Raw genomic sequence first — 56364 nt, forward strand, 5'->3', positions numbered from 1 at the left:
ATTCCCGCGAAAGCGGGAATCCAGGGGTTGGGCGGGGTATAGCGGCATGTTCCTCGCCCCACCACCCCTGGATTCCCGCTTTCGCGGGAATGACGATCCGGGGGCGTGACAATTCAACCAGTCTTCTACGGCGCAGGCTCCTAGTGCCGGCGGAACCTGCCGCTACAGCGGATCCCGCGTTGCCGGTGCGCGCAGGAAGCTCTGCCGCAGCACGTAGTCGACCTGATGTTCGGCGGCGTGGCGGCGTATCAGGGCCACGGGCGCGGACAGTGGGACCTTTCCCACGCGGTAGTCGTGCACCAGGAGCGCGAGCCGTTGCCGGCTGTCGCGGTCAAGCCGCGCGGAGAGGAAGCCCGCCAGGTGCTCCAACGCGTTGGCGTTGGTCCCCCGTGTCCCGGGCTGTTTCAGCGCTTCCATGAAGGCGCTGCCGTAACGCGTGGCCACGGCCTCGGTGGCATCGTCGCCGGCTTCCGCCAGCAGGCGTCCCAGGAGGCGCAGGTGCGTCTCGCTGTGCGCCAGCAAGGTGAGCTTGTGGGAGGCGTGGAAGTCCTGGAGCCGCGACATGGACGGCCCTTCGGCTTCGCACTCGCGCCACTCCCGATACGCGTGGACCCGCTCGATGAAATGCTCGCACACCGACGCGTCGTCCAGCCGGTCTTCCGCTTCCACCGGCAACAGGGGCAGGGCGTCCGTCAATGCCCGCGCGAACAGGCCGCTGGCGGTACCTGGGGCGGTGGCGGGCGGCGCGTGAAGGCCGCGCGCCACGGGTGCTTCGCCCCACCGCGCGCGCACCGGGACTCCATCCGGCCCGCAACTCGGCGACCCCGTCTTCAGCACGAACCCGCATACCCCGAGGCGTTCCATTTCGGCTGCCCGCCGCCGCGCATGCCGCTCCATGGTCCCGCTCCAGTCCCGGCCGGAACGCTGGCCCATCATGCGCGGCGCAAGCGGGTCTCCGATGAGGTCGACGGGCTCCCGCGGCACCCCCATCCCCACTTCCATTTCCGGACACACGGCGATGATCTCGAAGTAGTGCGACAACGTCTCGGTGACGGTTCCGTGGCGCTTGTGGCCGCCGTCGTAACGGACCCGGTGCCCCAGGAGGCAACTGCTGGCGCCGATGCGAAGCATGTCTCATCCTCCATCGACAAGGCGACCGTGTCAAATTTCCCGGCCCGTGATGCGCAGCATGCGCGCAAAAAAGGGTGTAAGATGCGAACCACGCGGATGGCGCCCGCGCTCGATCCGGTGACGGGAGCGCGCATCCGACATTGGGCGCCGCGGAGGTGTCTCATGAGCCAGCGGGTTATCCTTGTCGTTCTCGTCCTGTTCCTGGCGGTTCCCGCCGCGGTCCTGGGACAGGAGTTCACGGCCGAAACGCTCGACGCCGTCGTGAAGGTGCGCGCGCAGGTGCCGGCGGAGGCGCGCACGGCCCGCACCCTCGGGCCGTTGCGCGAGGGCAGCGGCGTGCTCATCGACTCCAACGGCCTCGTGCTCACCATCGGCTACCTGATCCTGGAGGCTTCCCAGGTACAGGTCACCGACTCCGCCGGAAGGACCGTGGCGGCGGAGGTGGTGGGTTACGATCATGCCACGGGCTTCGGCCTGCTCCGCGCCTTGTCCGCGGTGGGAGGCGCGCGGCCCTTGTCGCTGGGCTTGTCGGAGAGCGTGGACAAGGGCGCGGAGGTGCTGATCCTGAGCCATGCGGAGAACGGTCCGTCAGGGCAGGGCGCCTACGTGGTCTCGCGCCGGGAGTTCGCCGGCTACTGGGAATACCTGCTGGACAAGGCGATCTTCACCGCGCCGCACCACGCCAACTTCGGCGGCGCCGCGTTGATCGATCGGAGCGGCCGATTGCTCGGCATCGGCTCGCTGCAGGTGCCGGAGGCGATCCCGGGCCAGCCCGTGCCGGGCAACATGTTCGTACCCATCGACCTGCTGAAACCGATCCTTTCGGACCTGACGGTGAAGGGTTTCACCGCCACCCGACGGCGGCCGTGGCTCGGCGCGCAAATGGAAGCGGTGGGTGGACACGTGATGGTCCGTCGTGTATCGAAGGGAGGGCCGGCGGCGCGATCGGGCCTTGAGGCCGGGCAGCTCATCGCGGGCGTGGCCGGCGCGCCGGTGCAGGGCCTTGCGGACCTCTACCGCAAGGTCTGGGCCTTGGGCGTCCCCGGAGTCAGCGTCCCGCTCAACGTTCTCAAAGGGGTCCGGGTCGAAGAAGTGAGCGTCGTGTCCGGCGACCGCTACGACTATTTGCGATTGAATCCGAGCCATTGAGAAGCGGCGTGGTGTTCGGGACTCGACCGGGCACGGAACATACACCCGCGTCGAGGAGAACACCGTGACCGCCACCGACCGCCGCCGGCAGTACCGCAAGCTGCTCCAGCACGGTGAGTGCTACTACCCCGCTTCCGTTTTCGATCCGGTATCCTTCCGGCTCGCCGAGGCCGCCGGCTTCGAGATCGCCATGCTGGCGGGCTCGACGGCCTCGGCCACGGTGCTGGCGGCGCCGGACATCGTCGTCCTCACCCTGACGGAGTTCGCGGAACAGGCGCGGCGCATCACACGCGCGGGCCGGTTGCCGTTGATGGTGGACGCGGACCACGGCTACGGCAACGCCCTGAGCGTGATGCGCACGGTGGCGGAGCTCGAAGCCGCGGGCGTGTCGGCGTTGACCATCGAGGACACGCGGCTCCCCCGGGCCTTCGGACAGGAGCGCGACGAGTTCATTTCGCTGGAAGAGTTCGCCGGCAAGGTGCGCGCGGCGGTGTCGGCGCGCACGGACCCGGAACTGGTGGTGCTGGGGCGCACCGGCGTGCTCCCGACCCAAGGCGTGGATGCCCTGGCCGAACGCGTCAAGGCGTGCGCGGCGGCTGGCGCCGACGGCGTGTTCTTCACCGGCGTGCGGTTGCGCGAGCAGGTGGCGGCCATCCATGCCATGACGTCCCTGTCGGTGGTGCTGGGCACCACCCCGCCGGAGTTGCACGACCGGGAATTCCTGGCCGCCAACGGCGTGCGTATCGCTCTCCAGGGCCACATGCCGTTCCAGGTGGCGGTGCGCGCGCTTCAGGATGCCTACGCGCACCTGCGCGCCGGACACCCGCCCGCCGGACTCAAGGACAAGGCCGCGTCCGCCGAGTTGATGGGGCTCGTCCTGGACCAGGACCGGTACGACGCCTGGACGGACGAGTTCTTGTAGCAGCCGTCCCGGACCTCAACGACGCAGCCTTTCTCGCAGGTGGCGATCAGAGTTCCCTCAGGAGGTAGAGGCCCATTCAAGATTCAACTCCCACCACGGCCCAGCGTGTCGGCCAGGTCGGCCTGGCCTTTCTGCACCTGGGTTTCAATCGCGGCATTCGCGGCACCTACGCGGTGTTCTATGTCGCTCTGCTCCATGCCTTCGGCTGGTCCCGGGGCGTCACCGCCACGGCGCTGTCCATCTCGGTGCTGGTGGAAGGGTTCTCCATGCCGCTGGCGGGCTCTCTCGTGGACCGCTGGGGCTCGCGCAAGACCCTCGTGCTGGGTGGGATTCTGCTCGCCGTGGGCCTCGGCTTCAGCGCCACGGTGACATCGCTGTGGCAACTCTACATATGGGTCGGGGTGGTCACGGCGCTGGGACTCGGGCTCATGGGCATGGTCCCCCACGTGGCCATCATCGCGCGCCAGTTCACCCGGCGCCGGGGCCTGGCCATGGGGTTGGCGTGGGCCGGGGGCGGCCTCGGCATCGCCGTGCTGCTGCCGGTGGCGCAATTCTTCGTGGACATCTGGGGTTGGCGTGTGGCCTACGTGGCCATGGGCGTGTTCGCGTTTGTCCTGGTGGTGCTGCCCTCGGGCGTGTTGATGCCGCGCGACCGGATCACACCGCGGAAGGCCGAGGCGGAGCCCGCGGCGAGGGGTGGGGAGTGGACGGTCTGGGAGGCCTTGACCAGCACCATGTTCTGGCTGCTCTTCGTGTCGCGCGTGTTCGCCAGCATGGGCAATCAGATCATCACCAACCACCAGGTGGCGCACGCCGTGGACATCGGCTACGACGCGTTTTTCGCCGCCTCCATCCTCGGCCTCATGGGGGTATTCAGCATCTTCGGCCGGGTGCTCTTCGGGTTCCTGACCGACGTGCTGAGTCACCAGATGACCTACACGCTGGTACAGTTGGTGTCGTCGGCGGGGATACTGGCGCTGGTGGCGGCCGGCGACACCACCCAACCCATTTTGCTCTACGCTTACGCCGCCTGTTACGGACTTGGCCAGGGCTCCCGTGCGCTGGTGCTCTCGGCCATCTCCGCGGACGTCTTCCTCGGTCGTGACTTCGGCGCCATATACGGTTACTTCACCCTGAGCATCGGCGTCGGCGGCGCGGTGGGGATATGGCTCGGCGGCTTCCTGCACGATATCTTCGGCAACTACACGATCCCGTTCATGATCGCCTTCGGCAACTTCGTGATCTCCATCGTCATGGTATGGGGCATCCGTTTCCTGAAGGGGACGCGGGAGCAGGCATTCAGGTGAAGCGCGTGCGGTGACCACGGATGTTCTACCGGTTTGAATTCGAAGCGGCGTTCTATCCTACCCTGGAGCGGCTGCCGTTCCACGTGCGCATGAAGCTCGACGTGACGGGAATCCGAGTGTCCTTGAACACCTGGCGCGCCTTCAGCATGGAAGAGCGGTGGGTGCTGTGCCACCTGCCGGCGGACACGGACGAGGAGCGGCGGGTGTTCGCGGCATTCCTCGACGCGCTGGCCCATGCTCGCGCCGGCGTCGAAGCCGAGCGCTGTCCGGTGCTGGATGCGGCCGCGTGGGCGGCTGCCGCCGTGCCGGAAGCGGTGGCCGCGCGCAGCGCCGCGGAATCGACGCGAGTCACCCCGGCCGAATGGAGCCGCTGGGCCGGCCACGAACGCTACGCCCTCTACAAGACCGCCCTCTCCAAGGACCCCGAACTCTTCCAGCAGGCCCTTCAAGAGTTGCGCCTGCGGCTCTGTTCTTGAGCTTGTGCTCGTGTATCCGTCGTGGAATCATGCAGTTGAGACCCTGGGGGAGAGGGTCTCGCGTCGGACATCGGGGCTCGCACCGTATCATGAGCGTTGAATCGAACAAGGTCGGCTCGGCCGTCGTGCTGGCTGGCGGCAGGAGCAGCCGCATGGGCCGGCCCAAGGCCATGCTCCCGTTCGGGGAAGAGCCTCTGGTGACGCTCGTGATCCGCGGGCTGGCGACCTTGTTTTCGGATATCGTGCTCGTCGCCGCGCCCGGGCAGGAGTTGCCGGAACTGCCGGTGACTCTCGTGCGCGACGAGGTAGCCCATCAGGGGCCGGTGGGCGGCCTCTGCTACGGCCTTCGGGAGTGCCGGAGTGCGGCCGCGTTCGTGACTTCCTGCGACGTGCCGTTCCTCAGTCTTCCCCTGGTTTCCCACCTGGCCGCCCGGCTCCCGCGGCACGACGTGGTGGTGCCGCACTGGGAGGGGCGCCTTCAGCCGCTCCACGCGGTGTACCGGCGCTCGGTGCTGCCGTTGCTGGAGGGTCAGCTCCGGCGCGGCGAACTGCGTCCGGTCTTTCTCTACGACAAGGTGCGCACCCTCAAGCTGGAGGAGGACGAGATCCGCGTCCTGGATCCGGACGGTTCGAGCTTCTTCAACATGAACACCCCGGACGACTACGAGCGCGCCCTGGCGCGGTGGCGGGCGGCCGCGAATCCCTCGGCGCGCCCCGCCGGCGGCCGATGCGAGGTCGAGCTGTTCGGGGTCGCGCGCCTGCGCGCCGGCACGAGCCGCGTGTCCGTGGATCTCCCCGATTCGGCCACGCTGGCCCACGTATGGTCCGCGCTGGCGCGAATGCTGCCCGCGCTGGTGGGTCCGGTCCTCAACGAAGCGGCGGACGGCCTCACCGCCGGCCACGTGTGCAACCTCAACGGCCGGGACTTCGTGCGCGACGGCAGCCGCCGGGTGGCGCCGGGAGACCGTGTCTTGCTCCTTTCCAGCGACGCCGGAGGATGACCGTGCACGGGTTTCACGGCCGCTTCCTTCACGTGGACCTCGACTCGGGCCGTCACCGGTGGCGCGAGACCGGCGAGGAACGCCTGCGCGGCTTTGTCGGCGGCATCGGACTGGGCACCAGCCTGCTCTACGAATTCGCTCCGCCGGGCGTGGAACCCCTGGCGCCGGAGAACCCTCTCGTCTTCGCCAGCGCGCCGTTGGCGGGCACCGGGCTCACCACCACGGCCAAGTACGCGGTGGTGACGAAATCGCCCTTGACCGGTTTCATCGCGGATTCGCTCTCGTCCAGCTTCTTCGCGCTGGCGCTCAAGGCGGTCGGCGTCGACGCGCTCGTGGTCACCGGCCGGGCGCCGGAGCCCATGTACCTGTTCGTCCGGGACGGCGGCGTGGAGTTGCGCGACGCGCGCCATCTCTGGGGGAAGAGCGCGGCCGACACCGAGAACGCGGTGCGCGACGAATTGGAGGGTGCCGCGGTGCGGGTGGCGGCGGTGGGGCGGGCGGGGGAGAACCTCGTGCGCTTCGCCACCATCAGCAACGAGGGCCGGCACGCGGGCAGGGGCGGCGTGGGCGCGGTCATGGGCTCCAAGAACCTCAAGGCCATCGCCCTGTGCGGCGGCAAGCACGTTGAGGTGGCGGACCCCGAAGGCGTGGCGGCGGTCGCCGCCACCCTGCGCCAGCGCAGCCTGGGGACCCACACCGCCAAGTACCGCGAGGTGGGCACGGTGGCCAACCTGGCGGTGTTCGACCGACTCGGCGCGCTGCCGACGCGCAACTTCCAGCAGCCCACCTTCGCCGCGGCCGACGCGTTGAGCGGCGAGAGCCTGACCGAAACCAGCTTCAGCCGGCGCAACGGGTGCGCGTCCTGCACCATTCGCTGCGAGCGGCTCTTCAAGGCGTCGTCGGGCGGCGAACAGCGCATGGAGTACGAGACCCTGTTCGCCCTGGGGCCGCTGTGCGGCCTTGAGGACCGCGATGCGGTGCTGGAGGCCGCCCGCCTGTGCGACGAATACGGTCTCGACAGCATCAGCACCGGCGGCACCCTCGCCTGGGCCATGGAGTGCGCGGAGCGCGGACTCCTGCCGGAGGCCGGCAACCTGCGCTTCGGCGCGGCGCAGGCGGTGCTGGATGCGATACCTGCCATGGCGGAGCGCCGGGGGGTGGGCGCCCTTTTGGCGGACGGCTCCCGGCGCGCGGCGCTGGTCCTGGGCCACGGTTCGCTGGACTGGGCCATGCAGGTGAAGGGGTTGGAATTGCCGGGCTACGAGCCCCGGAGCCTCAAGACCATGGCCCTGGGGTTGGCGGTGAGTCCGCGCGGCGCGTGCCACAACCGCTCCGGCGCCTACGAGGCGGACTTCTCCGGCAAGGTGGACCGCCTCGACTCCGCGCCGCCCCGGGGCGCGCTGGTGGCGGCTTCGGAGGACTTCGCCGCGGCGCTGGATTCGCTGATCGTGTGCAAGTTCTTGCGCAACTGCTTCCAGGACTTCTACGCCGAAGCCGCGGACCTGCTGGCGAAGGTCACGGGCTGGGATTACAGCGCGGCCGAGCTGCGTCTGGCGGCGGAGCGCATTCACACGCTCAAGCGCTGCTTCAACGAGCGCGAGGGCTGGCAGCCCGAGGACGACGCGCTGCCGCCACGGGTGCTGACGGAATCCCTGGCGACGGGCGTGGCCCAGGGGACGCGGCTCACCCGCGACGAACTGCGCGCCATGCTCCGGGACTACTACGATGCCCGCGGGTGGGACGAGGACGGCCGCGTGTCCGAGGTCAAGCTCAAGGCGTTGGGACTGGGCAGGTGTGCTACATGACGGGCGCATTCGCCTGCTACGTCATTCCCGCTTTCCAGGCTGAGTCGAAACTGATGAGGCAACTACGTAACAGAACGACATTCACGCGAAACAGGCTGTGTCAACTTCCACTTGGCCACGACGCGGCAGCGCCACCCCGAAGAGTCATTCCCGCGAAAGCGGGAATCCAGGGGCGGTGGTGGGGAACTACAGGGGCGTTTCTCCGCCTCGCCACCCCTGGATTCCCGCTTTCGCGGGAATGACTCTTCGGGGGCTGCGTTGCTTCGGGAGTGTTGGCACAGCCTGTTGCGCGGGAATGACGTTTCGGGGGCGTCCGGGCTCGGCGAGCCTGGACACATGAAGGAGGGCTCGATGCCAAGCGATGAAACACGCCGTTTGCTGAAGGTTTTCGGCATCGCCGTGACGACGCTGGAGGACGCGGTGCGTGAAGGGGCCGCGGCGGATCGGGTGGCGCGGTCGGCGGCGGAAGCGCGCGCGCGTCTCGACGAGGCGGCGGCGCTGATCGAGCGCCTCGAGAAGGAAGGTCGGTGAGCAGGCGCGGGTCGCGCGGCTCACGGACGTCGAACCGGGAAGCCTGAGAAGATGGCCGAGAAGCACGAGCCGCCGCGGCGGCGCAGGCACCCGGGGGCGGGACGGGGCCGCGGGCGGAACCGCCCGAGAGGGCGCCAGGTCGACCCGGAGGCGCTGGAGCAGGTGCGCGCGCTGCTGGGGGACCGGCCGCGTCGGCGGGACCTGCTGATCGAGTTCCTGCACGCGATTCAGGACCGCTACCATGTCCTGTCCGGCGCCCACTTGGCGGCGTTGGCGGAGGAGATGCGTCTGGCTTTGGCCGAGGTCTACGAGGTGGCGACCTTCTATGCGCACTTCGACGTGGACAGGGACGGTGCCGCGCCGCCGGCGCATCCGACCGTGCGCGTGTGCGACGGGCTGGTGTGCGAGATGATGGGCGCGCAAGGCCTCCTGGCCGACTTGCCGCGGGCGCTGGGCAACGGCGCGCGCGTGCTGCCGGCACCGTGCATGGGTGGCTGTGACCGCGCGCCCGTGGCCAGGGTGGGGCGGCGCTGCGTGGACCGCGCGACGGTGGATTCGGTGACGGCCCTGGTCCGGGGTGGAGAGACCGACCCGGTGCCACCGGCCTGCAAGGACTGCGACGCGTACATCGCGGAGGGCGGCTACACGCTCTTGAAGGAGTGCCTCGACGGCACACGGAGCCGTGAGGACGTGGTGGAGCAGGTGACGGCTTCGGGCCTTCGGGGCCTTGGCGGCGCCGGCTTCCCCACCGGGCGCAAGTGGCAGATCGTGCGCGGTTATCCCGGGCCGCGGCTCATGACGGTCAACGCGGACGAGGGCGAGCCCGGCACCTTCAAGGACCGCTATTTCATGGAGAGCGATCCGCACCGGTTCCTGGAAGGCGTGTTGATCGCCGCCTGGGCGGTGGAAGCGGAAACGGCCTACCTCTACCTGAGGGACGAGTACGCCGAGGTCAGGGAAATCCTGTCCCGGGAACTACCGCGGCTGCGGGAAGCAGGGTTGGTTCCGCACGTGGAGTTGGTTCCGCGACGGGGCGCCGGCGCCTACATCTGCGGCGAAGAGTCGGCCATGATCGAGAGCATCGAGGGCAAGCGCGGCCTGCCGCGGCACCGGCCGCCCTACGTGGCCGAAACGGGGCTCTTCGGCCGGCCCACGCTGGTGCAGAACGTCGAGACCCTGTACTGGGTCCGGGACATCCTCGAACAGGGGCCCGAGTGGTTCACGGCCCAGGGCCGCAACGGCGGCGCGGGCCTCCACGCCTATTCGGTGTCGGGCCGGGTGGCGCGACCCGGCGTCAAGATCGCTCCCTCCGGCATCACCGCGCGCGAGCTGATCGACGAGCACTGCGGCGGCATGGCGCCCGGTCACCGTTTCAAGGGATACCTTCCCGGCGGCGCCTCGGGCGGCCTGCTGCCGGCCTCCATGGCGGACATCCCGCTCAAGTTCGGCTCCCTGGACGACGAGGGTTGCTTCGTCGGCTCCCACGGCGTGGTGGTGTTGAGCGACCAGGACGACATCAAGGCGGTCGTGCGCAACCTCATGCGCTTTTTCAAGCACGAGAGCTGCGGCCAGTGCACACCGTGCCGCGTGGGCACGGAGAAGGCGGTGGCGCTCATGGAGCGGCCGTCGTGGGACGAGCCCTTGCTGGCGGCCTTGGGCGCGGCCATGGCGGACGCCTCCATCTGCGGCTTGGGGCAGGCGGCGCCCAACTCGGTGCGTTGCGCCTACCGCTACTTCCGGGAGGAGTTGCCGTGAGCGAGCCCGTGCGTTTCACCCTCGACGGCCGCGAGGTGGAGGCCGCTCCCGGCGAGACCCTCTGGCAGGCGGCCGAGCGCCAAGGCACGGTGTTGCCGCACCTGTGCTACGACCCGCAGCCCGGCTACCGGCCCGACGGCAACTGCCGCGCGTGCATGGTGGAGGTGGAGGGCGAACGCGTGCTGGCGGCCTCGTGCATCCGCCGCCCGGCTCCGGGCATGACGGTGCATACGGACAGCGAACGCGCCCGAAGCGCGCGCCGTATGGTCATGGAGCTGTTGGTGGCGGACCAGCCCTCCAGGGAGACCGCCCACGACGCCGGCTCCCGCCTGTGGCAGTGGGCCGAGCGGATGGAGGTGACGGACAGCCGCTTCCCCGCGCGTGCGGCGCCGGTTCCGGACGGCAGCCATCCGGCCATGCGCGTGGCCCTCGACGCCTGCATCCACTGCAACCTGTGCGTGCGCGCCTGCCGCGAGGTGCAGGTGAACGACGTCATCGGCATGGCCCACCGCGGCGCCGGCGCCAAGATCGTCTTCGACTTCGACGACCCCATGGGCGACAGCACCTGCGTGGCCTGCGGCGAATGCGTGCAGGCCTGTCCCACCGGCGCGCTCATGCCCGCGTCGCTGGTGGACGCGGACGGCGTGGACAAGCGCGAGGCGCTCGCCGAGGTGCCGAGCGTGTGCCCCTACTGCGGCGTGGGCTGCCAGATCGGCTATCAGGTCAAGGACAACGCCATCGCCGCGGTGCGCGGACGCCCGGGCCCGTCCAACCGCGGCCGGCTGTGCGTCAAGGGGCGTTTCGGCTTCGATTACGTCACGCACCCGCACCGGCTCACGGTGCCGTTGATCCGCCGCGAGGATGCGCCCAAGGATGCGTCGGCGGATATCGATCCGGCCGACCCATACACCCATTTCCGCGAGGCCTCCTGGGAGGAAGCGCTGGATGCCGCGGCCGTAGGGCTGCGACAGGTCCGCGACCGGGACGGCGGCGACGCCCTGGCCGCCTACGGCTCGGCCAAGGGCTCCAACGAGGAGGCCTACCTGGTGCAGAAGCTCGTGCGCACGGGCTTCGGCACGAACAACGTGGACCACTGCACCCGGCTGTGCCATGCGTCGTCGGTGGCGGCGCTCATGGAAGGCATCGGCTCCGCCGCGGTGACCGCGCCCTTCACCGCTTGCGAGGACTCGGACGTGCTGATCGTGATCGGCGCCAACCCCACCGAGAACCACCCGGTGGCGGCCACCTACTTCAAGCAGGCCGCCAGGCGCGGCGCCGAGTTGATTGTCATGGACCCCCGGGGCCAGGCGCTGCGGCGCCACGCCACCCGGATGCTCCAGTTCAAGCCCGGCGCGGACGTGGCCCTGCTCAACGCGCTCCTCAACGTCATCATCGGGGAAGGGCTCTACGACCGGGACTACGTGGCCGCCCACACGGAAGGCTTCGAGGAACTGAAGCGGCACGTGGCGGAGTTCACGCCCGAGGCCATGGCCGAGATCTGCGGCATCGACGCCGGCACACTGCGCGCGGTGGCGCGGCTCTACGCCGGCGCCCGTGCCGCCATCATCTTCTGGGGCATGGGCATCTCGCAGCACATCCACGGCACGGACAACGCCCGCTGCCTCATCGCCTTGGCCCTGGTCACCGGTCAGGTGGGGCGACCCGGCACCGGGCTCCACCCGCTGCGCGGCCAGAACAACGTCCAAGGGGCCTCCGACGCCGGCCTCGTCCCCATGTTCTATCCGGATTACCGCTCGGTGGAACAGGAGGCCGTACGACGCCGTTTCGAGGAAGTCTGGAAGACGGCGCTGGACCCGCAACGGGGTCTTACGGTGATGGAGATCGTGGATGCCGTGCACGCGGGGTGGATCAAGGGCATGTACATCATGGGCGAGAACCCGGCCATGTCGGACCCCGATGTGCGGCACGCGCGCGAGGCCCTGGCCGGGCTTGAGCACCTGGTGGTGCAGGAGATCTTTCTGACCGAGACGGCGTTTCACGCCGACGTGGTGTTGCCGGCCTCGGCCTGGCCCGAGAAGGACGGCACCGTCACCAACAGCAACCGGCAGGTGCAGATGGGGCGGGCCGCCCTGGCACCCCCGGACGGCGTGCGGCAGGACTGGTGGATCATCCAGGAGATCGCGCGGCGCATGGGCCTCGACTGGAACTACGACGGACCGGCGGACGTCTTCGCGGAGATGAAGCTGGTGATGCCGTCCCTCGACCACATCACCTGGGAGCGGGTGGAGCGGGAAAGCTCAGTGACCTACCCATGCCCTGCGCCGGACCGGCCCGGCATCGACGTCGTGTTCGGCGACGGCTTCCCCACCGCCAGCGGGCGGGGCAAACTGGTGCCCGTGGACATCATCCCGCCCGACGAGCAGCCCGACGAGTCGTTCCCCATGGTCCTGAGCACCGGCCGGCAACTGGAGCACTGGCACACCGGCGCCATCACGAGGCGCGCGAGCGTGCTGGACGAACTGGAGCCCGAGGCGGTGGCCAACCTCTCGCCGGCGGAGTTGCGCCGTCTCGGCGTGGCCGCCGGGGACATGGTGCGCGTCTCCACCCGCCGCGGCGTCATCGACATCAAGGCGCGCGCCGACAGCGCCGTCCCCGACGGCTGCGTGTTCATCCCGTTCTGCTTTGCCGAGGCGGCGGTGAACCTGCTGACCAACCCGGCGCTGGACCCTTACGGGAAAATTCCGGAGTATAAATTCTGTGCCGCGCGCGTGGAGCGCCTGTAGCGCCGCGCGCGGTCATTCAAGGGACATCGTCGCCGCCGGAATCAGTATTCCAGCAACGACGCGATGGTGAGGCTGACGGCGATGGAAAAGGCAATGACGAGCCAGACTTCCAAGTTGCTCTCCTTCCGCAATTGGTTCTGTCGTCAGTATAACCATAAAAGTTAGATGAGTCAAATTTCATGGGCCGTGTGACGTTCTTCAGAACGTGACCTTCGGCGTCTCCTGGGCGGCTTCCTCCACCTGGAAGTATTCCGCCTTCTCGATCCCCGCCAAGTCCGCGTAGAAGCGCCCCGGCAACTTGCGGATGAAGGTGTTGACCGCGGTGACGCTGTCGTTGAACCGCTTCCGCTCCACGGCCAGCCGGTTCTCGGTTCCCTCGAGCTGGTCCTGGAGCTTCAGGAAAGACTGGTTGGACTTGAGCTGCGGGTATTGCTCCCGCAGGACCAGCAACCGGGACAGCGCGCGCTCGAACCCGGCGGCGGCCTGAGCCTTCTGGTTGACCGAGCCGGCCTGGAAATACGCCTTGCGGGCATTGGCGACCCCCAGGAAGATCTTCTCCTCCTGCTTGGCCACTCCCTTGACCGTTTCCAACAGATTGGGGATCAGCTCGAAGCGCCGTTGGAGCTGGTTCTCCACCTGCGCCCACTGGTTCTTGACCCCCTCGTCGAGGGTGATGGCGCGGTTGTAGCCGCTGAGGACGCAGCCGCCCGCCAGCAATGCCATGCCCACCACGACCGCTAGTGCGATCAACAGAATTTTCAACGCGTTCAAGGCGTTTCCCCTCCCTTCAAGAGGTATGCACGATCCTTCCCGCCGTCAAGCGGGCGCCGGCCTCAAAGCGGCCGTACCCCGTTCGCCGGCGTGCAACTCACCAGCCGGCGCCCCCACCGCCTCCGCCGAAGCCGCCGCCTCCGCCGAACGAACCGCCGAACCCGCCCCCGAAACCCCCGCCGAGACCGCCCCCCGACGCCCCCCAGGACCGGGAACCGCCGCCGAGAAGGCTTCCCAGCACCGCTCCCATGAGCAAGCCGGAAGCCGCGCCGCGTCCGCCCCAGGCGGTACGATGACGCCGCCGCCTCAGAGAGCTCAAGAAAAACAGCCCTATCAGCACGGGCATCAGCGAGCCACCGATACCCGTGCCGGTGACGCGCCGGCGTTCGCCGCGGATCCGGTAGTCCGGCGCGCCGGTGAGCTTCACCCGCCCCGCGTCCGCCACCCGGTTGGCCGTGGCGACGGTGAGGGCAAACAAACCCTCGGCAAATTTTCCCGCTCTGAAGAAATCCTGGGCCACCCGTCGCGAAGCCGTGCCCGCCCAGGAGTCGGGCAGCACTCCTTCCAGGCCGTACCCGGTGTGGACCCGTACCCTCCGTTCCTTCAGGGTCAAGGCGATGAGGGCGCCGTTGTCCTTGCCCTTGCGGCCGAGCTTCCAGGCCTCCGCGTGGCGCTGGACGAAGCCGACGAAGTCCTCGCCGTCCGTGGTCGGCACCGTCAGCACCTTGACCTGTGCCGTGGTCTTCTGCTCCAGCTCGCGCAGCCACCCCTCCATCCGGCGTTGGGTGCCGGCGTCGATGAGGTTGGCGGTGTCCACGACGTAGGCGCCGGGATCCCGGACCGTCACGGCCGCTCCGCCTGCCGACGTCAGCAACGCCGATAGAGCAAGGCATGCGAGCAGCGTCAGTCCGGGCACGAGCCGTGCCGTCCTACCACGCATCGACGTGAGTCCTCAGGGCGTCCACGTCCGCGTAGAGGGTCTTGAACTCCTCCCATCCGTGCTGGCTCCGTTCGTCGACGGCGCTCCGGACCCCGGGCAGTGAACGCTGGATGCCGCTCTCGATGGCCGCCACCGTGTCCAGCGCGGTCTTGGGTTCGGCGTCGCCGTGGAGCCACAGGAAACCCCGCAGCGCGCGCAGCAGTCGCTCTCCCACGTCCACCTCCACCGTGGTCAGGGCCTTGTCCCGTCCCGCGGTCGCCAGCAACGCTTGCCGCATGCCGATCTGGATGGTCTTGAGCTCCCGCTCGCACTGGTGTCTCACATCATCCGCGCGCAGAGACAGATCCTGGAAAGGGTCTTCTCCGAACACGCAGACGTGCCGCTGCGCGATCTCCAGGAGCTCGAGCGGGAAGGTGTCCAGGGAGGACTCGATGTATTCCGGCGTCATGATCAGCGGCGCGGCGATGCGCGCCTTCCCCAGACGCGGCCCCTGCCGCGCCAGTTTGTGCAGCATCTCCAGGTCCACCGCTCCCACCACGAAGACGCTCCGCGCCGTGTGCGACCGTGGGTTGAAGGTGCCGGCGGCGACGGCGCCGAACAGTATCAGCGACCGCGCGTTGTCCCCGGCGAGGTCCTTCAGGGTCTCGGCGTAGCGAGTGAGCGAGGCGCGCATGGATTCAGGCGCTCCTTGCAGGTTGTAGTCATCGGGCATGGGCTGCCGCCTCCGTTGAGTGAGATTCCCGTCGCTTCACTGTATCGGACAAACCGCCGTTGTGACAGGCGCCGGTTTGAATCGGTGAGCCTGCCGGGATATTTTGATGAATCGACCCACAATCGAGGACAACTGCTTGACAACCACCGGCATCCGCTACGAGCCCCATGAGAAGCCTCCGGTCGTGCTCTCCCTGGGCCTCGGCCTGCAACTCGCGGTCATCAGCGCCACCGTCACCATCCTGATCCCCACGGTGGTGATGCGCGCCGCCGGCGCCGCGGAGGCTCACCTGGCATGGGCCGTGTTCGCCGCCACCTTCATCTGCGGGGCGGCCACGGTGTTGCAGACCGCCCGGTTCGGCCGTGTCGGCATGGGTCAGGCGCTCATGATGGGCAGTTCCGGGGCCTTCATCGCGGTGTGCATCACCGCGGCGGCCGAAGGCGGTCCGGCACTGCTCGCCACGCTCGTCGTGGTCGCCGCGCTCTTCCAGCTCCTGCTGTCCGCGCGGCTGTCGCTGTTCCGGCGGATCATGACGCCGGCCGTCTCGGGGACGGTCATCATGCTGATACCCGTGACGGTGATGCCGGTCGTCTTCAAGATGCTCTCGGACGTGCCCGACGGCAGCCCGGCGGCCGCCGCGCCGGTGAGTGCCGTCGTCACGATCCTGGTGATCCTCGGCGCCTCGCTGAAGGCCACCGGGGCGCTGCGGCTGTGGGCGCCGGTCCTCGGCGTTGCCTGTGGCGCCGTGGTCGCGGCGCCCTTCGGCATCTACGACATGAGCGGTGTCGCGGCGTCGTCGTGGATCGGTCTGCCCAACGGCCAATGGCCGGGACTCGCCTTCGACTTCGGGCCGGCGTTCTGGGTGCTGCTTCCGGCGTTCCTGCTGGTGGCGCTCATCGGCTCCATCCGCACCATCAGCAGCTCCATCGCCGCCCAGCGCACGTCGTGGCGCCGGCCCCGGGCGGTGGATTTCCGCGCGGTCCAGGGCGCCGCCGCCGTGGACGGCATCGGCAACCTGGTGTCCGGCATCGCCGGCACGGTGCCGAACACCGCCTATACCACCGCCGTGTCCGTGGCCGAGCTCACCGGCGTCGCCGCCCGCGGCCTCGGGGTGGCCGCGGGTGTCATCCTGATGGCGCTCGCATTTCTTCCCAAGGCTCTCGCCCTGGTGGTGGCGATCCCGGCTCCGGTGGTCGGCGCCTACCTGAGCGTGATCGTCGCCATGCTCTTCGTGATCGGTATGAAGATGGTCCTCCAGGATGGCATCGATTACCGCAAGGGATTGGTGGTCGGCGTCGCCTTCTGGGTTGGGGTGGGGTTCCAGCAGGGCGTGGTGTTCCCGGAATATGTTGCCGGGTTCGCGGGCGGTCTCTTCCACAACGGGATGACGGCGGGCGGTTTGACGGCCATACTCCTGAGTGCGTTCCTGGATTTGACGGAACCGCGCCGGCGGCGGATCGAGTGCGAGCTGGACGTCGCCGGGATCCCGAAGATCCGGGAGTTTCTCTCCGATTTCACTTCCGCGAGCGGTTGGAACGCCGCCGTGGGGGACCGCCTCGCCGCCGCCGCCGAGGAGTCGTTGCTGACGCTCTTGCAACGACGCGATGCAGGCGGCGGCGAGGATGGCCGCCAGCGCCTGCGTCTGGTGGCGTACAAGCAGGACGGCGGGGCGATCCTGGAGTTCGTCGCCGCGCCCGGAGCGGAAAACCTGCAGGACAGGATGGCGCTCCTGGCCGAGCAGGCCGGCGATGTGCCCGGCGAGTCGGAGATGTCGCTGTGGTTGTTGCGCCACCTGTCGGCGTCGGTTCGCCATCAGCAATATCACGATACGGATATCCTCACAGTGCGCGTGGAAGCGCCACCCGGAGAAGATAAATGAGCCGAGAGTCTTTCGATCCTTCCCCAAAGCGGGGCGCCCGCGCGCCCGTTCCGGCCGGAGAGCCCATCGCCATCGTCGGCATGGCGTGCCGGTTTCCGGGCGCGCCGGACATCGCCTCCTTCTGGCGCCTGCTGGAAGCGGGCGAGCACGCCATCACCCAGGGGGTCCCGGGGTCGGGTGTCGGGCGCATCGGCGAGCTGTTCCCGGACGCCGCGGTGCAGAGCGAAGCGTGCCGGTTCGGCGCCTTCGTCACCGACATCGACCGGTTCGACGCGGCCTTCTTTCGCATCTCGCCGGTGGAGGCGGCCCTGCTGGACCCGCAGCAGCGCATGATGCTGGAGACGAGCTGGCAGGCGCTGGAAGACGCGGGGGTGGACCCGGAGCGGCTCAAGGGCACCCGTACGGGCGTGTACGCGGGCATCAGCAACAACGAGTACCGTGGGCTCATCCTCGGGGCCAGCGAGACCGCCGAGCCGGCCACCAGCCTCTACACGGTCACCGGTACCTCCTTCAACACGGCCATCGGCCGGGTCGCCTTCGCCCTCGGGCTGGAGGGGCCGGCCATGGCGGTGGACACCGCCTGTTCCTCGTCGCTGGTGGCGATGCACCAGGCGGTGTCGGGTCTGCAGCGGGGCGAGGCGGACCTGGCGCTCGCCGGCGGCGTGCACGCGATCCTTTCCGGGCGGCTGTTCGAGCTGCGCGGCAACGCCGGCATGCTTGCCCCGGACGGACGCTGCAAGACTTTCGATGCCGCCGCCAACGGCTACGTGCGCGGCGAGGGTTGCGGCATCGTGGTGCTCAAGCGGCTCGCCGACGCGGAGGCGGACGGCGACCGCATCTGGGGGGTGATCCGCGCCGTGGCGGTGAACCAGGATGGCGCCAGCCCGGGCCTGACGGTGCCCAGCGGACCGGCACAGGAGCGGGTCATCGCCGACGCCCTCGCCCGGGCCGGCGTGCTGCCGTCGGACGTGGACTACGTCGAGGCGCACGGCACGGGCACGCCGGTGGGAGATCCCATCGAGGCGGGCGCCACCGGGGCCGCCTACGGCGAGGGCCGCGATCCGGACCGTCCGCTGCTGATCGGTTCGGTGAAGACCAACGTCGGCCACCTGGAGTCCGCCGCCGGCGTGGCGGCGCTTATCAAGGTCGTGCTGTCGATGCAGCGCGGGACGATACCGAGGCATCTGAACTTCCGCGAGCCGAATCCGGAGATGGAATGGAGCCGGTTGCCCCTGCGCGTGACCGCCGAACCGACGGACTGGCCCCGCCGCCCCGGACTCCCGCCCCTGGCCGGGATCAGCGGTTTCGGTTGGTCGGGCACCAACGCGCACGTGGTGGTGCAGGGGTACGACGCTCCGGCCGCGACCGGGCCGATGCGCTGGCCCGCGGGGCCGTCTCGGGCCATCGCCGTGCGGCAAGCCGAGGAACCCGCCGCGCCGGCGGGCCTCGAGGCGCGCCGGACCCGCCTCCTGCCGCTCTCGGGCAAGACCGAGGATGCGCTGCGGGGGCTGGCCGGGCGGTATCTGGACTGGCTCGACAAGCACGCCGGCGAGCCTTCGTCCGGGAGAGGGGCACGAGACTCCCTGCTTTCGGACATGGCGTGGACGGCGAGCGTGGGCCGGAGCCATTTCGGTCATCGCAAGGCGTTGCCATTCCGGGATGCCGCGAACCTGCGCGAGGGGCTGCGGGAGCTGGCCGGCGCCGGCGGAACCACGGCGCCGGTCGCGGACGCGCCCGCCCGAGTGGCGTTCGCCTACACCGGCCAGGCCAGCCAGTGGGTGGGCATGGGGAAGGACCTCTACGAGACCGAGCCGGTGGCCCGTGCGGTGCTGGACCGTTGCGACGCGGTGCTGCGGGAGGAGCGCGGCGTCTCGCTGCTGGACGTGATGTTCGGCCGGACCGGAGACCTGGACGACCCGGCGTGGACGCAGCCCGCCATCTATGCCCTGGAGTGCGCGCTGACCGCGCTGTGGTCGAGCCTCGGAATCCGGCCCGACGTGGTGGTGGGGCATAGCCTCGGCGAGATCGCGGCGGCGCAGGCGGCGGGGGGGTTCGGCCTCGAGGAGGGGTTGCGCTTCGCCGCCGCCCGCGGCGCGCTGATGGGAGCGCTGCCCGGCGAGGCGGCGATGGCGGCGATCTTCGCCACCGAGGAGCGGGTGGCGGAAGCGGTGGAGCAGTTGAACGCCGCCGCCGGCGGCCCCGGCGTGAGCATCGCCGCGGACAACGGCGCCAGCCAGGTGATCAGCGGATACGCGGCGGACGTGGAGGCGGTGCTGGCGCGCTTCGAGAGCGAGGACGTGCAGGTTCGGCGGCTGAGGAAGAGCCCGGCCTACCACAGCGCCGTGGTGGAGCCCGCCCTCGACGGCGTGGAAGCGGCGCTTTCGGGCGTGGCCGTCGCCGCGCCTTCGGTGGTTTTCGTCAGCACGGTGACCGGCCGGGTGACGGAGCCGGGGAAGGTGCTGGACGGTGGCTACTGGCGCCGCCAGGCGCGGGAACGGGTGGCGTTCCGGAGCGCGGTGGAGACGCTGGCGGAGCTGGGGGTGGATGCCGTGGTGGAGATCGGACCTCACGCGGTGTTGGGGCCCATCGTGTCCATGGCCTGGCCGGCGGCCCCCGTTCCGGTGCTGTCGAGCCTCAGGCGTCCGCCGCGCGACACGCCGGCGGACGAGGCCCGGGACTCCTTCGTGGCCGCCGCGGCCGAGGCCTACGAGGCGGGGCTCCCGGTGTCGTTTGCCGGGCTTTTCGGCGGCGAGGAACGGCGCCGGATCGCCTTGCCGAACTATCCCTTCGTGCGCGAGCGCCATTGGTTCCGGGCGCCGCGCCGCCGGCGCCAAGGCGCCGGCCATCCTTTGCTCGGCAACCGGCACGAGTCCGCCAGCGGCGAGGTGACCTACGAGACCGAGGTGTTTCCCTCCGATCCCTCGTGGCTCGACGATCACCGGGTGTTCGGGCGGCTGGTGGCGCCGGGTGCGCTCTACGGCGCCATGGCGGCCGCGGCATCGGCCGCGGAGGGGGCCGGTGGCGGGGTGTTGGAGGACATGCAACTCCACAATCCGCTGATCTTCTCCGAGCGCGATAGCGGCGAAGGCGACGAAGCTGGCCGGAAGATGCAGGTGCTGCTCGACGCCGCCGGCGACACGCCGTCGCGCCGCGTCAGAATCCTGAGCCGCCCCGACGACGGGGAGCGATGGACGCTGCACGCGGAGGCACGGGTGGCGCCGGGCGCCGGCGGTCCCAACGCCGAGGCGCGGGTGGACCTGGACAGCCTCAAGGCGGGGCTGTCGCCGGAGGACGTGCCGGCGTTCTACCGCGCCAAGGCCGAGGTGGGGATCGGCCTTGGTCCCGCGTTCCAGACGCTCAAGGCCGTGTGGTCCCGGACCGGCGAGGCCGTGGGCGAGGTGGCGCTTCCGAAGGCCCTGGAAGGGAGCGGTCTGGACGTGCATCCGCTGCTGCTCGACGGCTGCTTCCAGGTCATGGCCGCGGCCCGCGGTCCCGCCGGGGGCGAAGGCGGCATCACCTACCTGCCGTTCGGCTGGGACCGGCTGTGGTTGAAGGGCCGGCTGCCCGAGCGGCTGGTGTGCCACGTGCGCATGCGCGAGGCGCCTTCGGGCGCGAATCCGGACTCGGAGAGCGGTGAGCCGCGGGAGGTGCTGAGCGGCGAGCTGCGGGTCTACGAGCCCGACGGCGTCCTGGTGGGCGAGTTCACGGGGTATACGGTGAAACGGGCAACGCGGGCCGCGTTGCTCGCCGCCGTGGAAGGCCTCGAAGAGCTGCTGTACGAGATTGTGTGGCGCGACCGGCCGTTGGCGCCGGGCATGCCGGCGGCGGACTTCTTCCCGAGTCCCGCCGCCGCCCGGGGCAAGTTGTTCTCGGAGTACATGGCGGACGAGGGCGTGGAGGCCGCGGACCGGGCGGCCCTGCTGGATGATTTGGAGCGGTTGTCGCGTTCCTATGCCCTCGCGACCCTGGACAAGCTGGGCTGGGAACGCAAGGTGGGCGCTGCGGTAGACTCGGAGGAATTGCGGCAACGGCTGGAAGTCCAGCCGGAGCACCAACGTCTGTTCCGGCGGCTGCTGGAGATGCTGGCCCGGGCGGGCGTCGTCGAGGAGACGGACGGGCGCTTCACGGTGCGGGTGGGTTCCGGGGACGCGCTGCCCGAGGAGATGCACGACGACCCGGATGCGTTCGCGGTCCGGATGCTGGGACTATACTCACACGGTACCACCGAGATCGGCCTGTTCCGGCGCTCGGCGGGCGCCCTCGCAGAGGTGTTGCGCGGCCACGCGGACCCCCTGACGCTGCTGTTCAGCAGCGGCGAGCCCACGGCGGCGGACCTGTACCTCAAGGCGCCGGCGGCGCGCGCGGCCAACCGGATGCTGGCCGATGCGGTGCGCGTGCTCGTGGCCGGTTTGCCGGAGGGACGGCGGCTGCGGGTCATCGAGGTGGGGGCGGGCACGGGCTCGGCCACCGCGTCGGTGTTGCCGGAGCTTCCGGCCGGGCGGTTCGACTACACGTACACGGACATCTCGGCGGGCTTCTTCGCGGAGGCGGAGGCGCGTTTCGGCGACGCCGGCGGCGCCATCCAGTACCGCGTGCTGGACATCGAGAAGGAGCCGCTGCCCCAGGGATTCGACCTCCACGGGTACGACCTGCTCATCGCCTCCAACGTGCTGCACGCGACGCGCTATCTTCAGGAGACGCTGGCCCACTGCCGGGACCTTCTTGCGCCGTCGGGCCAACTCCTCGCTCTCGAGAACCAGCGCGGCCAGGGTTGGCTGGATCTGACCTTCGGACAACTGGACGGCTGGTGGCGGTTCGCCGACCATTACCGGCCGCACCACGCCCTGGCCGGTCCGCCGGTGTGGCGGCAGGCTCTGGGCGACGTGGGCTTCGCCGCGGCCGACGTGCTGGGCGTGGACGAGTCGGACGCGGCCGGACCGCCGGACCGGGGCGTGGTCCTGGCTCAGGGGCCGGTGGAGGTGGCCGAGGAGCGCGGGCTGTGGGTACTGGCCGCGGACCGCGGCGGGGCGGCGGCCGAGTTGGCGGCGGCGCTGGCGGCGCGGAACCAGATGGTGGTGCTGGCGGGGGCGAAGGAGGGGAGCGACGGGCGGTCGCCGGAGGACGGCGCCGGAGTCGTGGAGAGGGCGGTTGAACCGTTGCGCCGCGAGTCGTGGGAAGCGCTCTTGCGCGGCCTCCCGAACGAGGTGCCGCTGAGCGGCGTCGTGCACTCGGCGGGCCTGGACGGTCACGGGCCGGAGGCCACCACGGACGAGATGGCCGAGGACGCGAAGCAGGCCGCGGCCGGGGCGCTGGCGCTGCTGCAAGGGGTGGTGGACTCGGACGCGGTGCCGGGCAAGGGCCTGTGGCTGTTGACCCGCGGCGCCCAGGTGCTGGAGCGGGAGAGCCGCGGAGAGCTGGCGGGCGCGCTGCTCTGGGGCATGGGCAAGGTGGTGGCCAGGGAAGCGCCCCACCTTCAGCCGCGGATGATCGACCTGGACCCGGAGGCCGCGGCGCCGCCGGAGGCGCTTGCCGAGGAGCTCCTCTACCCGGACGCCGAGACCCACGTCGCCTACCGCAGGGGCTCCCGCCGGGCGGCCCGGCTGGTGCGGGCCGGCGCGGGCATGGAGCGGCTGGCCTTGCCGGACGAGCCGGGCTGGGTAGTCTCGCCGGACCCGGGCGGCGTCCTGGAGGGGCTGGACGTGGAGCCGGTGCCGGCGCGCGCCCTGGAGCCCAGGGAAGTCCGCGTCGCGGTGGAGGCCGCCGGCCTCAACTTCTGGGACGTGTTCCGTTCCCTCGGCTTCATCCAGGAAGGGTTGCTGGGCGGCGAGATGTGCGGCCACGTTCTGGAAACGGGCTCCGAGGTAACCGCCGTCGAGCCCGGAGACCGGGTGGTGGGATTGGGGTTCGGCACCTTCACGCCGGAAGTGGTCACCCGGGAGGAGATGGTGGCGCTCGCGCCGGAGGGCATGCCGCTGACGGCGCTGGCGACGCTCCCCACCGCGTTCGTGTCGGCCGCTCTCTCCTACGAGTTGGCCGAGTTGAAGGCGGGTGACCGGGTGCTGATCCACGCCGGCGCCGGCGGCGTGGGCCTCGCGGCCATCCAGTTGGCACAGGCGGCCGGGGCGGAGGGCTTCACCACCGCCAGCGCGCCCAAACAGGCCTATCTACGGTCCCTCGGCGTCACCCACGTGTTCGACAGCCGCAGCACGGCGTTCGGCAAGGAGGTCCTGGACGCTACCGGCGGCGCGGGCGTGGGCGTGGTGGTGAACAGCCTTACCGGCGAGGGCTTCATCGACGCGAGCCTGTCCTGTCTGGCCCGCGGCGGCCGGTTCGTGGAGCTGGCCCGGCGTGACATCCTCTCCGAAGAGGAGATGGCCGCGGTGCGTCCGGACGTGGCCTATTTCATCCTGGAGCTGGACGTTCTCAAGTCGGATGACCCGGCACGGGCGGGCACGGCCCTCAACAAGGTGATGGAACAACTGGCGGCCGGCGAGGTGCGGCCGTTGATCCACAGCCGCTGGCCATTGGCGGAGACCGGGGAGGCCATGCGCTTCATGCGTGCCGCCCGGCACGTGGGCAAGATCGTGCTGGCGGCGCCGCCCCTGGCGAACGGCGGCCTGCGGCAGGACCGCACCTACCTCGTGACCGGCGGTCTGGGCGGCATCGGCTGCGTGCTGGCCGAGTGGCTCGCGGACCGGGGCGCGGGGGCCATCGTGCTGAACGGGCGCCGGGATCCCGACCCGGCCGTGGCGGAGACCATCGCCGCCCTCCGGGCGCGCGGCGCGGCGGTGCGGGTGGAACTGGCGGACGTGACCGACGGCGCGGCTGTGGACGCCATGCTGGAGCGGATCGAACAGGACCTGCCGCCCCTCGGAGGCGTGATCCACAGCGTCGGGGTGCTGTCGGACGCCGCCCTCGGCAACCAGAACTGGGAGCGGTTCGAGGCGGTGCTGTGGCCCAAGGTGCTGGGCGCCTGGCACCTGCACCGGGCCACGGCGGACCGCGATCTGGACATGTTCGTGCTGTTCTCAAGCGTGGCCGGCGTGCTGGGCAATCCCGGCCAGGCCAACCATGCCGCGGCCAACGCGTTTCTCGACCAGCTCGCCGCCCACCGCCGGGCGCGGGGCCTTCCGGGGCAGACCATCGCCTGGGGCGCGTGGGCCGGGCTCGGCGAAGCCGAGGAACAGCGGGAGCGCATCGCCCGGCAATTGGAAGCGTCGGGTACCGGCTGGATGAGCCCGCAGCAAGGTCTTCGGGCATTCGACCGGATGGTCCGGCAGGATCCGGCCTCCGCCATGGTGGCGGCCGTGGACTGGGCGTCGTATGGCGAGGCGGTCCAGGAAACCCCGGCGTTCCTGGAGGAGCTTCTGTCCACGGACTCCGACGGCGCCGGTGACGTCGCGGCCCTTGCGGACGATCTGCCGTCGATGCTGCGGGCGACCCCGGCCGCGGGGCGGGAAGCACTGCTCGTGTCGTTCCTGCAACAGGAAGTGCAGGCGGTGCTGCGGCTGCCGTCGGCGCCCGCCCCCACGGTGGCGTTCTTCGATCTCGGCATCGACTCGCTCATGGCGGTGGAGCTTCGGAACCGGTTGAACCGCGCGTTCGCCGGGGAGTACGTGGCTCCCAACACCGTGGTATTCGACTACCCGGACATCGCCGCGCTCGCGCACCACCTGGCCGGGGAACTGGGCGAGGCGGGCGCAGGGGCCACCGAAGTTGTGTCTGCTCCAGAGCCCCCTCCGAGGGAACGGTTGGACGACGACGGCATCGCCATCGTGGGCATGGCGTGCCGTTTCCCCGGCGCTCCGGATCTCGCCGCGTTCTGGCGCCAGCTCGAGGCGGGCACGGACGCGGTGACCGACGGACGCCCGGACCCGGGCTCCTGGGACGGCGTCGTCGGAGACCCGGCGAGCCCGGACGAATGGTCCCGGGTGGGTGGTTTCATCGAGGACATCGACAAGTTCGACGCGGCGTTCTTTCGCATCACTCCCATCGAGGCGCGGATGATGGACCCGCGGCAGCGGCTGCTGCTGGAGACGAGCTGGCACGCGCTGGAAGACGCGGGCATCGACCCGGAAACGCTCCGGGGCAGCCGCACCGGCGTGTACGCCGGGGTCAGCAACGGCGACTACCGGGACCTCGCGTTGGCCATGGGCCGCTCTCACGGATACCTGGGCACGACCACAAGCGTGGCCACCGGGCGGGTGGCGTTCGTCCTGGGTCTCAACGGCCCCGCGGTGCCGGTGGACGTGGCGTGCGCGTCGTCGCTGGCGGCGGTGCACCAGGCGGTTTCCGCGCTGCGCCAGGGGGAGGTGGACCTGGCCCTTGTCGGCGGGGTCAACGCCATGCTGTCGCCCACGGTCACGATGTTCATGCGGGAGGCCGGCATGCTGTCCGCGAGCGGCCGCTGCCGCACCTTCGACGCCGGAGCCGACGGTTTCGTCCGGGGCGAGGGTTGCGGCATGGTGGTGCTGAAGCGGCTGAGGGAGGCGCAGGCGGACGGGGACCGGATCTGGGGCGTGGTCCGGGGATCGGCGGTGAACCAGAACGGCGCCGCCGCCGGGCTTACGGTCCCCAACGGGCCGGCGCAGGAGCGGGTGATCGAGGATGCCCTGTCGCGGGCGGGGATCGCGCCCGCGGAGGGGGACTACCTGGAGGCACACGGCGCGGGGTCGGACCTCGGCGATCCCATCGAGGTGAACGCCGCGGCGTCGGCCTACGGCAGGGGACGCGAGGAGGCGCGGCCCCTGCTGATGGGATCGGTGAAGACGAACATCGGCCACCTGGAATGCGCGGCGGGTGTCGCGAGCCTGATCAAGACGGTGCTGGCCATGCACCACGGCGTCATACCCAGGCATCTGCACTTCCATGAGCCGAACCCGCACCTGGACTGGGACGATCTCCCGGTGCGCGTGGTCTCCGAGGCAACGGAATGGCCGCTTCGCCCGGACCACCCGCCGCGAGCCGGCGTCAGCGCTTTCGCGCTCTCGGGCACCAACGCCCACGTGGTGGTGGAGGGTTATCCTGCGCCCGATGACGCCGCGGCACCGGGCGGCGGACCCGAAGCGCCCACGGGCGCCGGACTCGTGGTCGCGTTGCCGGAGCCGCTGGGGGACCTGTCGTCCGCGGCAGGCGAGCTGGAACCCCGGAGCGTGCGGGTCCTGCCGCTCTCCGGCAAATCGCCCGGTGCGCTGCGCGAACTGGCGCGACGTTACCTGTCGTGGCTCGACGATCGCGCAGGGGAGTTTTCCTCGGACGATGGCGCCACGGCGCGGGTCCTCGCGGACATGGCGTGGACGGCGGGAGTGGGAAGGAGCCACTTCGATCACCGGGCGGGGCTCGTGTTCCACGACGTCGAGTCGTTGCGGCGGGAGTTGAAGGGGGTAGCGGATGCGGACGCTCAGCGGCGTCCGGTGGCGAAGGCGGCCTTCGTCTACGCCGGCAACGGCAGTCAGTGGGTAGGCATGGGCCGCACCCTCTACGACGTCGAGCCCGTGGTCCGCGCGGTGCTGGACCGTTGCGACGCGACGCTCGGGCAAGAGCGCGGCGGCTCCCTGCTGGAAGTGATGTTCGGCCGCTCGGGTGCGGCCGGGGACCTGGACGATCCGGTCTGGGCGCAGCCGGCGTTATATGCGCTGGAGTGTGCGTTGACGGCGCTTTGGGCGAGCGTGGGTATTCGTCCAGCCGTGGCGCTGGGGCAGGATGTGGGAGAGCTTGCGGCCGCGCAGGCGGCCGGCGTGTTCGGTCTGGAGGAGGGGCTGCGGCTGGCCGCGGCCCGAGGCGTGTTCCTGACGGAACACGGGGCGTCGGAGGCCGCTCCGGCCGCTCTGGAGGCGGCCCTCGCCGATATCGCCGTGGCGCCGCCGTCACGGGTGCTGGTGAGCGGCGTCACCGGGCGCGCGCTGGAGGCGGCCGACCTGTCCGATGGAAGCTACTGGTCCCGGCAGGCGCGCGCGCCGGCGGCATTGGGCGAGGCCGTCCCGACGCTGACGGCGCTGGAGGTGAACGTCGTCGTGGAGATAGGCCCGGACGTGGAACTGGGTCCGGCGGTCGTGCGGGAGTGGTCGCTCGCGGCCTCGGCCGCTCATGGCCCTGCGCTGGTGGCGCTGTCGAGCCTCCGGCGGCCGTCCGCTGATGCGCGGGCGGAAGCCGCCGCCGGCGGGTTCGCCGAGGCGGTGGCGGACGCCTACGCGGCAGGGATCGAGTTGGCCTTTGCCGGTCTCTTCACCGGGGAGACGCGGCACCGGATCGCGCTTCCGGTATACCCGTTCGAGCGCCGGCGCCACTGGATCGAAGCATTGAACCGGCCGGAAGAGTGAACTGGCCGGTTTTGGGAGCGCATCCGTGGACGGAGGGAGAGGGGTTTCACATCCCTTGAGCGTTGCTTGTCGACGGCGTCCTGTGGTACGAAGCGCCCATCGTGGAACGAAGGGTGCACATACTTGGCCCGTTCGGCAGGCGGGTGGATTGTTGAAAAGGAGGAACACTCATGGCAGCGAGCGAAGATCGCATCAAGCAAATGTTCGAAGAAAACCTGGGCCGGCCCGCGAATCCCGACGTCAGCGCCGCTGATTCGGGCGTGTCGTCGTTGGATGCCGTCGCGTTCATCAAGGCGGTCGGCGAGTCGTTCAACGTCTCGATTCCCCCCGCGGACGCCGCGAAGTTCGCTACCTTGCGTGACTTGATCAACTACGTGGATTCCCACACTGGGTGAAACGTCCCCAGAGACCGTGTGGAATGTGCCGGAGCCGCTTTCCACCCTTGACGTCCGCGTGGACGATGACACGGTCATCGTCCTGCGGCGTCACGGTAATCCGGCAGGCCCACGGCTGGTCCTGAGCCACGGTAACGGACTCGCCATCGATCTCTACTATCCGTTCTGGTCGCTGCTGGCGGGTGATTTCGATCTGGTCGTCTACGACCTGAGAAACCACGGCTGGAACCGGGTCAGCAGGTCGGAAAGTCACAATGTCGCAAGATTCGCCCGCGACCACGACCTGCTTCTCCAGGCCATCGATGACCATTTCGGCGACAAGCCCAAGATCGGCGTCTTCCATTCCGTAGCGGCCCTGACCACGCTCTTGTCGGCCAATCTGGGCAGCGAGTTCGCGGCGCGTGTCCTGTTCGATCCGCCCGTGTGCAAGCGCGGACTGAACTACGAGGAATTCGATGCCGCCGCCGACCGCGTGGCAGGCATGGTACGCCACCGCACACCCCGGTTCGAGAGCGAGCAACAGTTCGCCGAGCTCCTTCCCTATTTGCCGACATTCCAACGCGCCGTTCCCGGCGTGTGCGATCTCATGGCGAGGACGACCCTCCGCGAGTCGGCCGACGGAGATGGCTACGAGCTCCGCTGTCCGCGTGACTACGAAGCGCAGATTATCCAATACGCCGCGCCGTTCGCGGTGATGGTGGAGCTGGACAAGCTCCGCTCCCCGACCAAGGTCATCGGTGCCGATCCCACGTTGCCGTTCTCCTACTTGCCGACGCTGGACCTCAGTCACATGCTGACCGTCGACTACGACTTCGTGCCCGAGACGACACACTTTCTCCAACTCGAAGAACCGGAGAATTGCGTCAGCATCATGCTTGAGTTCCTGGACCGGCACGACCTCTTGAGTTCGTAGACGCCAGGCTGCATATTCCACAAAGGCGCGGGTTCATCGTGCCATGCTCTCGTCGGTGGCGGCAGCCGCGAGGGGAGGCTCACCGGCATGCCGCCTTGAGCGTTCTTGGCCATGCGAAACCAATTCGAAATACCCACCGTCCTGGAGGATACCGGCCGCGGCGAGCGCGCCTACGACCTCTACTCCCGCATGCTAAAGGACCGCATCGTCTTTCTCGTGGGGGAGATCGACGATCCGGTGGCCAACACCATCGCGGCCCAGCTCCTTTACCTCGAGTCCGACGATCCCACTCAGGACATCTACCTGTACGTCAACTCGCCCGGCGGGCTGATCACCGCGGGGCTCGCCATCTACGATACCATGCAGTACATCCAGGCGGACGTGGCTACGGTGTGCGTCGGCGAAGCCGCCAGCATGGGCGCGCTGCTGTTGGCCGGCGGCGCTTCGGGAAAGCGTTTTGCCTTGCCCCACGCGCGCATCATGATCCACCAGCCGCTGGGGGGTTATCGGGGATCGGCCGCGGACATCGACATCCACGCCAGGGAGATGCTGCGGGTACGCGAGGAAGTGAACCAGATACTGGTCAAACACACCGGCCAGGACCTGGAGACCATCGAGAGTGACACCCAGCGCGACCGCTACATGACCGCGCCCATGGCCCTGGAGTACCACATCATCGACGAGGTACTCGTCAAACGGTCGGCGTAAACCGGGTTCCCTGTCTCAGCCGAAACGGGCGGGGGAGAAGTCGGGGTCCGGGTCGGCGCCGAAGAGGAGGTTGGCGGCCAGGGAGCCCACCGCCGCGCTGGTGGTGACGCCGTGGCCGGCGAGTCCCGCCACCCAGAAGAAACCGTCTACTTGAGGATCCCATCCGATGACGAAGCGGTTGTCGTCGCTGAACGTCCGGAGGCCCGCCCAGTAGCGCGCGATGGCGATGTCGGGGAACTTGGGATAGACGGTCGCCAGCCTCTCCGCCAGCAGCTCCATGGCGCGGATGTCGGTGGGCGGGTCGCACGGCGGCATGTCCTCCTCGTCACATGGGCACAGCATGAGGCCGCCGGAGTTGGGCTGGAAGTAGATCTCGTCCGAGACGTTGAGGCAAAAGGGCCACTCGGGCTTGACCCAGTCGAGCGGCGGGGTCACGAACAGGTGCCGGCGCCGCGGATGGAACGCGATGGGCGCCGCTCCGGCCATCACGCCCACGGGTCCGGCCCAGGGTCCGGCCGCGTTCACCACCACGTCGGCTTCCAGGAAACCCTGATCCGTGGCGACGCCTTGTACGCGCCCGTCGTGCATGCGTATCTCGCGCACGGTTTCGCCGTAACGGATCGCCGCGCCGCCTCTCTGGGCCACCCGGAGATACCCGGAGAGCAGGGCGTTGATGTCGATGACGCCGTCCGAGGCGCACCACACGGCGCCGTCCAGGGCGCCCCCTTCGATCAGCGGCATGGCCGCCAGCGTCTTCTCGGGTGACCACAACTCGACGTCGAGGCCGCGCCCGCGCGCCAGCTCCGCGTCCCCGCACAAAGCCTCCCATTGTGCCCCGCGCCCGAGGATCAGGCATCCGATGGTGTCGTACGAGACCGGCACGGGCCAGCCGGGCGGGGGGGTGCGGATGAACTCGGCGGATTTCGCCGCCATGTTGCCGACGGAGGGCTCGGAGAGCACCTGCCGAATGAAGCCCGCGTTGCGGCCGGACGAGTGGAAACCGGCCACGGCTTCCTGCTCCAGGATCACCATCCGCCGGGCGCCGCGGTAAGCCAGGTGGCAGGCCGTGGCCGCTCCGGCGAATCCGGCGCCGATGATCACGTATCTTGCGTCTTCGGGTCGCATTGGGTCAGGGAAGCGGTGGTTCGGCGGCGCGGCACGCCGCGCTGCGTCATCGGACCGGCGGCGCGCGGCGTCTCAGGCCTCGCGCAACACCTCGCGGATCCGCTCGATCGCGTTGTGGATGTCGGCGGCCGAGATCTGGAGGTGCGTCACCGCGCGCAGCCAGCCGTTGCCCACGTGGTTCATGAGTACGCCCTTGCCACGCAACGCTTCCACCATGGCCGGTCCGTCGGGCGCGCGCCAATAGACCATGTTGGTGGCTGGGTCGGCGATCTCCACCTCAAGCGGCCTGCCATTGTGCATGAATTCTTCCAGGCCGTGTGCGAGGGCGGCGGCGTGGCGGTGGTCTTCCGGCAGACGCCGCCGATGCTGCCGAACTCCGTACAGCGCGGCCGCGGCCAGGAACCCTGCCTGGCGCATGCCGCCGCCCAGGCGCTTGCGGATCTTGCGCGCGTGCGCGATGGCGTCGCGGCCGCCGGCCAGGGCGGAGCCCACGGGCGCGCCCAGGCCCTTGGAGAAGCATACCGCCACCGTGTCGAAACCCGCCGCCAGATCGCGCTCGGAATCGCCCGTGGCGGCGGCCGCGTTCCACAGCCGGGCGCCGTCGCAGTGGGTCTTGAGGCCCAATCCGCGCGCCGTCGTCACGATCCGCTGTGCCTCCCGGCAGCCCAGGGCGCGGCCGCGGCCGCGGTTATGCGTGTTCTCCACCAGGATCAGGGCGGAGGGGGACTCGTGCAGTCCGTCGGCGCGGAAGCGGCTCGTGATGGCCGCGTCGGACAGCTTTTCCTGAAACGGGATGATGTCGAACTGAACGCCGGAGAGCGCCGCCCCGGCACCGGCCTCGTAGGCGAAGGTGTGCGACCCTTCCTCGCACAGCACCGAGTCGCCCGGGTGCGTGTGGAGCCGGATGGCGATCTGGTTGGCCATGGAGCCGGACGGCGTGAACACCGCGGCCTCCTTGCCCAGGATGCCCGCCACCTCTTCCTCCAGCCGGTTGATGCTGGGATCCTCGCTGTAGACGTCGTCCCCCACCTCGGCCGCGGTCATGGCCTTGAGCATGTCGGGTGTGGGCGTCGTAACCGTGTCGGAGCGGAGGTCGATCATGGGGTTGCCTGCTCGGGGCGCGGCAGCTTGTAGTTCCGGACCACCTGCCCGGACGTGCCGACGGCCGGAAGTTCTTCCTCGTTGAGGGTCAGGCGCACGCCGCCAGCGTTCCCGAAGGTGATGGTGAACCCGGTGTCGGCGGACAGCGTGGCGCTCTGACCGGGATCCAGCATGAAGTCGCGCGACGGTCTGTCGTCCACCCAGACCCGCAGCCAGGAACGGGCGTCGGCCGCGATGGTGAGGGTGTGTGTGGACGCGGCCGCGGCGCCATCGGCTTGCACCGGCTCGGTACTCGCGGTCGCGATGTCCGGTTGCGTTTGCTGGGCCGGCGGCTCGGTGCCTTCCGCTGTCTCCGAGGCCGCCGCGGTCTCTTCTGTTGCCCTCTGGCTGGCCGGCGTCTGCTCCACCGCCGGCGCCGAGGCTACCTCCCGCGGAACGTCGGTTTGAGCCGGCTCGGAGTCGGATGGTGCCGCGGAGTCGTTCGACACTGTTTCCACGGGTTCGGTAGACGGCTCGGGCACGGCCGCGGGCTCCGAGACCGCGCCGGCCAGGCTTCGCACCTGCTCGGCGCCAACAGGCGCGGTCTCGTCGGCTTCCGGTTGGAGCACCGAGTTCGGCTCGGTGCTCGGGAGAGGCGTTTGAGGGACGGCCGAGGCCGGCAAGGACGGCGTCACGGCGACTTCCCGCGCGTTGTCGGGCGGTGCCTCGACGGTCGGGCGTTCCGTAAACGTGCGTACAAGATGGAGCAGTTTCTCCAGCGTGGGATCGTAGACGTACACGCCGGCGGCGATCATCAGCAGGACGAACAGGAAGGCGACCGTGGCCGCCTTCCTGGAACGGGGCTCCTTCGCGGGAGGCGTGGGCAAGGCGTCCGCGGCGCGGTTCTCGCGCACGAACTGGGCCGCCAGCGTCTCCACCTCGATCTCGAGGTACGCGGCGTAGGTGCGCAGGAAGTGGACCATGTAGAGCCGGTCCGACACCAGGCGATCATTTCCGCCGCCTTCCAGGATCTCCAGGTAGTACTGCGGAATGCGCGTCGATTCCGCCGCCTGGCCCAAGGTCAGACCCTTTTGCTCTCGTGCTTCTCGGATATAGTCGGCAGTGGCGCTCACGAATCTCGGGATATCGGTTGTCGGGCGCGCCCGTGCCGCTGGGTTCGTGGCTACGCGACGCGCACGGGGCCTTTCCTGTACCGAAGTTTATATAACGAAATCGCGGTCCAGGCTAGGGAACGCTCCTCCCGGCCCGGTCGAGCCGCTAGTTCGCGGTGTCGAAGATCGGCGCACCAGGGTAGAAGGCGACGAATCGGTCGTTCAGGATCGGGTTGTACAGGAGTTGGCGGAGTTTCCGCCCCTTGAGCTCTCCCTCAACGGCCTCGCCGCGCAGCCACGACCACAGGCTCCCGGTCTCCTTGTCGCGCAGCAGCGCGTTGCCCTGGGAGTCCTTGCGTTCCGACTGCTCGAAGGTGAGGACGCGCCCGTCCAGTTCCCGGCGCCACGCGGTGCCCGTGGCGTCGTCCGGTGAGTAGTAAACGATCACCTTGGCGCCGTTGAACTCGTCGTTGACCAGGTTTTGCCGCTCCAAGACCCCGTAGGGGTAGAGCTTGGCCTTTAGTTTCACCAGCACCGCGAGTCCCAGGATGTCGCTTTGGAAGGGACCGACGTAGGTGCCCATGAACCCGCCGCGGCGGTATCCCGGCAGCACCTGGGTAAAGGGATAGTTCTTCTTCCAGTTGGCCCAGGTCGTCACCGTGGACGGCATGAAATCGAGCCTCTTGCCCTTGAGCGGGCCGTGTGCGGCCTCGCCGGTGACGTGAACCCACAGCGACTCGGTTTCGCGGTCGTACATGATGAACGAGTTCTCGAAGAGTATGCCCGCGTGCCCGAAGCTCAGCACCTTGTCGTCGAGTTTGCGTCTATACACGATAGACGTTTGGCACAGCGGTCACCAGGAGACCGCGATGGGCACCCCTCCAATGGTGTCGTTGCCCAGTTCGTGGACCCCCATGATGGTGATGGGATAGGCCTTGGCCTCGCCGTTGTGGGCCACGCCGATGATCACGTCCCGATCGAAGATGACTTCCTGTTTTTCGGCTTCCGCGGCGCTCAGCATCTTCGGGTCGTCGAAGACCGGAAACGCGTCCCGCGGCACCGCCTGGTACCCGATGGGCTGGGCCGCCGCCGTCGCCGCCAGTGCGGTCAACACGGCCGCGACCGCCCAGGCCGTCGCTGATCTTCGCAGCATGGTTTCACCTCGTCTTCCTCGTCCTGCGTTCATGGTTTGTATCGCCAAGCCCCGCGCGCGCCGGTGCCGGCCCGCTTGACCGTTCTTCTGCTTCAACTATAGCGGACGGCGCGCCGCTTCGCACGTCACGGGTGCGGGTCATTTCCGGCCGAAACCCAGGACCTCACCGGTGATGTAGTCGCTGTCGCCGCATGCGAAGAATACGAACGCCGGCGCCACGGCTTCGGGGGGAACCGGGCTCGGCCGTGCCGCGGAGCCTTGAGCCTGCTCGCGGAACTCGGCGATGGCGTCGGTCATGCGGGTGTCCGCCACCGGCGAGATGCAGTTGATCTGGATGTTGTGCGGTTTCATCTCGTTGGCGACGTTGAAGGAGAGGGTGATGATGCCGCCCTTGGCGCTGGCGTAGTCGGACACTCCGGACGACGGCCGTAGCGCGGCGGGTCCGGTCAGGTTGATGATCTTGCCCGAGCGCTGGCGCTTCATGACCGGGAGCACGGCCTGCATGCCGTTGAAGGTGCCCTTGAGATGCACACTCATGGTCTCGTCCCATTGTTCCTCGGTGATGTCCTCGAAACGCGCCATCCGCAGGATGCCCGCGTTGTTCACCAGGATGTCGACGCGGCCCCAGCGCTCGACCGTTTCCGCCACCAGCGCCTCCACTTCGGCACGCCGGCTCACGTCCACCATGCGCGCGATGTTCTCCGCGCCCATGGCCGTGAGCTCGTCCCGCACCCCGTCGAGTGCCTCCCGGTCGCGCACGCCGGTGACCGCCAGGACCGCGCCCTCGCGCGCGAACTCCAGGGCCACCGCCCGGCCGATGCCGCGGCTGGCGCCGGTGACGATGGCCACCCGGCCCTCAAGCCTGCCCATGTGCTCCCTCGTCCCCGCGCGCCAGTTCGTTGACGGCTTGCGCCAGACTCCCGCACAGCTTCGGCAAATCCTCGCTTTCGACGCTGCAGTAGGCGAGGCGCAGCCCGTTCATGGACTCGCCTTCGAAGGGCACGGTGCCGACTCCGTACTTGTCGAGCAGGTGGTTGGCCACGTCGGTGGCCCGCAGTTCCGATTCCGGGCGCAGGCTCAGGAAGCAGAAGAAGCCTCCGTGGAACGGCTCCACCGTCAGGAGGTCGGTGTCCATGGTGTCAAGCTCGTGCTTCAGGGTGTCGTAGCGCTTCTTCAGAACCTCGAAGGCGCGGCTCCGCTGCTCCAGCAGCCGGTCCATCTGCGCCATGGCCTTGGCGGCCACGGATTGGGTCACCGTGGCACTGCTGGAGACGAGTCCCCGGATGACGCCGCCGAACTTGTTGTCGATCTCCTCGGCGACACCCGCGCCGTCGTCCGCGGCAAGCCACTCGTCCGGACAGGCCAGGGTGATGGTGCCCGCGCGCGCGCCATACCACAGCAGTTCCTTGGTGACGCCGTCGAGCTTCACCGGAAGCAGGTTGGGGCGCGGCCGGCACAGGTAGAAGAGGGACGACTGCATCGCCGCCGGGTCGTACACGTAGCTTTCGTAGGCGTCGTCGAACAGCAGCACCAGGCGCTTGTCCGAGGACGCGGCGAGCCGGTCCAGTTCCGCCACGAGCTTGCGTCCCGCGCCCTCGGACGGACAGAAGCCCGTGGGGTTGTTGGGAAAGTTCAGCAGCACCACGGCGTTGTCCTGCTCGAGCCATACGCGCCGGACGGCATCGAGCAGCCCCCCGACGTTCAGGTCGCCGTCGCGGAGCAGCGGGAAGTCGGTTACGGAGAGGCCGAGGTTGCGTTCGAGGACATGGTTGTAGTTCTCCCAGCGGCGGTCGGCCACGATGACGGAGCGGCCAGGGTCCACGAACATGCGCGCGCTGATGCTGATGGCGGCGGTAATCCCGGGGGTCAGGATCGGGGTCAGCATCTGTCGCTTGAGGCGCTCGGCTTCATCGCCGGCGCGCGCCAGGATCCATCGTTTCCACGCCGAGCGAAACGCGGGCGTGCCGGTTTCCGGCGTGTACGGGAAGATCTCCTCGGTGTCCAGCCCGCGGAAGAACGAATGGATCAGCGGCGTGCACAGCGTGATCTGGCGCTTGCCGCCCTCCGGGAAGACCGTTCCTTCGGTGCCCCGGGCCGAGCCGATGGTGGCGTTGATCTGGGCCTTGGAGCGGGCCTTGCGGGTCCAGTAGAGAATGCCCTGCGGGTTGTAGATCATTTTTCCGAACTCGGAGAAGAAAGCCATGGCTCCGGTCCGGTCAAGCGCGGGAAAGTTCATTGAGTTCCTTGCTTCGCGGTCAGGCGAAGGCCCGGTCCAGCCGGGCCATGTCTTCCGCGGAAAGACGCCAGTCCGACGCGCCGCAGTTCTCGGCGGTGCGCTCGACGCTGTCGGACTTGGGGATGGCGATGACGCCCTCGTGGGCGGTACACCAGTTCAACGCGACCTGGGCGGATGTCTTGTCGTACTCGCCGGCGATCTCGTGGAGGACCTTGGCCTCCCTTGCGGCAAACATCCCGGGCCTGCCCGCAAGCCTGCCGCTGTCCAACGGCGTATAGGCGATGATCGTGACGTCGTGGCGCAGGCAATAGGGTATCAGCGTCCGCTCGATCTCGCGCCGGCGAAGATTGTAGAGAACCTGATTGGACACGATGGGGTGGTGCTTCATGGCCGCGCGGGCTTCGGCCAGCTCGTCGGTGGAGAAATTGCTGACGCCGATGTGCCGTATCCGCCCGGTATCCACCAAGGTCTCCATCGCGCCCATGGTCTCTTCGATGGGTGTGCCGCGGCTCGGCCAGTGGATCTGGTACAGGTCGATGGTGTCGATGTCCAGCCGCCGCAGGCTCGCGTCCGCGGCGCGCAGCACCTGGTCGTGTCCCAGGTGGTCGCCGGAAACCTTGCTGGCGATGAACACCCGCTCGCGCATGCCCCGCACCGCCTCGCCCACCACGTCCTCGGTGCGGTACATCTCGGCCGTGTCGATGAGATTCGCCCCCAGCTCCACGCCGTGCCGCAACGGCGCGACGCCACCCCGGTACTGCCAAACGCCAAGGCCGATCTCCGGTACCTGGACCTCGGTGCCTCCCAGTGGTTTCGTTATCATGGGGTCCTTGCCATCGAGATCGCGGAGATTCGATGCGGCTTCCGGGACGTCGGGTCCGAAGGCTCGCGGGCCGTGCCCCGGACGTCCTTGACGAACGAGTGTGGATCAGGACGCGCTGCTGGAGGCGCTGTCGCCGGACGAAGGCTTGTCGGACGAAGACTTGTCGGACGACTTGCTCTCCGTGGACTTGGAGTCGGAGGAATCCTTGCTTTCGTTGGTTTCGCGCTTGTCCCCGTTGGCGCCCTTGCCGCGGCCGTAGTCGGTGATGTACCAGCCGGAGCCTTTGAGTTGAAACGACGTGTTCGAGATGAGCTTCTTGACCTCGCCCTGACAGGTCGGACACTCCTCCAACGGATCCTCCGTGATCCGCTGAGTCACCTCAAACACACCACATTCCGAACACTTGTACTCGTAAATGGGCATAAGTTGGCCTCGCGCGGGTGGGTTGGAGGAAACATAGACACTGCCCCGGCGGTTGTCAATGCGGGCAGCTTGACCTCCAGACGGACGCGGGCTTATGTTACCAGCCATCTGTCATCCGGGCCGACGCAAGCAAGGAGGAGACGAGGAATGGATTTCGAGCTTCCCGAAGAGATCAAGATCATCAAGAAGACCATGCGCGATTTTGTGGACCGGGAGCTGATCCCGCTGGAGCGGGAGTTTCGCCCCGAGGGCGAGGAGATGCCCGAGGAGTTGTACAAGCCGCTCCAGGAAAAGGCCCGCGCCCTGGGGTTCTGGATGCTCGACGTGCCTGAAGAGTACGGCGGCGCCGGGCTCGACCTGCTGACGCGCTGCGTGATCCAGGAGGAGGTATCCCGGACCATTTCCATCCCCTTCCGCAACAACCCGATCTTCGGCCCGGAGGCGCGCGGCATCCTGTTCGAGCTCAACGACGAGCAGAAGGAGCGCTACCTCTACCCCGTGCTCCGCGGCGAGAAGACCGCGTGCTTCGCCCAGACCGAACCCGACGCCGGCGGCGACCCCGCGGGCATGAAGACCCGGGCGGTGCTGGACGGCGACCATTGGGTGCTGAACGGCACCAAGCGCTTCATCAGCAACGCGGGCTTTTCCGACTTCGCCCAGGTCATGGCTGTCACCGATCCCGAGAAGCGCGCCCGGGGCGGAATCTCCACCTTCCTCGTGGACATGGACACCCCCGGCGTGACCATCGAGCGGCGCTGGCCCACCATGATGGGCGACGCGCCGTTCCAGATCCTCTTCGAGAACGCCCGGATACCGGCGGGCAACGTCGTGGGCGAGGTGGGGCAGGGCTTCAGGCTGGCCCAGGGCTGGCTCCAGGAGGGGCGCGTCAAGGGCCACGGCGCGCGCTGCATCGGTATCGCCGAGCGCGCGCTGGACATGATGATGGACTACTGCCAGATCCGCACCACCTTCGGGCAGCCGCTGTCGGAGCGGCAGGCCGTCCAGTTCATGGTCGCCGACTCGGTGATGGAACTGCACATGGCGCGCAACCTGGTCTACGAATGCGCCTGGCGCCACGACCGCGGCGAGGACGTGCGCAACCTGGCGTACATGGTCAAGTGCACATGCACGGAGATGGCCAGCCGGGTGGTGGACCGCTCCATCCAGGTCCACGGCGGCATCGGCCTCACCAAGGAGCTGCCGCTGGAGTGGTGGTACCGGCAGTTGCGCAGCATTCGCATCACCGAGGGCGCCACCGAGGTGTTGCGCTGGCGCATGGCCCAGAACCTGCTGCGCGCCCGCGCCAAGGGCCAATGAGCGGAGAGGCCCTGCTTTCCGGCTTCCGGGTCCTGGACCTTGGCACCGCCATGGGCGCCTTCTGCGGCAAGGTGCTGGCGGACCTCGGCATGGACGTGGTCAAGGTCGAGCCGCCGTCGGGGGACAGCCTCAGGACCGAGCCGCCGTTCGCCAAGGGCCAAGCCAACCGCGAGGGCAGCCTGCGCTTCGCCTACTTCAACTCCGGCAAGCGCGGCATCACCCTGGACCTGTCCCGCGACACGGGACGCAAGCTCCTGCTCGACCTCGTGGAGAAGGCGGACGTGGTCATCGACAGCCACGACCCCGGTTACCTCGACGATCTGGGAATCGGCTACGGCGAGATGGTGGCGCGCCGCCCCAAACTCGTGCTCGTGTCCATCTCGGGCTTCGGCCAGGACGGTCCCTACCGTGACTACCGCTCGCCCGACCTGGTGACCAACGCCATGGGCGGGCTGCTGTTCATCAGCGGCGATCCGAGCATGACCCCGTGTGTGCCCCCGGGCGGCCAGTCGCACATCTACACCTGTCTCTACTCCGCCTTCGGCACCCTGCTGGCGTTGTGGCAGCGCGAGGACAAGGGGCTGGGCGCGCATATCGACGCCTCGGTGCAGGCCAGCATGGCGCTGCACGAGCACGTGGCCTTCACCTGGTCCTCCGAGGGCCGTCTCATGAAACGCGCCGGCAGCCAGCACCAGCACGTGGCCCCGGCCAACCTGTTCCCGTGCAAGGACGGCTGGATCTCGTTCTTCGCCACCCAGCGGCACTGGCCCATCTTCCTGGACATGTGGGAGGGGCACCCGGCGGAGCTGGACGACCCGGAGCTGCTGGACAACGGCAAGCGGCGGGCGGCCGCGGACTGGCTCAACCCCATGGTGGCGTCGTTCACCTCCCGGTTCGGCAAGGAGGAGCTGTCGGTGCTGCTCCAGAAGCACGGCCTGCCGGCGCTACCGGTGAACTCGCCGCGGGACTTCATGGAAGACCCGCACATCGTCGAGCGCGGCTACTTCGGCACGGTGTCACACCCGGTACTGGGCGATTTCCCGCAGCCGGGCGTGCCCTTTCTGCTGGACGGCGAGCGCCGCGGCCCCCGGCCCGCGCCCATGCTGGGCCAGCACAACGGCGCGATCCTGGGCGGTGAGCTCGGGTTGAGCGAAGCCGACCTCGGCGTGCTGGCGGCGGAGGGAGTCATTTGATGCCGATCCCGAACAGGATTCTCGAAGGCGTCCGGATCGTCTCGTTCACCACGGGCTACGCCGGTCCCTACGCGGCCCGGCTGCTGGCGCAGTACGGCGCCGAGGTCATCAAGGTGGAGTCCCACCCGGGCGGCCTCGACACCTTCCGGCATTACGGCCAAGGCAACAACGTCAACGCCGCGCCGCGCTTCATCGAGTGCAACCTGGCCATCCGGTCCATGACCGTCAATATCAAGCACGACGACGGCAAGCGCATCATCAAGGAGCTGGCGGCCAAGTCCAACGCCGTGCTGGTGAACTTCCGCCCACAGGTGCTGGGCCGGCTCGGCCTCGGCGACGACGAGCTGAGGAAGGCGAACCCGTCCATCATCATCCTGAAGCTGCCGGGACTGGGCGAGACCGGCCCCAAGAACTGGTACGGTACCTGGGGCTTCAACCTGAACGCCTTCAGCGGCATGACCTACCTGTGGAACCATCCCGGACAGGACCGCCCCATCGGCAGCCAGGGCGTCTACCCCGACCACCTGGGCTTCATCTCCGGCCCCACCATCATGATGGCCGCGCTGCTGCGCCAGCGCCTCACCGGCAAGGGCTCCATCATCGACGTGTCCCAGGGAGAGGTGACCGCCTATACGCTGGGCGTCAGCTACCTGGAATCCGCCATCAACGGCGTCGACCCCCAGCCCCGGGGAAACCAGAGCCTCACCGCCGCGCCCCACGGTTGCTACCGCTGCCAGGGCGAGGAGCGCTGGTGCGTGGTGTCGGTGACGAGCGACGACGAGTGGCGGCGCCTGTGCGGCGTCATGGGCAACGGGGCGCTTGCGGACGACCCTCGCTTCGCCACCTGCGTCGAGCGGCGCCGGAACTCCGGGGAGCTGGACGCGGTCATGTCCGAATGGCTCGCCACCCAGACCGTCGAGGACGTCGCCCACCGGCTCCAGGCGGCCGGCGTCGCCGCCGGCGTGGTGCAGAACGGCACCGACCTGTGCCAGGACCCCCAACTCCGCCACCGCGACTACTTCCAGAAGTACGACGACTCCCCCATCGGCCCCTTCGAGGTCCCCCGCGGCGGCCTCCTCTTCAAGGACCAGCCCGAAGGAGAAATCCCGCTCACCCCGGACCTCGGCGAGCACACCGGACAGATCATGCGGGACGTGCTGGGCTACGACGAGGCGACCATCGCCAAGTGGAAAGGGGAAGGGGTGCTGGTGTAGGATTGCCGTGTGGACTTCTGCGACAGTAAGGGATGAAGGCATGACTCGGATGACCGGACCCGCCAACGCCTCCCAGGAAGCGCTGAACACCTTGTTGCGCGATACCCTGCCGCGCCAGGGCGCCTGGAATGACGAGGGCTACTTGTGGCTCACGGACTACAGTCGGCGGTTGATCGAGTTCACGGACGGCTACATCGAGGAATTGCCCATGCCCACGTCCACGCACCAAGCCATCCTCTTGTTCCTCTATGAACTGTTCCGCGACTACCTCAGGCCGCTAGGCGGCGTCGCGATGGTGTCCGCGCTGCGCATGCGTATCCGCGAAGGCAAGTTCCGGGAACCGGACATCCTGCTTCTGCGCCACCGCTCCGATTCGCGCTACCAGGACCGCTACTGGTTGGGTGCGGATCTGGTGGTCGAGGTCGTGAGCCCCGACGACCCGCAACGCGATTTGGTGGAGAAGCGTGCCGACTACGCCGAGGGCGGCATCCCCGAGTACTGGATCGTGGATCCCCGCGACGACACCATTACGGTGCTGGTGCTCAAGAGCGGCGCTTATGCCGAGCACGGTGTGTTCCGTCGCGGAACCGTCGCCACCTCGCCACTGCTGGAAGGATTCACAGCCGATGTGGCCGCGGTGTTCGATGCCCCGGAGTAGGCGGACGGGCAAGCTGGCATGAACCGTTCGTTCTGAGCGTAGCGCCGCGTCAGCGGCGCGAAGTCGAAGGACGGCGAAACCCATGGTCAGAGTCTTGCCGAAGACACCGCACGAGTAGGCCGCGCCACGAAGAACGCGTAGCCGTAGTAGTCCGAGTAGGCCTTCCAGACGTCTATTTCACGCTGAGTGCAGTCAGCCAGTTCCTGTGCCTCGGGGCGCCCGCGGTAATGCTTTCGGAACGCCGTCGCGTTCTGTTCGAGCGGACGGTAGTAGTCGTCCCACCACGCGGACCGGGGCAGCATGAAATGCCCGACAGTGTCGTATCCGCATGTAGCGATGGCGGTCAGAAGCGCCCCCACGTCGCGTATCGCAGGGTATTCCCCCTTCCAGAACGACACGCATTCCGCCGGCGGGTCGGGTTGGGTCCAGCAGACTTCGGAGAAGGCCACATGGCCGCCACGCGCGAGCAGGCGGCTCCAGTCACGCAGGGCGGCCTCGACGCCCGCGTTGTAGATGGCGCCCTCGCACCAGATCAGGTCGAACGAGGCGTCCGCGAAATCCAGGCGGTTCATGTCGCCGACGCGAGCCTCCAAACGGTCCGCGAGGCCGAGACGGCGCGCCTCCTCGTTCAGGATGTCGACGAACGGCGGATGGTTGTCTATGGCCACGATGCTCGCGGGGGAGTTCCGCGCCAGCACTCGCGTCTGAAGGCCGGTGCCGCAGCCGACGTCGAGTATGCGGGTGTCGGACCCGACATCCGGAACGAGGGAGAGCGCCCGGAGCGTGCTGGCGGTATCACCGGGCCCCTGGCGCGGCAGCCCGCTGAAGAGCTCGAAGAACAGGGTGGTGGTCGTGTCTTCCGGCATGGTAGTCAATCCCGTCGATCCCTGAAGACCGGGGCCGCATCGTTATACTTGTGCCTTGTCTTTCCGTGTGCCGTTGGATAGGGAGGGGAAGTCATGGCGCTGTTCCTGACCAACGAGGAAGTAGAGCGGCTCGTCACCGTGGAGGACGCCATCGAGGTGCTGGAGCCCACCTTCGCCGATCTCGGCGCGGGCCGGCTGTCGAGCCGTCCGCGCACTCTCAACTACACCGGTCTGGGCGACGGCGAGTTCTACCTCTACTCCTGCATGGACGCCTCGGTGCCGCGCTACGGCGTGCACCTGATACGGATGACCTCGGAGCATCTGTCGCGCAAGGTGGTGAAGGGTTTCCCCCGGCGTTACCAGATCCCCAATCCCGCGGGCAAGTTCTCGGGCCTGATCATCATGTTCAGCATCGAGGACCACGCGCCGCTGGCGATGTTCCAGGACACGGTGCTCAACCGTACCATGATCGGAGCCACCAGCGGCATCGCCGCCAAGTATCTCAGCCGGGTCGACAGCGAGGTGATGGCGCTGCTGGGCGCCGGCTGGCTGGCGCCGACCCAGGTGATCGGCCATTGCGCGGTCCGGCCGATCCAGGAGATCCGGGTCTACTGCCCGACCGAAGAGCACAAGCTCGCGCTTTGCGAGTCAATGGAGGGACGGGTCTCCGCCAGGCTGATCCCGGTTGCCAGCACCGAAGAGGCGCTCAAGGGCGCCGACATCATCGCCTGCGCCACGAACTCCTACGAACCGGTATTCAACGGCGCCATGCTGAAGCCCGGCCACTACGTCGGCTCGCTCCAGGTCGGAGAGCTCGACGATCTCACCCACGAGACCGCCGACACCATCACCGCGCGAGCCCGCGAACCCGCCACCATCTGGCACATGAAAACCGGCGAGACGCCCGCCGATCAGCTATGGCTGGAGCGCTGGAAGCCCCACTGGAACCACAAGCTCAAGTTTCTGGGCGAGATCGTCGAAGGCCTCGACCAGGGACGCACCAGCGAAGATGACATCACGCTGTTCGGCGGGGTGGGGACAGGGCCTTCAAGCGGGCTGGGGCTGCAGTACATTCCGGCTTGGGTCGCTTACAACCGAGCTCGCGAGCAGGGTATCGGCTTCGAGATTCCGGATGAGCTGTTCTTGCAGGACGTGCATCCGTAACGGTTAGTTTGTAGACAATACAAGGGCTTACGTGCGACCAATTGAAGGTTGGAGCGCGACCGATTGAAAGCCAAAGGGCGACTGATTGAAGGCCTGAAGCGGGAATGGGCCTCGGACGCAGACCCTACCCGCTGGTCACACAGGCCTTCAACCCTTCCCGCGAACCCCGGTCCCACTCCTCTTCGTAGTTGGGCCAGTCGTTCAGGAAGAGCATGTCGTCGTAGGTGGCGTGGCCGGAGCCCCAGCGGCGCTCGGGGTGCACGGAGTCGTGGTGGGGGAAGGGGAGGCGGTACTTTTTCCAGCTCTCGTAGTAGCGGCGCATGATCTGGATGTAGAACTCCAGCGGGATGGCGGGCTGCTCGTGCTGCGAGACGAGGTCGGAGCCGGGCTCCCGGCGCCACTGGTTGAAGCGCGGGAACACGCCGTGGCGCATCAAGAAGTCGACGCCGTCGCCGGTGGACTTGACCGCGTCGGCGACGTTGTCGAAGCCGTACGGGCGGGCCAGCTCCACGCCGCAGACGAAGTTGGGGCGGGCGTTGCCCTCGCCCAGCACCTCCACCGACTCGATCATCCAGCGCACCCAGTTGTCCCAGCCGATGCGGCGGTTCTTGCCCGGGTTGATCCACTCGAACAGCCGCTTGTCCCAGACTTCCATGTTGGCATGGTGGCAGTCGACCCCCTCGGCGCGGTAGCGCTTCATGGTCTCCTTGTCCTTGGCGTTGGTCTGGATGTTGATGTAGCGGCGGTGGCCGCCCCACTTGAGGGCCGAGGCGTACTCCAGGTAGAAGTCGTCCTCCTCCTTGCCGTGGAGCCTCTTCAGGATGGTGCCGCCGGAGATCAGGAAGTCGATGGGCGGGGCGTAGCCCACCTCGTCGATGGCGTCCTGTTCGATGGAGCGGGCCACTTCGGCCACGTAGGCCACGGGTTTCACCGGGGTGTTGAAGGTGAAGTCCCGGGACTCCTTCATCTGGCGCACGTTGACGTTGATGTCGCAGAAGCGGCATTCCTCGTCCGGCCCCCAGTACTGGCAGTTGCGGAACACCGTGGCGAAGTAGCCGAAGGCGATGATCTCGTGGTACTTGGTGCCGTCCTCGAAGGACCGCGTATAGTATTTCAGCGGCTTGGGGAAGCTCACGTCGCAGAGCTCGCGCCCGTCCAGCAGGAGCTTGCACTCTCCGTCGACCACGTCGATGACGTAGGGCGAATCCGGGCTCAGGGTGGTCTGGACGATGACGGGGCGCAGGCCCAGGTGCCCGTCGCGGATAGCGAACCATTCCGGCGTCCGGCGGTGCTCCTTTCGCTTCATGTCCTTCATGGACATGAGGTCGTAGGAGAACAGCCGGTAGGACTTGACCAGGGCGTCGGAGGCCAGTTCCAGGGCGGCATCCGTGAACCAGTGGCCCACCCGCAGGAGGTCCATCTTGAGGATGACCTCCCGGGGCATGTCCTCGTAGTTGCGCAGGTGCCACTCGAGGTATTCGGTCTCGCTCGATGACGTGACGCTGTCCAGTTCGGTCATGGTCTCGTTCTCCTCGGCCCATGTCGGGTAGGAGTCCTGCCGCGCATCACAGGACAAAGGGGCGACCGCCGGTCGCCCCTACACGTGCGGGATCGTTCGCCGCACATCTCCGCGGTGCCGAATCCTACCCCGCGTAGCGCGGCACGATGTTCGTCGGCGTGTATTCCGCCGGGGCATCGGTCACGAACAGCTCGGGCTCGATGCCGTAGAGCCGCCGCGCGTTGCCGCCCAAGAGCTTCTCCTGCACTTCCTGGGGCACGCCGTGCTTGTCCATGTTGTCGATGGCTTCCCAGGTGTCCGAGGCGTCGTGGTGCGGCATGTCGGACGACCACAGGGCGATGTCCTCGAAGATGTCCCACAGCCTGAGCGTGATGTCCTCGTCGCTCTCGAAGGCGATGTAGCACTGCCGGGCGAAGGTCTCCCGCGGGTCGCCGACCTTCTGCGGCGGCTTCGCCTGCTCGCGCACGAAGCGGTAGAGGTCGAGGTAGGTCTCGGCCTTCTCCAGGATCAGCGGCAGCCAGCTCGAGTTGGACTCCAGGATCGCCACCCGCAGTTTGGGGAACTTCTCCAGCCAGCCCGTGAGCATCACCACCATGGTCCAGGTCTGGGCCTCGCTGATGAAGCTCAGGGACTCGGAGCCGGGCTGCACCGAGCCCATGCTGCGCATGATGTTCTCGACGAACTGCCCCGGTGAGTATACGTAGACGTCGTGGCGGGGGAAGGGGGACCGCTGGGCGCTGCTCTTGCCTTGTGTTCCGCCCGACATGCGTTCCGCCATGGCCTCGGTGACGGCCTCGCCGCCCGACGGGAAGGTGTGCATCCCCAGGGCCAGGCCCAGCTCCTCGAACTCTCTCCACAAGGGATCGAACTCGGGAAAGGTGGGGTAGCGGTCGTTGACCAGCACGGGCCGGACCACCGCGGACTTGAAGCCCAGCTTGGCCACGCGCCGCAGCTCCTGGACCGCGTAGTCCACGTCCTGGACCGGCAGCACGGCGCACGGGTAGAGGCGCTTGCGGTCGGCGGCGCAGTAGTCGTTGACCCAGTCGTTGTAGGCGGTGGCGCAGATGCGCGCCGCGTCCGCGTTCTTCACCAGCGGCATGCGCACGAAGGTGGACGGGAACACCATCACTTGGTCGATGCCCGACGCGTCCATGTCCTTGAGGCGCACCCGCGGGTCCCGCTGGCTGGCGTTGCGGCCGATCTCCTGGTCCCACCGGGGGTCGTCGGGGCCGATGGAGCCCAGGATCTTCTTGTTCATGCCCGGGTGCCAGCCCTGTCCCGGATAGGCGTAGGTCTTGGGGTTGCCGTAGCTCACCTGGCCGTTCACGACCATCACGAGCCGGTCCATGTCCCGGTAGAAGTGCTGCTTGGCGAACGCCCGCTGCTTCTCCGGGATGTATTCGTCCCAGACCTCCCGGGGCTCGTGGATGTGGCTGTCGCAGTCGAAGACCGGGAAGTTCTTGGTGCGCCCCTGTGCCGTATAGGCCATCTGTCACTCCTGACGGGGTGCGGCGGCCCGCGCGTGTCCGGCGCGTGCCGGAGGGCCGCACCCAGGGTTGTGGCCGAGCTCTATGCGCTCGGCTTGAACTTCGGCAGCGTGTAGCCCTCGTGGTCCTCGAACACCACCTCCACCGCCATCCCCACCTTCACTTCGTCCGGCGGGATGTCGACGACGTTGCTCACGAGCCGCGGCCCCTCGTCGAGGTCCACCAGCGAGACGTTGTACGGGATCTGGTCCTGGTAGGCCGGATGCCATGCCCGGTGATAGGTGACGAAGGAGTAGACGGTGCCCTTGCCGCTCACCGACACCCACTCGTTGTCGGACGACAGGCACTTGGCGCACATGGCCTGGGGCGGGAAGTTGAAGAAGGCCCCGCAGGCGTTGCAGCGCTGCACCGTCAGCTTGTGTTCCTTGAGGTTGTCCCAGAAGGGCTGGGCCTCCACCTCCGCCAGGAACGGTTCGTTGCGCGGCGCCGCGCGTCCGCGTTTGTCATGTGCTTCCGACTTGCTCATTGTACCCCCAGTACGAGTGATGCGTGCATGCACAGGCTGCCGCCGTGGCCGCTGATGACGCCCGCCTTCGCGCCCTGCACTTGGCGCTCCGGTTCCACCTCGTTGCCGCGCAACTGCTTGACGCCCTCGGTGACGTGCATGATGCCCTCGAGATGGGCCTGCGACAGGAGCCCGCCGTGGGTGTTCACGGGGATCTCGCCGCCCACCTCGATGCGCCCGTCCTTGATGAAGTCCTTGCCCTCGCCCTTGCCGCAAAAGCCGTAGTCCTCGATGGTGATCAGCGTGGTGATGGTGAAGCAATCATAGAACTGCGCGAAGGCCATGTCCTTGGGGCTGAGTCCGGCCATGCGGTAGGCTGCCTCGGACGACTTCCGGCTCCCCAAGGTGGTCAGGGTAGGCGCGTCCATGACGCTGGAGTGCGGGTGGTGCTGCCCCATGCCCAGGACCTGGACGGGCCTCTTCGGGAGGTCCCGGGCCCGCTCCATGCTGGTCACCAGCAGTGCCGCCCCGCCGTCCGACTCCAGCGAGCAATCGAACAGGTGCAGCGGTTCCACGATCAGGCGCGAGTTCTGGTGGTCCTCGATGGTCATGGGCTTCTGCATGGTGGCGTTCTTGTTCATGCATGCGTGCTTGCGCGTGGACACGGCGATCTGTCCCAGGTCCTCGCTGGTGGTGCCGAACTCGTGCATGTGGCGCGTGGCCGCGAACGCGTGGTTGGCCACCGCGGAGAAGTGGCCCCAGGGCTGCTCCCAGTGCTCGTCGCCGCTGCGGATGGGATAACCCGGCGTGGGGTCCGGCGTCGCCCGCTTGCGCGCGTGCACGCACACCACGTAGTTGGCCATGCCCGCCTCGATGGCCATCACCGCGTTCTGGATCATGGCGATGGGCGTGGCGCCCCCGAGCGCCAGGTCGGTGGCGTAATTGGGATCGATGCCCGCCATGTGCGCCAGCCGCACCGCGTAGCTCCGGTGCGCGTCGGTCAGCGGCTGGTTGGTCAGGAGACCGTCCACTTGGGACGCGTCGATTCCGGCGTCCTCCAGGCACAGGCGGATGGCTTCGACGTGCAGTGAGTTGGTGGTGGCTTCGGGCCGCTTGCCCACCTTGGTCTCGCCCACGCCCACGACGGCGTATTTGCCCGAGATGCTCGACATGCGTCTCTCCTTGTGGCGGCGGGTATGGATGGGGTTCGCCCGATCCCGGAACCCGCCCCACGGGTCTGACCGTACTCCGTTGCCTTGAGCGCTATTTCTCCAGCCCCACGATCCGCCGCGCCCGGCTGATCACCTCCGGCGTCATCTGCTTCTTGATGTCGGCGATGAGATTGACCATGTACTCGGCCGGCTTGGGGTTGATCTCCAGCCGCGCCCGTTTGGCGTCGGCCAGGAACTTCGGGTCCTTCAGCGTGGCCGCGAAGGCCTTTCGCAGGATCGCCACCTTGTCGTCCGGCGTCTTGGGCAACACCGCCCAAGGGCGCAGCATGGCCGCGGGCAGCAGCAGCACCTTCATGAAGGCGACGTCCGCCGGCTTGGTAACGCGCTCGTCCAGGAACGGGATCTTGCGTGCCTCCAGCTCCGGGTGGCGCCCGCCGAGATAGGCGATGATCTTGATGGAGCCCTCATCGAGCATGGACATGCCGGTGGCCTTCACCGAGTCCCAGCTCCATCCGGTGAGTGCGTCCACTTCCTTCTGCAGCAGCGCCGCGCGCACCGGCGCGGTGCCCTTGTACCCGGCCACGATCTTGGAGGTGGTGCCGAAGATGTCGTTCATGGCCAGCGGGATGCTGCAGGTGAGGCTGTTCCGCCCGGTGCATCCGAAGATCAGCGGGTTGGTCTTGGTGTCGAGCCACTGGTCCATGCTCTGGATGGGCGATTCCTTGCGCACCACCACCGTTATGGGACCGGAGTTGGCCAGCCCGAGCCAGATGAACTTGGATACGTCGTAGCGGATGTTCGGGTAGTTCAGGTACTGGGCCTGCGCCGAGTCCCAGCTCAGTTGGACGAAGGAGAGCCCATCCGGCTTGGCCACGTTGTACAGGTAGTTGGTGCCGATGAGGCCGCTGCCGCCCGGGATGTTGATGACGATGACGTTGGGTTTCCCGGGAATGTACTTGCCCAGGTGCCGCCCGAAGAGGCGCGCGTAGGTGTCGTAGCCGCCGCCCGGCTGGTGCGGCGTGATCACCTTGACCGTCTTGCCTTCGTAGAACGACTCCGCCGCGCCGGCGCTGCCGCCGGCGATCGCTACCGCCACGATGAGCCCGATGAATATCCTTCGCAGGAACATGCCGGTTATCCCTCCTTCGTTTCCTCTGTCCAATGATGGATGCCGCCGGCGACTCGCCCACGCCGGCGGGATCGCGCACCGTCTGTCCGATTACTTCTCCAGGCCCACGATCTTCCGGGCGCGGCTCAGCACCTCCGGCGTCATCTGCGTCTTCATGTTGTTGATGAGGTCGGTCAGCCACTTGCCGCTCTTGGGGTTGATGTCCAGGCGGGTCCGCTTGGCGTCGACCAGGAACCCGGGATCCTTCAGCGTGGCATGGAACGCTTTTCGCAGTATCTCGACCCTGTCAGCCGGCGTCCCCGGCGGCACGGCCCACGGCCGCAGCATGGCCGCCGGCAGGAGCAGCACCTCCATGAAGGCGACGTCCGCGGGCTTCGTGATCCTCTCGTTCACGAACGGCACCTTGCGCTCGTCCAGCTCCGCGTGCCGGTCGAAACCGATGTACGCCATGATCTTGGCGTCCCCGTCGTCGATCATCGACATGCCGGTGGATTTCACCGAGTCCCAACTCCACCCCGTGAGCCCATCCACCTCCTTCTGCAACAGCGCGGCGCGAATGCGCGCCGTTCCCACGTAGCCGGAGACGATCTTGGAGGTGTCGCCGAAGATGTTGTTCATGGCCAGGGGGATGCTGCAGGTAAGGCTGTTGAGCGACGTGCAGCCGAAGATCAGCGGCTTCGTCTTGGGATCGAGCCACTGGTCCATGGTCTGTATCGGGGAGTCCTTCCGCACCACCGCGGTGACGGGGCCGCTGTTGGCCAGACCCAGCCAGATCATCTTGGTGACGTCATACTTGATGTCCGGGAAGCCCAGGAACTGCGCCTGCGCCACGCCCCAGCTCGGCTGGATCAGCGTAAGGCCGTCCTTCTTGCTCACGTTGTATACATAGTTGGTGCCGATGAGGCCGCTGGCTCCCGGTATGTTGACGACGATCACCTTGGGGTTGCCCGGAATGTGCTTCCCGAGGTGGCGTCCGAAGAGGCGGGAGTAGGTGTCGTAGCCGCCCCCCGGGGCGTGCACTGAAACGATCCTCACGGTCTTTTTCTCGTAGAAGGACGCCGCCGCGGCCGTGCTCGCGCACGCCAGCAGCACCGCCACGATGAGTCCGATCCATGCCACACGTCGATCCATGATGGTTCTCCTTGTGAGGTTGAAGAGTCCTATCCTGATCGCACCGGGCTACGATAAACCAGCGGGCGGGGCATTTCAACAACGACTCGTCATCGCCGGCTTGTCCAACGGCCGCGCCCGTGATTCTATCGGAGGCGAACCCTTCGGAGGCCCCATGTCCAAACCGATCCTCGACGGCGTCAAGGTCCTGGACCTGAGCCACATGTATCCGGGCACGCTGTGCACCTGGCTCCTGGCGGCCCTGGGCGCCGAGATTCTCAAGGTGGAAGGGCCTGACGCGGTGCGCTCGGGCGCGCCCTACCTCAACCAGGGCAAGAGGAGCATCACGCTCAACCTCAAGTCCGGCGCCGGACGCGAGATCGTTCACTCCCTGGCAAGGCAAGCGGACATCGTGGTGGAGGGGTTCAGGCCCGGGGTCGCGCGCCGGCTCCGGGTGGACTACGACACCTTCCGGGAACTGAACCCCAGGCTCGTCTATTGCTCCATTTCCAGTTTCGGCCAGAGCGGCCCGTCGGTGGCGTACTCCGCCCACGACATCAACTTCCTGGCCCTGAGCGGCATGCTCGCCATCGGCCGGGAGGCGGGCCGCCGGCCGCTGCCGCCCGCGGCCCAGGTGGCCGACGTGGCGGGCGGCGGCTACCCGGCCCTGACCGCCATCCTCGCCGCCTACATCGGTGTGTTGCGGGAAGGGGAGGGGCGCTACATCGACATCTCCATGTTCGACTGGACCCTGCTTCTGGTGGCGCGGTACCTGATGCTCGAGCCGCCGCCGCGCAGGTCGAGTCCGGAGGTCAAGCGCGAGCACGCCACCCTGGCCGGCACCGCGGCATGCTACGATACCTACGAGGCGGCGGACGGCGGGTTCGTGTCGCTGGCGGCCCTGGGACCCGAGCAGTGGGGGGTCCTGTGCAAGGCCCTGGGGCTGGAACGGTACACCGGGGCGGCCTTCGACCCGGAGCAGACCCCGCGCATCAAGGCGGCCATGCGCCGTACCTTCAAGACCCGTCCACGGGACGACTGGGTCGCGCTGCTCCGGGACGACCACGGCCTGTCCGTGGCGCCGGTGTACGAGCCCGAGGAAGTTCTGGGAGACCCGCACGTGCGCTTTCGCAAGACGCTGGCGCGGCGGAAGGGGACCGGTGCCGTGGAGTTCACGCCGCCGTTCTGGTTCGCGGGCGCGCGCAAGCCCGGAGGGAAGATCTGCCGGGTGGGCCAGCACACCGGCGCCGTGCTCAAGGAACTTGGCTATACGCCCGGGGAGATCCGGGCGCTGCGCAAGGCGGGCGCCGTTTGACCTCGGTTGAACGCCGGTCCTTATTGAAGTAATTGTCCGATATCCCCTTGGAGGGGCATTCCGGGCGCCGCGGTGCGGCGCCCTCGTGGGAGGCAAGGATGTCAGAGGTGAAGCCGGGGCTGGAAGGGGTGGTTGCCGGAGAGACGGCCATCTGCTCGGTCCGTCCGGAAGGCGAGTTGATCTACCGGGGCTACGACGTGCACGATCTGGCCGAGCAGGCACGCTTTGAAGAAGTGGCTTATCTCGTGCTGCGCGGCAGGCTCCCCAACGCGGCGGAGATGGATGCGTTCGACGCGGAGTTGCGCTCGAACCGCGCGTTGCCGGCGGGCGTGGTGGAGAGCCTGAACGGGCTCCCGCCCGACGCGGTGCCCATGGACGCCCTGCGCACCGCGGTCTCGGCGCTGGCGCTGTACGATCCCGATGCCGGCGATGATTCCCACGACGCCAACCTGAGAAAGGCGACGCGCCTCCTTGCGCGTCTGGCCACGGCGGTGGCGGCGCTGCACCGGCTCTCCCAGGGGCTGGAGGTGGTGGCGCCGGACCCCGAGCTCAACCACGCGGCCAACTTCCTCTACATGCTGCGCGGCGAGCGGCCGGACGAGTTCGAGGCCAGGGTGCTGGAGGTGACGCTGATCCTCTATATGGAGCACGAGTTCAACGCCTCGACCTTCACCGCCCGGGTGATCGCCTCCACGCTGTCGGACCTCTACGGTGCGGTGGTGGGCGCCATCGCCGCCCTCAAGGGGCCGCTCCACGGCGGCGCCAACGAGAAGGCCATGGACGTGATCCTGGAGATCGGCGAGCCGGCCCGGGCCGAGGCCTGGGTGGAGGAGAGCCTGCGGCAGAAGAAGCGCGTGATGGGATTCGGCCACCGTATCTACAAGACCGCGGACTCCCGGGTGGAGGTGGCCAAGAAGTGGGGCGGCCTGCTCGGCAAGCAGCTCGACGACACGCGGTTGAGCGATATCTGCGTCAAGGTGGAGGACGTCATGCGCCGGGAGAAGAACCTCTGCCCCAACGTGGACTTCTATGCCGCGCCCATCTACCACATGATGAAGATTCCCATCAGCCTCAACACCCCCATATTCGCCATGAGCCGGGTGGTGGGCTGGTCGGCGCACATCATCGAGCAAATCGACAACAACCGGCTGTTCCGGCCCAATTCAAAGTACGTGGGGGCCACGGGCCTCGAATTCCAGCCGCTGGACCGGCGCGGCTGATCGGAGGACGCGGTCGGACCCATGGCGGAGCCGCAAACCGCACCACAAGCGCTGGATGGCGTAAGGGTCCTGGAGCTGGCGGGTCCCGAGGGCGAGTACTGCGGCAAGCTGCTGGCCGACTTCGGCGCCGAGGTGATCAAGGTGGAGCCGCCCGGGGGCAGCCCTTCCCGCGGCGAGCCTCCGTTCAAGGACGACCGGCCGGGTTCCGAAAGCAGCCTTTCCTTCCTCTACTTCAACGCCAACAAGAAGAGCATCATCGCGGACCTCGCTACCGACGCCGGCCGGGAGCGCGTCGGGCGCCTGGCCCGGACCGCGGACGTGGTGCTGGAGAGTTCCGCGCCCGGGTCCCTCGCGGACATGGGCCTGGGACACGGGGACTTGCTCGCCGCCAACCCGCGCCTGGTCTACGCGTCCGTTACGGCGTTCGGCCAGAACGGGCCCTACAGCCGGTACCGCTGGTCCGGTCTGGTGGCCTTCGCCATGGGCGGGCTCATGTATGTCAGCGGCAAGCCGTCGTTGCCGCCGGTGAACGCGCCCGGCGCGCAGGCGTTCCTGGTGGGCTCGGCCCACGCCGCGCTGGCGATCTTGATGGCGTTGTGGCACGTGCGGCAGGGCGGCGCGGGACAGCACATCGACGTGTCGATGATGGATTGCCTGGCGGCCATGGAGAACATGGTCTCGCGTTCCGCTTCCACCGGCGTCCACCCGCGCCGGGACGGCACCCAGCACCGCTTCGCCACCCCCGGCACGATCTATCGCTGCCGGGATGGCTTCGTGCATATCTTCGTGACCAACTCCCAGCCGGGGGCGTGGGAGCGGTTCGTGGATTGGCTGGGGCGCCCGGCGGCGCTGACGGGCGACGAGTTCGGGGACCCGGTCTATCGCCGGGCCCACGTGGCGGAGGTGGACCAGGTCGTGTCCGAGGTCCTGGCGGAGTTGCCCAAGGAAAAAGTCTACGAGGAGTTGCAGGACTGCCACATCCCCTGCGCCCCGGTGAACACGCCGCTCGAGTTCGTGCGCGACCGCCACATCCAGTCCCGTGGCCTGGTCGTGGATACCGTCCACCCGCGATTCGGTCCCATGGAGTTTCCGGCCCGGCCCTACAAGACCGATAGCTGCCGGTTCCGGCATCACGCTCCGGCGGCGGGGGAGCACGACCGGGAGCTGCTCGATGGCGGGGAACCGACGCCGGTTCATTCGCGTCGCGCCGATCCGTGGCCGGCGCGGGACGACGACGCGCACCGCGCGTCGTCGTCCGGGGTTTCCGTGGAAAACGGCGCGCTGCCCCTGGAAGGCATTCGCGTGGCCGACTTCACCCACATGGTCGCCGGCCCCTACGGCACCATGCAGCTCGCCTACTTCGGCGCCGAGGTGATCAAGATCGAGTCCCGGGCGCGGCCCGACACCTGGCGCATCCGCGAGGGCAACAAGGACGTGGAAGCGTCGCTGCCGTTTGCCGACCACAACCGGAACAAGCTTTCGATCACCGCCAACCTCAAGTCCGAAGAGGGCAGGGACGTGGCGCGGCGCATCATCGCCGAGAGCGACGTGGTGGTGGAAAACTTCAGCGTCGGAGTCATGGATCGCCTCGGCCTGGGCTACGAGGAGCTCAAGGCGCTGAAGCCCGACATCATCATGATCCGGCTTCAGGGGCTCGGCACCACCGGCCCCCGGAAGAACTACGTGACCTGGGGCCCCAGCCTGATGCCGTTTTCCGGCATGACCTGGCTCTGGAACCACCCGGACGGCGGTGCGCCCGTGGGGTCGCAGACCTCTTATCCCGACTACATCGTTTCCATTCACATGGCCTTCGTGCTGATGGCGGCGCTACATCACAGGGCCAACACGGGCGAGGGGCAGTTCATCGACATCGCCCAGGGCGAGGTCACGGCATCGCTCATCGGGCCGGCGCTGCTGGACGGCCTGGTCAACGGACGCGCCACCAGGCCCGTGGGCAACCGCGGTTACGCGAGCGCTCCCCACGGCTGTTACCCGTCCCGGGGCGACGACGCGTGGTGTGCCGTCTCGGTGGCGGATGACGAGGAATGGCGCCGTTTCTGCACCGCCACCGGCCATCACGCGGCGCTCGGGGACGAGCGGTTCGCTACCGCCGACAGGAGGCTGGCCAACGCTGGGGCTCTGGATGAATTGGTGTCGGAATGGACCCGACAGCGGAGTCCGCGCGAGGTCATGGAGGCCCTCCAGGCGAGTGGTGTGACCGCCGGCATGGTGTCCGACGGCACCACCCTCGTCGCCGACCCGCACTTGCGGAGCCGCGGCTCCGTGGTCGAGCACGAGCACCCGCGCCAGGGCCGGCTCACGCTGCCGGGCATCGTGATGAAGCTGTCCGGGACACCGGGCGAGATCCGCCGCCATGCCCCGTTGCTGGGGCAGGATACCCACGCGGTCCTGCACGGTTTGCTGGGATTGGGCGAGGAGGAGATTCGCGGCCTGGAGGCCGCCGGGGCGTTTTGAGCACGGACGGCCGGGAATGACCCGAAGCGCCCGGGGAATGACGGATTCGACGTGGAGAGGAGCAAGCAACGACATGGACTATGAAGCCATCATATTCGAGAAGAAGCACGGCATTGCCTACGTGACCCTGAACCGTCCGGAAGTGCTGAATGCGCGCAACCGGCGCATGCGCGAGGATCTCATCCATGCGGTTACGGCCATCCGGGCGGACCCGGAGGTGCGGGTGGTGATTCTTACCGGCGCGGGGGAGCGGTCGTTCTCGGCCGGTCGTGACCTTAAGGAAGCGGCGCAGGAAAAGGTCGGCGTGGTGGCGGCGCGGCAGGCGAAGATGGAGATCAGCGACACCGAGATGATCGCGCGGCTCAACAAGCCGGTGATCGCGGCCATCAATGGATTCGCCCTGGGCGGCGGCTGCGAGCTGGCGCTGGCCTGCGACATCCGGGTGGCGGTGGAAGGGGCCAAGGTGGGACTCCCGGAAGTCTCCCGCGGCATGATCCCCGGCAGCGGCGGCACCCAGCGCCTGTCGCGGGTGGTGGGGCTCGGCAAGGCGCTGGAGCTGATCCTCACGGGCAGCGTGATCGACGCGGAGGAAGCCTGCCGCATCGGTCTG

The 56364-nt window shown here is 68.3% G+C and carries 42 protein-coding genes; 23 read left to right on the top strand and 19 right to left on the bottom strand.

Features of this window, described 5'->3' with window-relative positions; all coding sequences use genetic code 11:
- Positions 1-162: 162 nt before the first annotated feature.
- Positions 163-1131, bottom strand: a complete 969-nt coding sequence (locus OXF11_12720; protein ID MCY4487958.1) for a DUF523 and DUF1722 domain-containing protein — start codon at positions 1129-1131, stop codon at positions 163-165.
- 162 nt (positions 1132-1293) lie between these two features.
- On the opposite strand from OXF11_12720, the gene OXF11_12725 reads away from it, so the two are divergent.
- The 9 genes from OXF11_12725 (at position 1294) to fdhF (ending at position 12821) form a co-directional block, all read left to right on the top strand.
- Positions 1294-2280, top strand: a complete 987-nt coding sequence (locus tag OXF11_12725; GenBank protein ID MCY4487959.1) for a S1C family serine protease — start codon at positions 1294-1296, stop codon at positions 2278-2280.
- 64 nt (positions 2281-2344) lie between these two features.
- On the top strand, positions 2345-3202 hold the full coding sequence (locus tag OXF11_12730; protein ID MCY4487960.1) for an isocitrate lyase/phosphoenolpyruvate mutase family protein: 858 nt from the start codon (positions 2345-2347) through the stop codon (positions 3200-3202).
- 155 nt (positions 3203-3357) lie between these two features.
- Positions 3358-4509 (top strand): MFS transporter, encoded by a 1152-nt coding sequence (locus tag OXF11_12735; protein ID MCY4487961.1) that lies wholly within the window; start codon positions 3358-3360, stop codon positions 4507-4509.
- Between the two features lie 20 nt (positions 4510-4529).
- A complete protein-coding gene (locus OXF11_12740; GenBank protein ID MCY4487962.1) occupies positions 4530-4985 on the top strand; it encodes a hypothetical protein in 456 nt (151 codons plus the stop codon).
- A gap of 89 nt (positions 4986-5074) precedes the next feature.
- Complete coding sequence (locus tag OXF11_12745; GenBank protein MCY4487963.1) at positions 5075-5986, top strand: NTP transferase domain-containing protein; 912 nt, start codon at positions 5075-5077, stop codon at positions 5984-5986.
- Positions 5983-7791 carry an aldehyde ferredoxin oxidoreductase family protein gene (locus OXF11_12750; protein ID MCY4487964.1) on the top strand — a complete coding sequence of 603 codons (1809 nt, stop codon included), beginning with the start codon at positions 5983-5985 and terminating at the stop codon, positions 7789-7791. Before OXF11_12745 ends, OXF11_12750 begins: the two co-directional genes overlap by 4 nt.
- A gap of 351 nt (positions 7792-8142) precedes the next feature.
- Entirely contained in the window at positions 8143-8322 is a 180-nt protein-coding gene (locus OXF11_12755; protein ID MCY4487965.1) for a hypothetical protein, read from the top strand.
- A 51-nt stretch (positions 8323-8373) separates the two neighbouring features.
- Positions 8374-10077 carry an NAD(P)H-dependent oxidoreductase subunit E gene (locus OXF11_12760; GenBank protein MCY4487966.1) on the top strand — a complete coding sequence of 568 codons (1704 nt, stop codon included), beginning with the start codon at positions 8374-8376 and terminating at the stop codon, positions 10075-10077.
- Positions 10074-12821 (top strand): formate dehydrogenase subunit alpha, encoded by a 2748-nt coding sequence (gene fdhF, locus OXF11_12765; protein ID MCY4487967.1) that lies wholly within the window; start codon positions 10074-10076, stop codon positions 12819-12821. Before OXF11_12760 ends, fdhF begins: the two co-directional genes overlap by 4 nt.
- Positions 12822-13019: 198 nt before the next feature.
- Here fdhF and OXF11_12770 read toward each other — a convergent pair whose 3' ends face one another.
- From OXF11_12770 to OXF11_12780, 3 genes are all read right to left on the bottom strand, one after another.
- Positions 13020-13592 carry a LemA family protein gene (locus OXF11_12770; GenBank protein ID MCY4487968.1) on the bottom strand — a complete coding sequence of 191 codons (573 nt, stop codon included), beginning with the start codon at positions 13590-13592 and terminating at the stop codon, positions 13020-13022.
- 97 nt (positions 13593-13689) lie between these two features.
- On the bottom strand, positions 13690-14532 hold the full coding sequence (locus OXF11_12775; protein ID MCY4487969.1) for a TPM domain-containing protein: 843 nt from the start codon (positions 14530-14532) through the stop codon (positions 13690-13692).
- A complete protein-coding gene (locus OXF11_12780) occupies positions 14522-15244 on the bottom strand; it encodes a hypothetical protein (GenBank protein ID MCY4487970.1) in 723 nt (240 codons plus the stop codon). Before OXF11_12780 ends, OXF11_12775 begins: the two co-directional genes overlap by 11 nt.
- Before the next feature lie 106 nt (positions 15245-15350).
- Between OXF11_12780 and OXF11_12785 the strand changes: the two genes are divergently transcribed.
- The 5 genes from OXF11_12785 (at position 15351) to OXF11_12805 (ending at position 29458) form a co-directional block, all read left to right on the top strand.
- Positions 15351-17123, top strand: a complete 1773-nt coding sequence (locus OXF11_12785) for a hypothetical protein (protein ID MCY4487971.1) — start codon at positions 15351-15353, stop codon at positions 17121-17123.
- A complete protein-coding gene (locus OXF11_12790) occupies positions 17120-27442 on the top strand; it encodes an SDR family NAD(P)-dependent oxidoreductase (GenBank protein ID MCY4487972.1) in 10323 nt (3440 codons plus the stop codon). Before OXF11_12785 ends, OXF11_12790 begins: the two co-directional genes overlap by 4 nt.
- A 170-nt stretch (positions 27443-27612) precedes the next feature.
- Positions 27613-27837, top strand: a complete 225-nt coding sequence (locus OXF11_12795) for a phosphopantetheine-binding protein (GenBank protein ID MCY4487973.1) — start codon at positions 27613-27615, stop codon at positions 27835-27837.
- Between the two features lie 58 nt (positions 27838-27895).
- Positions 27896-28750 (top strand): alpha/beta hydrolase, encoded by an 855-nt coding sequence (locus OXF11_12800; GenBank protein MCY4487974.1) that lies wholly within the window; start codon positions 27896-27898, stop codon positions 28748-28750.
- Positions 28751-28861: 111 nt separating this feature from the next.
- On the top strand, positions 28862-29458 hold the full coding sequence (locus tag OXF11_12805; protein MCY4487975.1) for an ATP-dependent Clp protease proteolytic subunit: 597 nt from the start codon (positions 28862-28864) through the stop codon (positions 29456-29458).
- A gap of 15 nt (positions 29459-29473) precedes the next feature.
- Here OXF11_12805 and OXF11_12810 read toward each other — a convergent pair whose 3' ends face one another.
- The 8 genes from OXF11_12810 to OXF11_12845 form a co-directional block, all read right to left on the bottom strand.
- Positions 29474-30559, bottom strand: a complete 1086-nt coding sequence (locus tag OXF11_12810; GenBank protein MCY4487976.1) for an FAD-dependent oxidoreductase — start codon at positions 30557-30559, stop codon at positions 29474-29476.
- A gap of 96 nt (positions 30560-30655) precedes the next feature.
- Positions 30656-31684, bottom strand: a complete 1029-nt coding sequence (locus OXF11_12815; protein MCY4487977.1) for a beta-eliminating lyase-related protein — start codon at positions 31682-31684, stop codon at positions 30656-30658.
- Complete coding sequence (locus tag OXF11_12820) at positions 31681-32796, bottom strand: DUF4115 domain-containing protein (protein MCY4487978.1); 1116 nt, start codon at positions 32794-32796, stop codon at positions 31681-31683. Before OXF11_12820 ends, OXF11_12815 begins: the two co-directional genes overlap by 4 nt.
- A 145-nt stretch (positions 32797-32941) precedes the next feature.
- Positions 32942-33928, bottom strand: coding sequence for a DUF3179 domain-containing (seleno)protein (locus OXF11_12825; GenBank protein ID MCY4487979.1), 987 nt, complete (start codon positions 33926-33928; stop codon positions 32942-32944).
- A gap of 138 nt (positions 33929-34066) precedes the next feature.
- Positions 34067-34798, bottom strand: a complete 732-nt coding sequence (locus OXF11_12830) for an SDR family NAD(P)-dependent oxidoreductase (protein ID MCY4487980.1) — start codon at positions 34796-34798, stop codon at positions 34067-34069.
- Positions 34785-36131, bottom strand: a complete 1347-nt coding sequence (locus tag OXF11_12835; GenBank protein MCY4487981.1) for an aminotransferase class I/II-fold pyridoxal phosphate-dependent enzyme — start codon at positions 36129-36131, stop codon at positions 34785-34787. The genes OXF11_12830 and OXF11_12835 overlap by 14 nt, the downstream gene beginning before the upstream one ends.
- Before the next feature lie 52 nt (positions 36132-36183).
- On the bottom strand, positions 36184-36987 hold the full coding sequence (locus tag OXF11_12840; GenBank protein ID MCY4487982.1) for an aldo/keto reductase: 804 nt from the start codon (positions 36985-36987) through the stop codon (positions 36184-36186).
- Positions 36988-37092: 105 nt separating this feature from the next.
- The gene (locus tag OXF11_12845; GenBank protein MCY4487983.1) at positions 37093-37410 is read right to left on the bottom strand and encodes a zinc ribbon domain-containing protein; all 318 of its coding nucleotides are present in this window, start codon (positions 37408-37410) and stop codon (positions 37093-37095) included.
- A 147-nt stretch (positions 37411-37557) separates the two neighbouring features.
- On the opposite strand from OXF11_12845, the gene OXF11_12850 reads away from it, so the two are divergent.
- From OXF11_12850 to OXF11_12865, 4 genes are read left to right on the top strand one after another with little or no spacing between them, the layout of a single operon-like run.
- Positions 37558-38727, top strand: a complete 1170-nt coding sequence (locus tag OXF11_12850; protein ID MCY4487984.1) for an acyl-CoA dehydrogenase family protein — start codon at positions 37558-37560, stop codon at positions 38725-38727.
- Positions 38724-39920, top strand: a complete 1197-nt coding sequence (locus OXF11_12855) for a CoA transferase (GenBank protein MCY4487985.1) — start codon at positions 38724-38726, stop codon at positions 39918-39920. The genes OXF11_12850 and OXF11_12855 overlap by 4 nt, the downstream gene beginning before the upstream one ends.
- Entirely contained in the window at positions 39920-41134 is a 1215-nt protein-coding gene (locus OXF11_12860; protein ID MCY4487986.1) for a CoA transferase, read from the top strand. The genes OXF11_12855 and OXF11_12860 overlap by 1 nt, the downstream gene beginning before the upstream one ends.
- Positions 41135-41174: 40 nt before the next feature.
- Positions 41175-41792, top strand: a complete 618-nt coding sequence (locus tag OXF11_12865; GenBank protein ID MCY4487987.1) for a Uma2 family endonuclease — start codon at positions 41175-41177, stop codon at positions 41790-41792.
- 86 nt (positions 41793-41878) lie between these two features.
- Here OXF11_12865 and OXF11_12870 read toward each other — a convergent pair whose 3' ends face one another.
- A complete protein-coding gene (locus OXF11_12870; protein MCY4487988.1) occupies positions 41879-42658 on the bottom strand; it encodes a methyltransferase domain-containing protein in 780 nt (259 codons plus the stop codon).
- Between the two features lie 93 nt (positions 42659-42751).
- On the opposite strand from OXF11_12870, the gene OXF11_12875 reads away from it, so the two are divergent.
- Positions 42752-43822: an ornithine cyclodeaminase family protein gene (locus OXF11_12875; GenBank protein MCY4487989.1), complete on the top strand. Its 1071-nt coding sequence runs from the start codon at positions 42752-42754 to the stop codon at positions 43820-43822.
- A 124-nt stretch (positions 43823-43946) separates the two neighbouring features.
- Here the strand turns inward: OXF11_12875 and OXF11_12880 are convergent, their stop codons facing one another.
- The 6 genes from OXF11_12880 to OXF11_12905 all read right to left on the bottom strand — a co-directional run bounded on the left by OXF11_12880 (position 43947) and on the right by OXF11_12905 (position 50765).
- Positions 43947-45341, bottom strand: coding sequence for a hypothetical protein (locus tag OXF11_12880; GenBank protein ID MCY4487990.1), 1395 nt, complete (start codon positions 45339-45341; stop codon positions 43947-43949).
- Between the two features lie 124 nt (positions 45342-45465).
- Positions 45466-46830, bottom strand: coding sequence for an amidohydrolase family protein (locus tag OXF11_12885; protein ID MCY4487991.1), 1365 nt, complete (start codon positions 46828-46830; stop codon positions 45466-45468).
- An 80-nt stretch (positions 46831-46910) separates the two neighbouring features.
- A complete protein-coding gene (locus OXF11_12890; protein MCY4487992.1) occupies positions 46911-47354 on the bottom strand; it encodes a Zn-ribbon domain-containing OB-fold protein in 444 nt (147 codons plus the stop codon).
- Positions 47351-48505, bottom strand: coding sequence for a thiolase family protein (locus tag OXF11_12895; GenBank protein ID MCY4487993.1), 1155 nt, complete (start codon positions 48503-48505; stop codon positions 47351-47353). The genes OXF11_12890 and OXF11_12895 overlap by 4 nt, the downstream gene beginning before the upstream one ends.
- Positions 48506-48596: 91 nt before the next feature.
- Complete coding sequence (locus OXF11_12900) at positions 48597-49634, bottom strand: tripartite tricarboxylate transporter substrate-binding protein (GenBank protein MCY4487994.1); 1038 nt, start codon at positions 49632-49634, stop codon at positions 48597-48599.
- 90 nt (positions 49635-49724) lie between these two features.
- Positions 49725-50765, bottom strand: coding sequence for a tripartite tricarboxylate transporter substrate-binding protein (locus OXF11_12905; GenBank protein ID MCY4487995.1), 1041 nt, complete (start codon positions 50763-50765; stop codon positions 49725-49727).
- 154 nt (positions 50766-50919) lie between these two features.
- Between OXF11_12905 and OXF11_12910 the strand changes: the two genes are divergently transcribed.
- The 4 genes from OXF11_12910 to OXF11_12925 form a co-directional block, all read left to right on the top strand.
- A complete protein-coding gene (locus OXF11_12910) occupies positions 50920-52059 on the top strand; it encodes a CaiB/BaiF CoA-transferase family protein (GenBank protein ID MCY4487996.1) in 1140 nt (379 codons plus the stop codon).
- A gap of 98 nt (positions 52060-52157) precedes the next feature.
- Positions 52158-53279: a citrate synthase gene (locus OXF11_12915; protein MCY4487997.1), complete on the top strand. Its 1122-nt coding sequence runs from the start codon at positions 52158-52160 to the stop codon at positions 53277-53279.
- Between the two features lie 21 nt (positions 53280-53300).
- Complete coding sequence (locus OXF11_12920; protein MCY4487998.1) at positions 53301-55754, top strand: CoA transferase; 2454 nt, start codon at positions 53301-53303, stop codon at positions 55752-55754.
- 73 nt (positions 55755-55827) lie between these two features.
- A partial coding sequence (locus tag OXF11_12925) for an enoyl-CoA hydratase/isomerase family protein (GenBank protein ID MCY4487999.1) occupies positions 55828-56364 on the top strand: 537 nt, incomplete at its 3' end.

It is taken from the genome of Deltaproteobacteria bacterium (genome assembly GCA_026712905.1).
In the GTDB taxonomy this organism is placed as follows: domain Bacteria; phylum Desulfobacterota; class Binatia; order UBA9968; family JAJDTQ01; genus JAJDTQ01.

What these genes read in the sequence shown, in the direction of transcription:
- OXF11_12855 (MCY4487985.1), top strand. Translation starts at nt 38,724, where the DNA reads ATGAGCGGAGAGGCCCTGCTTTCCGGCTTCCGGGTCCTGGACCTTGGC.
- OXF11_12890 (MCY4487992.1), bottom strand. Translation starts at nt 47,354, where the DNA reads ATGAGCAAGTCGGAAGCACATGACAAACGCGGACGCGCGGCGCCGCGC.
- OXF11_12740 (MCY4487962.1), top strand. Translation starts at nt 4,530, where the DNA reads ATGTTCTACCGGTTTGAATTCGAAGCGGCGTTCTATCCTACCCTGGAG.
- OXF11_12880 (MCY4487990.1), bottom strand. Translation starts at nt 45,341, where the DNA reads ATGACCGAACTGGACAGCGTCACGTCATCGAGCGAGACCGAATACCTC.
- OXF11_12745 (MCY4487963.1), top strand. Translation starts at nt 5,075, where the DNA reads ATGAGCGTTGAATCGAACAAGGTCGGCTCGGCCGTCGTGCTGGCTGGC.
- OXF11_12915 (MCY4487997.1), top strand. Translation starts at nt 52,158, where the DNA reads ATGTCAGAGGTGAAGCCGGGGCTGGAAGGGGTGGTTGCCGGAGAGACG.
- OXF11_12725 (MCY4487959.1), top strand. Translation starts at nt 1,294, where the DNA reads ATGAGCCAGCGGGTTATCCTTGTCGTTCTCGTCCTGTTCCTGGCGGTT.
- OXF11_12750 (MCY4487964.1), top strand. Translation starts at nt 5,983, where the DNA reads ATGACCGTGCACGGGTTTCACGGCCGCTTCCTTCACGTGGACCTCGAC.
- OXF11_12790 (MCY4487972.1), top strand. Translation starts at nt 17,120, where the DNA reads ATGAGCCGAGAGTCTTTCGATCCTTCCCCAAAGCGGGGCGCCCGCGCG.
- OXF11_12910 (MCY4487996.1), top strand. Translation starts at nt 50,920, where the DNA reads ATGTCCAAACCGATCCTCGACGGCGTCAAGGTCCTGGACCTGAGCCAC.
- OXF11_12815 (MCY4487977.1), bottom strand. Translation starts at nt 31,684, where the DNA reads ATGATCGACCTCCGCTCCGACACGGTTACGACGCCCACACCCGACATG.
- OXF11_12905 (MCY4487995.1), bottom strand. Translation starts at nt 50,765, where the DNA reads ATGGATCGACGTGTGGCATGGATCGGACTCATCGTGGCGGTGCTGCTG.
- OXF11_12785 (MCY4487971.1), top strand. Translation starts at nt 15,351, where the DNA reads ATGAATCGACCCACAATCGAGGACAACTGCTTGACAACCACCGGCATC.
- OXF11_12865 (MCY4487987.1), top strand. Translation starts at nt 41,175, where the DNA reads ATGACTCGGATGACCGGACCCGCCAACGCCTCCCAGGAAGCGCTGAAC.
- OXF11_12830 (MCY4487980.1), bottom strand. Translation starts at nt 34,798, where the DNA reads ATGGGCAGGCTTGAGGGCCGGGTGGCCATCGTCACCGGCGCCAGCCGC.
- OXF11_12755 (MCY4487965.1), top strand. Translation starts at nt 8,143, where the DNA reads ATGCCAAGCGATGAAACACGCCGTTTGCTGAAGGTTTTCGGCATCGCC.
- OXF11_12845 (MCY4487983.1), bottom strand. Translation starts at nt 37,410, where the DNA reads ATGCCCATTTACGAGTACAAGTGTTCGGAATGTGGTGTGTTTGAGGTG.
- OXF11_12870 (MCY4487988.1), bottom strand. Translation starts at nt 42,658, where the DNA reads ATGCCGGAAGACACGACCACCACCCTGTTCTTCGAGCTCTTCAGCGGG.
- OXF11_12835 (MCY4487981.1), bottom strand. Translation starts at nt 36,131, where the DNA reads ATGGCTTTCTTCTCCGAGTTCGGAAAAATGATCTACAACCCGCAGGGC.
- OXF11_12900 (MCY4487994.1), bottom strand. Translation starts at nt 49,634, where the DNA reads ATGTTCCTGCGAAGGATATTCATCGGGCTCATCGTGGCGGTAGCGATC.
- OXF11_12895 (MCY4487993.1), bottom strand. Translation starts at nt 48,505, where the DNA reads ATGTCGAGCATCTCGGGCAAATACGCCGTCGTGGGCGTGGGCGAGACC.
- OXF11_12850 (MCY4487984.1), top strand. Translation starts at nt 37,558, where the DNA reads ATGGATTTCGAGCTTCCCGAAGAGATCAAGATCATCAAGAAGACCATG.
- OXF11_12775 (MCY4487969.1), bottom strand. Translation starts at nt 14,532, where the DNA reads ATGCGTGGTAGGACGGCACGGCTCGTGCCCGGACTGACGCTGCTCGCA.
- OXF11_12720 (MCY4487958.1), bottom strand. Translation starts at nt 1,131, where the DNA reads ATGCTTCGCATCGGCGCCAGCAGTTGCCTCCTGGGGCACCGGGTCCGT.
- OXF11_12885 (MCY4487991.1), bottom strand. Translation starts at nt 46,830, where the DNA reads ATGGCCTATACGGCACAGGGGCGCACCAAGAACTTCCCGGTCTTCGAC.
- OXF11_12840 (MCY4487982.1), bottom strand. Translation starts at nt 36,987, where the DNA reads ATGATAACGAAACCACTGGGAGGCACCGAGGTCCAGGTACCGGAGATC.
- OXF11_12920 (MCY4487998.1), top strand. Translation starts at nt 53,301, where the DNA reads ATGGCGGAGCCGCAAACCGCACCACAAGCGCTGGATGGCGTAAGGGTC.
- OXF11_12780 (MCY4487970.1), bottom strand. Translation starts at nt 15,244, where the DNA reads ATGCCCGATGACTACAACCTGCAAGGAGCGCCTGAATCCATGCGCGCC.
- OXF11_12795 (MCY4487973.1), top strand. Translation starts at nt 27,613, where the DNA reads ATGGCAGCGAGCGAAGATCGCATCAAGCAAATGTTCGAAGAAAACCTG.
- OXF11_12760 (MCY4487966.1), top strand. Translation starts at nt 8,374, where the DNA reads ATGGCCGAGAAGCACGAGCCGCCGCGGCGGCGCAGGCACCCGGGGGCG.
- OXF11_12805 (MCY4487975.1), top strand. Translation starts at nt 28,862, where the DNA reads ATGCGAAACCAATTCGAAATACCCACCGTCCTGGAGGATACCGGCCGC.
- OXF11_12860 (MCY4487986.1), top strand. Translation starts at nt 39,920, where the DNA reads ATGCCGATCCCGAACAGGATTCTCGAAGGCGTCCGGATCGTCTCGTTC.
- OXF11_12875 (MCY4487989.1), top strand. Translation starts at nt 42,752, where the DNA reads ATGGCGCTGTTCCTGACCAACGAGGAAGTAGAGCGGCTCGTCACCGTG.